This window comes from Pseudoalteromonas sp. UBA2102, assembly GCF_002331165.1.
In the GTDB taxonomy this organism is placed as follows: Bacteria; Pseudomonadota; Gammaproteobacteria; order Enterobacterales; family Alteromonadaceae; genus Pseudoalteromonas; species Pseudoalteromonas atlantica.
Window position 1 is genome coordinate 1 of the sequence record NZ_DCYU01000087.1, and the last position, 57,671, is coordinate 57,671.

The 57,671-nt window shown below is 40.9% G+C and carries 45 protein-coding genes and 1 pseudogene (1 of these 46 running past the window's edge); 24 read left to right on the top strand and 22 right to left on the bottom strand.

Translation table 11 applies throughout. From position 1 onward, the window contains the following. Positions 1-297: 297 nt before the first annotated feature. Complete coding sequence (locus B2R65_RS11815; RefSeq protein WP_286742880.1) at positions 298-2,181, bottom strand: AMP-binding protein; 1,884 nt, start codon at positions 2,179-2,181, stop codon at positions 298-300. Between the two features lie 184 nt (positions 2,182-2,365). Here B2R65_RS11815 and B2R65_RS11820 point away from each other — a divergent pair, with 184 nt between their 5' ends. After that, the gene (locus B2R65_RS11820; protein WP_286742881.1) at positions 2,366-2,770 is read left to right on the top strand and encodes a nucleotide triphosphate diphosphatase NUDT15; all 405 of its coding nucleotides are present in this window, start codon (positions 2,366-2,368) and stop codon (positions 2,768-2,770) included. Here the strand turns inward: B2R65_RS11820 and B2R65_RS11825 are convergent. The 4 genes from B2R65_RS11825 to B2R65_RS11840 form a co-directional block, all read right to left on the bottom strand. Then, positions 2,760-3,848 carry a polysaccharide lyase family 7 protein gene (locus B2R65_RS11825; RefSeq protein WP_055252782.1) on the bottom strand — a complete coding sequence of 363 codons (1,089 nt, stop codon included), beginning with the start codon at positions 3,846-3,848 and terminating at the stop codon, positions 2,760-2,762. The genes B2R65_RS11820 and B2R65_RS11825 overlap by 11 nt on opposite strands. Positions 3,849-3,976: 128 nt before the next feature. Beyond that, complete coding sequence (locus B2R65_RS11830) at positions 3,977-4,927, bottom strand: alpha/beta fold hydrolase (protein WP_024033222.1); 951 nt, start codon at positions 4,925-4,927, stop codon at positions 3,977-3,979. A gap of 46 nt (positions 4,928-4,973) precedes the next feature. Next, complete coding sequence (locus B2R65_RS11835; protein WP_055252902.1) at positions 4,974-5,744, bottom strand: substrate-binding periplasmic protein; 771 nt, start codon at positions 5,742-5,744, stop codon at positions 4,974-4,976. Between the two features lie 94 nt (positions 5,745-5,838). Next, entirely contained in the window at positions 5,839-6,834 is a 996-nt protein-coding gene (locus tag B2R65_RS11840; RefSeq protein WP_286742882.1) for an AraC family transcriptional regulator, read from the bottom strand. A 97-nt stretch (positions 6,835-6,931) separates the two neighbouring features. Here B2R65_RS11840 and B2R65_RS11845 point away from each other — a divergent pair, with 97 nt between their 5' ends. Beyond that, on the top strand, positions 6,932-7,378 hold the full coding sequence (locus B2R65_RS11845) for an SRPBCC family protein (protein ID WP_286742883.1): 447 nt from the start codon (positions 6,932-6,934) through the stop codon (positions 7,376-7,378). Further along, entirely contained in the window at positions 7,375-8,202 is an 828-nt protein-coding gene (locus tag B2R65_RS11850; protein ID WP_121637908.1) for a sterol desaturase family protein, read from the top strand. Before B2R65_RS11845 ends, B2R65_RS11850 begins: the two co-directional genes overlap by 4 nt. A 1-nt stretch (position 8,203) precedes the next feature. On the opposite strand, the gene B2R65_RS11855 is transcribed toward B2R65_RS11850, so the two are convergent. Beyond that, a complete protein-coding gene (locus B2R65_RS11855) occupies positions 8,204-8,587 on the bottom strand; it encodes a hypothetical protein (RefSeq protein ID WP_004586056.1) in 384 nt (127 codons plus the stop codon). Further along, positions 8,584-8,889 (bottom strand): hypothetical protein, encoded by a 306-nt coding sequence (locus B2R65_RS11860; RefSeq protein ID WP_096740407.1) that lies wholly within the window; start codon positions 8,887-8,889, stop codon positions 8,584-8,586. The genes B2R65_RS11855 and B2R65_RS11860 overlap by 4 nt, the downstream gene beginning before the upstream one ends. A gap of 271 nt (positions 8,890-9,160) precedes the next feature. Here B2R65_RS11860 and B2R65_RS11865 point away from each other — a divergent pair, with 271 nt between their 5' ends. Together B2R65_RS11865 and B2R65_RS11870 are read left to right on the top strand one after the other, a co-directional pair. Beyond that, entirely contained in the window at positions 9,161-9,580 is a 420-nt protein-coding gene (locus B2R65_RS11865) for a VOC family protein (RefSeq protein WP_121637907.1), read from the top strand. Between the two features lie 153 nt (positions 9,581-9,733). Beyond that, a complete protein-coding gene (locus B2R65_RS11870; protein WP_286742889.1) occupies positions 9,734-10,519 on the top strand; it encodes a hypothetical protein in 786 nt (261 codons plus the stop codon). A gap of 25 nt (positions 10,520-10,544) precedes the next feature. Here the strand turns inward: B2R65_RS11870 and B2R65_RS11875 are convergent, their stop codons facing one another. Further along, complete coding sequence (locus tag B2R65_RS11875; RefSeq protein WP_273587219.1) at positions 10,545-12,131, bottom strand: sensor domain-containing diguanylate cyclase; 1,587 nt, start codon at positions 12,129-12,131, stop codon at positions 10,545-10,547. A gap of 293 nt (positions 12,132-12,424) precedes the next feature. Here B2R65_RS11875 and B2R65_RS11880 point away from each other — a divergent pair, with 293 nt between their 5' ends. Continuing rightward, positions 12,425-12,883 (top strand): DoxX family protein, encoded by a 459-nt coding sequence (locus B2R65_RS11880; protein WP_064384698.1) that lies wholly within the window; start codon positions 12,425-12,427, stop codon positions 12,881-12,883. 73 nt (positions 12,884-12,956) lie between these two features. Here B2R65_RS11880 and B2R65_RS11885 read toward each other — a convergent pair whose 3' ends face one another. Next, positions 12,957-16,055, bottom strand: a complete 3,099-nt coding sequence (locus tag B2R65_RS11885) for a beta-galactosidase (protein ID WP_286742897.1) — start codon at positions 16,053-16,055, stop codon at positions 12,957-12,959. 111 nt (positions 16,056-16,166) lie between these two features. Between B2R65_RS11885 and B2R65_RS11890 the strand changes: the two genes are divergently transcribed. Next, positions 16,167-16,994, top strand: a complete 828-nt coding sequence (locus tag B2R65_RS11890; RefSeq protein WP_286742900.1) for an AraC family transcriptional regulator — start codon at positions 16,167-16,169, stop codon at positions 16,992-16,994. Here the strand turns inward: B2R65_RS11890 and B2R65_RS11895 are convergent. Continuing rightward, complete coding sequence (locus tag B2R65_RS11895) at positions 16,991-17,974, bottom strand: permease (RefSeq protein ID WP_286742902.1); 984 nt, start codon at positions 17,972-17,974, stop codon at positions 16,991-16,993. The genes B2R65_RS11890 and B2R65_RS11895 overlap by 4 nt on opposite strands. Positions 17,975-18,216: 242 nt before the next feature. On the opposite strand from B2R65_RS11895, the gene B2R65_RS11900 reads away from it, so the two are divergent. From B2R65_RS11900 to B2R65_RS11920, 5 genes are all read left to right on the top strand, one after another. Then, complete coding sequence (locus tag B2R65_RS11900; protein ID WP_024033207.1) at positions 18,217-18,510, top strand: ArsR/SmtB family transcription factor; 294 nt, start codon at positions 18,217-18,219, stop codon at positions 18,508-18,510. A 116-nt stretch (positions 18,511-18,626) separates the two neighbouring features. Beyond that, positions 18,627-18,935, top strand: coding sequence for a hypothetical protein (locus tag B2R65_RS11905; protein ID WP_004586064.1), 309 nt, complete (start codon positions 18,627-18,629; stop codon positions 18,933-18,935). A gap of 149 nt (positions 18,936-19,084) precedes the next feature. Next, positions 19,085-20,347: a TolC family protein gene (locus B2R65_RS11910; RefSeq protein ID WP_096042244.1), complete on the top strand. Its 1,263-nt coding sequence runs from the start codon at positions 19,085-19,087 to the stop codon at positions 20,345-20,347. Continuing rightward, positions 20,344-21,591 (top strand): efflux RND transporter periplasmic adaptor subunit, encoded by a 1,248-nt coding sequence (locus B2R65_RS11915; RefSeq protein WP_286742908.1) that lies wholly within the window; start codon positions 20,344-20,346, stop codon positions 21,589-21,591. Before B2R65_RS11910 ends, B2R65_RS11915 begins: the two co-directional genes overlap by 4 nt. Before the next feature lie 8 nt (positions 21,592-21,599). Next, on the top strand, positions 21,600-24,734 hold the full coding sequence (locus B2R65_RS11920) for an efflux RND transporter permease subunit (protein ID WP_286742910.1): 3,135 nt from the start codon (positions 21,600-21,602) through the stop codon (positions 24,732-24,734). 73 nt (positions 24,735-24,807) lie between these two features. On the opposite strand, the gene B2R65_RS11925 is transcribed toward B2R65_RS11920, so the two are convergent. Then, positions 24,808-26,043 (bottom strand): TMEM143 family protein, encoded by a 1,236-nt coding sequence (locus B2R65_RS11925; RefSeq protein WP_054982777.1) that lies wholly within the window; start codon positions 26,041-26,043, stop codon positions 24,808-24,810. Positions 26,044-26,233: 190 nt separating this feature from the next. On the opposite strand from B2R65_RS11925, the gene B2R65_RS11930 reads away from it, so the two are divergent. The 4 genes from B2R65_RS11930 (at position 26,234) to B2R65_RS11945 (ending at position 32,360) form a co-directional block, all read left to right on the top strand. After that, the gene (locus B2R65_RS11930) at positions 26,234-26,818 is read left to right on the top strand and encodes a YqaA family protein (RefSeq protein ID WP_029772950.1); all 585 of its coding nucleotides are present in this window, start codon (positions 26,234-26,236) and stop codon (positions 26,816-26,818) included. A 227-nt stretch (positions 26,819-27,045) separates the two neighbouring features. Continuing rightward, positions 27,046-27,951, top strand: coding sequence for a GGDEF domain-containing protein (locus B2R65_RS11935; protein ID WP_286742915.1), 906 nt, complete (start codon positions 27,046-27,048; stop codon positions 27,949-27,951). 153 nt (positions 27,952-28,104) lie between these two features. Then, positions 28,105-29,466: a DUF4397 domain-containing protein gene (locus tag B2R65_RS11940; RefSeq protein WP_121637898.1), complete on the top strand. Its 1,362-nt coding sequence runs from the start codon at positions 28,105-28,107 to the stop codon at positions 29,464-29,466. 176 nt (positions 29,467-29,642) lie between these two features. Next, positions 29,643-32,360, top strand: a complete 2,718-nt coding sequence (locus B2R65_RS11945) for a DUF2339 domain-containing protein (protein WP_286742920.1) — start codon at positions 29,643-29,645, stop codon at positions 32,358-32,360. Positions 32,361-32,441: 81 nt separating this feature from the next. Here the strand turns inward: B2R65_RS11945 and B2R65_RS11950 are convergent, their stop codons facing one another. Continuing rightward, complete coding sequence (locus tag B2R65_RS11950) at positions 32,442-35,882, bottom strand: PAS domain-containing hybrid sensor histidine kinase/response regulator (protein ID WP_286742923.1); 3,441 nt, start codon at positions 35,880-35,882, stop codon at positions 32,442-32,444. A gap of 392 nt (positions 35,883-36,274) precedes the next feature. Here B2R65_RS11950 and B2R65_RS11955 point away from each other — a divergent pair, with 392 nt between their 5' ends. The 6 genes and pseudogenes from B2R65_RS11955 to B2R65_RS11980 all read left to right on the top strand — a co-directional run bounded on the left by B2R65_RS11955 (position 36,275) and on the right by B2R65_RS11980 (position 42,471). Beyond that, a complete protein-coding gene (locus B2R65_RS11955; RefSeq protein ID WP_004586074.1) occupies positions 36,275-36,538 on the top strand; it encodes a DUF4212 domain-containing protein in 264 nt (87 codons plus the stop codon). A gap of 10 nt (positions 36,539-36,548) precedes the next feature. After that, the gene (locus B2R65_RS11960) at positions 36,549-38,273 is read left to right on the top strand and encodes a sodium:solute symporter family protein (protein WP_004586075.1); all 1,725 of its coding nucleotides are present in this window, start codon (positions 36,549-36,551) and stop codon (positions 38,271-38,273) included. A gap of 113 nt (positions 38,274-38,386) precedes the next feature. Beyond that, entirely contained in the window at positions 38,387-40,225 is a 1,839-nt protein-coding gene (locus tag B2R65_RS11965; protein WP_286742945.1) for a DUF294 nucleotidyltransferase-like domain-containing protein, read from the top strand. Between the two features lie 15 nt (positions 40,226-40,240). Beyond that, the gene (locus B2R65_RS11970) at positions 40,241-40,864 is read left to right on the top strand and encodes a 3'-5' exonuclease (RefSeq protein WP_286742947.1); all 624 of its coding nucleotides are present in this window, start codon (positions 40,241-40,243) and stop codon (positions 40,862-40,864) included. A gap of 137 nt (positions 40,865-41,001) precedes the next feature. After that, positions 41,002-41,730, top strand: a complete 729-nt coding sequence (locus tag B2R65_RS11975) for an SIMPL domain-containing protein (RefSeq protein WP_286742949.1) — start codon at positions 41,002-41,004, stop codon at positions 41,728-41,730. Positions 41,731-41,809: 79 nt separating this feature from the next. Then, positions 41,810-42,471: pseudogene (locus B2R65_RS11980) on the top strand (peroxiredoxin-like family protein). A gap of 45 nt (positions 42,472-42,516) precedes the next feature. Here B2R65_RS11980 and B2R65_RS11985 read toward each other — a convergent pair. The 9 genes from B2R65_RS11985 to B2R65_RS12025 all read right to left on the bottom strand — a co-directional run bounded on the left by B2R65_RS11985 (position 42,517) and on the right by B2R65_RS12025 (position 52,580). Beyond that, complete coding sequence (locus B2R65_RS11985; protein ID WP_286742952.1) at positions 42,517-42,993, bottom strand: PaaI family thioesterase; 477 nt, start codon at positions 42,991-42,993, stop codon at positions 42,517-42,519. 82 nt (positions 42,994-43,075) lie between these two features. Continuing rightward, a complete protein-coding gene (locus tag B2R65_RS11990; protein WP_286742955.1) occupies positions 43,076-44,323 on the bottom strand; it encodes a phenylacetate--CoA ligase family protein in 1,248 nt (415 codons plus the stop codon). Positions 44,324-44,373: 50 nt separating this feature from the next. Further along, positions 44,374-45,195 (bottom strand): ABC transporter ATP-binding protein, encoded by an 822-nt coding sequence (locus tag B2R65_RS11995; protein ID WP_273609363.1) that lies wholly within the window; start codon positions 45,193-45,195, stop codon positions 44,374-44,376. Between the two features lie 78 nt (positions 45,196-45,273). Beyond that, complete coding sequence (locus B2R65_RS12000) at positions 45,274-46,521, bottom strand: ABC transporter substrate-binding protein (protein ID WP_286742960.1); 1,248 nt, start codon at positions 46,519-46,521, stop codon at positions 45,274-45,276. 63 nt (positions 46,522-46,584) lie between these two features. Continuing rightward, positions 46,585-47,658: a branched-chain amino acid ABC transporter permease gene (locus B2R65_RS12005; RefSeq protein WP_286742963.1), complete on the bottom strand. Its 1,074-nt coding sequence runs from the start codon at positions 47,656-47,658 to the stop codon at positions 46,585-46,587. 78 nt (positions 47,659-47,736) lie between these two features. Further along, the gene (locus tag B2R65_RS12010) at positions 47,737-48,630 is read right to left on the bottom strand and encodes a branched-chain amino acid ABC transporter permease (protein ID WP_006791860.1); all 894 of its coding nucleotides are present in this window, start codon (positions 48,628-48,630) and stop codon (positions 47,737-47,739) included. After that, positions 48,627-50,597 carry a long-chain fatty acid--CoA ligase gene (locus B2R65_RS12015; RefSeq protein WP_286742967.1) on the bottom strand — a complete coding sequence of 657 codons (1,971 nt, stop codon included), beginning with the start codon at positions 50,595-50,597 and terminating at the stop codon, positions 48,627-48,629. Before B2R65_RS12015 ends, B2R65_RS12010 begins: the two co-directional genes overlap by 4 nt. Next, positions 50,597-51,415 carry an ABC transporter ATP-binding protein gene (locus B2R65_RS12020; RefSeq protein ID WP_286742969.1) on the bottom strand — a complete coding sequence of 273 codons (819 nt, stop codon included), beginning with the start codon at positions 51,413-51,415 and terminating at the stop codon, positions 50,597-50,599. Before B2R65_RS12020 ends, B2R65_RS12015 begins: the two co-directional genes overlap by 1 nt. 124 nt (positions 51,416-51,539) lie before the next feature. Continuing rightward, positions 51,540-52,580 (bottom strand): DcaP family trimeric outer membrane transporter, encoded by a 1,041-nt coding sequence (locus B2R65_RS12025; RefSeq protein ID WP_006791863.1) that lies wholly within the window; start codon positions 52,578-52,580, stop codon positions 51,540-51,542. 211 nt (positions 52,581-52,791) lie between these two features. Here B2R65_RS12025 and B2R65_RS12030 point away from each other — a divergent pair, with 211 nt between their 5' ends. Next, positions 52,792-56,331, top strand: coding sequence for a hybrid sensor histidine kinase/response regulator (locus B2R65_RS12030; protein ID WP_286742973.1), 3,540 nt, complete (start codon positions 52,792-52,794; stop codon positions 56,329-56,331). On the opposite strand, the gene B2R65_RS12035 is transcribed toward B2R65_RS12030, so the two are convergent. Further along, positions 56,328-56,987 carry a response regulator gene (locus B2R65_RS12035; protein WP_286742976.1) on the bottom strand — a complete coding sequence of 220 codons (660 nt, stop codon included), beginning with the start codon at positions 56,985-56,987 and terminating at the stop codon, positions 56,328-56,330. The two genes, B2R65_RS12030 and B2R65_RS12035, sit on opposite strands and share 4 nt — an antisense overlap. A 341-nt stretch (positions 56,988-57,328) precedes the next feature. Between B2R65_RS12035 and epd the strand changes: the two genes are divergently transcribed. Next, positions 57,329-57,671, top strand: partial view of an erythrose-4-phosphate dehydrogenase gene (gene epd / locus B2R65_RS12040; RefSeq protein WP_024033193.1) — the 5' portion only. It continues 668 nt past the right edge of the window; only the first 343 of its 1,011 coding nucleotides appear in the window; it begins with the start codon at positions 57,329-57,331; its stop codon lies off the right edge, out of view.

The following is a 57,671-nucleotide window of genomic DNA, read 5'->3' on the forward strand; positions in this document are numbered from 1 at the left end:
CGTCCTGCTCACGCCCTTTACCTACATCCATGTAGGCAACAAAGAGTAAATAGCCCCTAGGAAGAACCCATTGGGCAGCGCCTGTTTGGCATTAATGCTACGTTATCGCCTATTTGTGGGGAACAACCACACTATATAGGCTCTGCCTTGCCTAAATACCAAACAGACAGCTGCAAATTTAACCTTAAAAGATCAACAGACCCTAGCATTAAGTAAGAAAGTGCTAATGAGTATAAAATTTCAGTCAAAGTAAAAGCCATTTTATTTTAAATATAAAATGGCTTTGTTAGGTTGGATTTAACGCAGGGTGAGCTGCTGGTTTATTTCTTCAAAAATACCGGCATCGTCTATGGTTGAAGGAATTTGTAGTTCGTCGCCATCGACCAGTTGACGTAAATTTTTGCGTAGTATTTTACCTGAACGAGTTTTTGGTAATCGCTCTACGCTTATTATTGTTTTAAGGCACGCTATAGCGCCTATTTGGTTGCGTACTGTTTGCACAAGCTCTTGCTCTACATCGGTAGGGGAGCCGGTAAAGTCGTTTTTAAGTACGATCATGGCCATCGGTAATTGGCCTTTTAGTGTATCGGTAACCCCAAACACCGCGCACTCTGCAACGGCTGGGTGGGATGCGACTATTTCTTCCATTTCGCCGGTTGAAAGCCTATGGCCTGCTACGTTTATAACATCGTCGGTGCGGCCCATTATAAATAGGTAACCATCGTCATCTATGTAACCACCATCGCCGGAAAGATAATACCCCGGGTACTGAGTTAAATAACCGGTTTTAAAGCGCGCTGTGTTTTGCCAAATGGTGGGTAAGCAACCTGGCGGCAGCGGCAATTTTATAGCCACCACGCCTTGCTCGTTTGGTGCGCATTGCTCGCCTTGCATATTTAATATTTGCACATCAAACCCAGGAGTTGGCACGGTAGAGCTACCTGGTTTTGTTACTAATTCTTCTATGCCTACAGGATTACAGGCAATAGCCCAGCCGGTTTCTGTTTGCCACCAGTGATCGAGTATTGGCAGGTTGGTTTTTTCTTTTAGCCAGTTATACGTTGGCGGGTCGAGCCGCTCTCCCGCTAAAAATAAGCGTTTTAAACTACTGGTGTTGTATTGCTTAAAGCCCTCTGCGTTAGGGTCTTCTTTTTTGATGGCTCTAAACGCAGTGGGCGCTGTAAATAATGCAGTTACTTGGTATTGCTCTACTACTCGCCAAAATGCACTGGCATCAGGTGTGCGAACTGGTTTGCCTTCAAACAATACTGTTGTGCAGCGATAAATTAGCGGGGCATACACTATGTAGGAGTGCCCAACGACCCAGCCTATATCTGAGGCAGCCCAAAACACCTCGCCGGGCTGCATGCCGTAAACGGTTTCCATGCTGTAGTGCATAGCAACACCATGGCCGCCGTTTTCACGCACTACGCCTTTAGGCGTACCTGTGGTGCCTGAGGTATATAAAATATAAAGAGGATCACGCCCACTTACAGGTACTGGCTCTACTGCAGTGGCTGTTTGCATTGCCTCATCCCAGTTAATATCTCTTGTGGGGATAAGCGTGGCAGCTACTTGTTCGCGCTGGTAAATAACGCAGTGATCTATTTTATGATTGGCAAGATCTATGGCGTGATCAATCAGCGGTTTATATTCTATTACGCTATCTACCTCTACACCGCACGAAGCGCTCAGTATGAGTTTAGGTTTAGCATCGTCTATACGTACGGCAAGTTCATGCGCTGCAAAACCACCAAATACCACAGAGTGTATAGCGCCTAATCGGGCGCAGGCCAGCATGCCTATTACAGCTTGGGGGATCATGGGCATATAAATAACAACGCGGTCGCCTTTACTAACGCCTAACGATTGCATTACACCGGCAAATTTAGCTACCTCTTGCTGTAGCTGGTAGTAGCTATATTTCTGCTGCGTATTGGTTACGGGGGAGTCGTAAATAAGCGCGGTTTGCTCGCCAAAACCGGCAATAACGTGTTGGTCGAGCGCTAAAAAACTGGTGTTTAGTTGGCCATCATCAAACCAATGGTAAAGGCCGTCAGTGTCTTGTGTGTAGGCGTTTTCGGGCTTTTTATACCAAGGTAGGCGCTTTGCTTGTTCAAGCCAAAATTGTGCTGGGTTTTGTTTAAAGCTTTCGTATTGTTGTTTATATGGGCCTAACATAGTGGGCTCCTAATACTAAATGTGTGTGAGAGACCTTACAAAAGGTAGGCTTTTTTTTAACCGATAGGTATTCGACTATGGTCGGCTAAAAGTTAAACAACACTTTGGGTTTTAAAATACAAAATTGACAATACAAAGCGTGTGGCTCAGCATGGCGCGCAATTAAAATAAGAGAAAACACAATATGAGTAACGTAGTAAGAGTAGGGGTTGCGGTTATTATAATGCGCCAAAACACTATTTTATTAGGTGAGCGAATAGGGGCGCATGGTGCAAATACATGGGCAACGCCTGGTGGGCATTTAGAATTTGGTGAAAGTGTTGAGCAGTGCGCAATACGCGAGGTATTTGAGGAAACAGGGCTAAATGTGAGTAAAATTACTAAGCTTGATTTTACTAACGATATTTTTAGTGCTGAGAATAAACACTACATTACTTTATACGTAAAAGCCGATTACGAGGGCGGCGAGCCTGTGCTAAACGAGCCAAATAAATGTATGCAGTGGCGCTGGTGCGACATTAATAATTTACCATCGCCACTGTTTACATCACTTAAAAACTACTTAACTACAACAACGCTTACGGTTTAGTTGATGGGCTTAATACTAATTTTTTAAAGCTCACTTGGGCGTAATCACCATTTTGCTTGTCGGTGGCCCAATCGCCAGTGCCTAAACAGCCTGGGTACCAAATGCCTTTAGCGCTTTTGGTGCTACATTGGTTATATGCACCCGCTTTAAAGTAATGCCAATCGGCAGCATAGCCATTAGGGTGATCTTTTTCATCTACCTTGCCATAGGCATCTACGTTATTGCCTAAGTTAATTGCGTAGTTAACGTCTTTTTTGCCTTGGGCGCTAAAGGTTAAGTACATCATGTTTTTATGCACGTTTACTGTGTAACTAAAGTCTTCGCCAAGCGCTATGCCTGTCGCACCGGGATCGTCCGAGTTTTCCCAGGTATTACCCCACACAGGGTATGTAATGTCGGTTCGGTTAGGATCTTTTTTTGGTAAGTTACGTTCGTAATTCCAAAAAACAGATCCGGTTTTATGGCCAGGCCATTTTTTATAATAAATTTTAAGTGGTTCGTTACCCCAGCCAAAACCCAGTTTTGTATCTATTAAGGCTTGGTCTTTACCTGCGTGAATTTGCCCTACCACCACAGAATAAGCGGCTTTTTTATTAGGATCGTTAGCGCGAAGCGCAACATGATCCACCTTTAGCGTGGCTTCCATTTTTCCGCCTACCGAGCCAAAGCGCTCCGATAGCGGGTGTACAGCTAGGGCAAAATTATTCTTTGAATTTTTAGTTTTTATTTTGGTATTGGTGCCGCGGATCATTTGTCTTAGTTCACTGCGGGTATTGGTTGAATTGGCACTGGTAAGCGCTTTGTTTGGCGAGGTAAATACCATATAACCTTGATCATCAAGATAGAAAAAATCAGGGTGCGCGTAGGTTTGGATCTCTTCTACGTCTACGGTATCTATTTTTCCATCGTTATTGAGATCTACAGGTACGTTTATTTTCCATTGCGATAAATCAAATTTTGACGCAGGTACTGCGACATTACTATCAACAGGTGTACTTGTGCTGGCACAGCCCATAAATAGCAAAGGGGTAACAGCAGCCAGTGCTGTGAGTTTAAAAGTAGATGTTAGATTTTTCATTGTTGTCTCTGTGTGATGATATTAAAAATGAGCGATATTAACTTCGCTTAACTTTAATCTAACATACCAATTTAAAATATCAACATTACCAATTTTTTGTTTGTGTAGTTTTTGTAGTGCCTTTTTGGTTATACCAATGTGGTTTTTTGTTGCTGTTGTTTTTTGCGTTTTTTATTTAGGTGTTTGCGCTGCGCTTTTTTTACATGCTTAACTATCCACTTTGTCATAAGGGGCATAAGTTCTGGCGCAAAGTTATGGCCCATACCAGGGACTACTCTTAGCTTGGCTTTTTTTATAAGGCTTGCCGTTTTTTTGCCTGCACTTACGGGTATTACCACATCGTCGCTGCCGTGAATTACTAAAGTAGGCGTTTTAATTTTACGAATTAAATGTTGCCTATCTTTACTCGCGGCCATAGCAATAAGTTGGCGTTTGTAGCCACTTGGATTATGCGAGCGCTCTACAATTTGCGTTGCATGATGGCGAAGTGCGTCTTCTGATTGAGGGTAAGCAGGGCTGCCAATAAGTTGGTTAAGTTTAATGTTGTAGTTTATTGCCTCATCACGGCTGGATGTTTTGGGCTTTAGTTTGGCAAGCTTTATAAACACGCCAATGCTTTTGGCACTCAGCCTTGGCAGGCTAGAGCTTGACATAATAGTGGTTAAACTTAGCACCTTTTTTTTATGTTGAGCTGCAATTAGCTGAGCAATCATACCGCCCATAGAAGCACCTACAAAATGCGCTTTTTTTATTTTAAGGGCCGCCATAAGCGCCAATACATCGTTTGCCATATCATCAAGTAAATAGGGCGTTTGCGTGCGTATGGGCAGGCGTTTACTTAACCACGATTTAAATAAACTCGGGCTAGGGTGATGCTCTAAATGGGTAGATAGGCCAGTGTCGCGGTTATCAAAGCGTATAACCCTAAAGCCTTTTTTTACTAAGGTGTAGTAAAGCGAGTCGGGCCACACAGTCATTTGTGCGCCTAAACCCATAATAAGTATGATTGCGGGGGCTTTTTTATCGCCTTCGTCTTGGTAACTGAGTTTTATACCCTGAGGTGTTTTAATTGTTCGCATAGCCAACTAGCAGTGTTTGCGTTGCTAAAATTATAGACCCTGTTTATTACAACTTGTTGGCAGTAGCCGGAAGCGGTAGCTGCCACTTGGTTAAAATAGCCTGATATTCGCCGTTTTCTTTTAGCGTGTTAAGTGCATGGCTAATAGCGCTTGCGGTGTGTTTATCTAGGGTTTTGTTGGCACTAAAATATAATTTTGAAGGGTAGTCGGTTAAATGAATTCGCTTAGTTATTAAATTGGGATTTAGGCCTGAGTGCTTTAGCTCGTTATTTAATGTAAGTGTATTGGTTAGTACAAAGTCGATGCGTTTTTTATAAAGCATTTGCCACAGTTGCTGATAGTAGCTTACAAGAACTAGGTTTTTGTCTTCGGTAAAACCGGCGTTTTTTAAATAGGTGGCACTTGAATAGCCACGTATTGTGGCCACTTGGTAAAATTTTGCGTGATTAAGGTGGGTAACTTCATCAGTACGGTTTTTTAAGCTAACTAAATAAGCATCGGCAAAGTATGACTCACCTAGCCAGGTGTATTGCCTTGCTCTAATGGGGGTTTTTAAAAGAGACAATGCAATTGCATTTGGGTTGTTTTTAAGCATTGTAAAAATACGCGCCATAGGAATTATTTCAAACTTGGCGGATAGCTTTGTGTGTTTAATGGTGGCTTTGGCTAAATCGACTAATGCGCCGTCGGGTTCGTTATTTTCATTTATAAAATGATAAGGCGGGAGATCTTCTGCTACAAAGGTAATGGTTTGTGCGTTGCACATGGCGCTATAAAGCATAAACACACAAATACTTAATACTACACGCACAAATATAACCCACATTTTTAATTATTATGCGCTCTAGTTTAAAGAGTGTTGATTAAAAGGTATACCATAAATGTTTATTTAATGTGAATAACACTGTGGTTCATTTACGTTTTAAAAATTGTGTGGGTGTGCAATGGTGCCATCGTAAAAAAGCACGATTAAACGAGCTCTGATCTTTAAAGCCTAACAGGTTAGCTAGTTCGCTAAGTGGGAGCGTGCCAACTAACGTGTGGGAGCGGTTTTTTCTTTCTTGTTCTAGCAATTGCGCAAAGGTTACATGTTGTTTTTTTAAATGTCGCTGTAGCGTGCGCGGTGTTACGTTTAGTGCGCTTGCAACTGCAATAAGCTGGCAATTTTGTAATGTTGTTTTTGCAATAAGTAGCTGTTTAACTTTTTCTGTTAAGCACTGCTGACTTTTAAAACGCGATAGCTGCTGTTGTGAAAGCTGCTTAAATGTAGCATTTACAATGGCGTTATCGGTTTTAAAGGCAAGGTTTAAATAACTGCTCGGAAAGTTTATTTGGTTATGCGCTGCGCCGCTTATAACGGGGCATTTAAACCACGCCTCTAACTGTTGTGTGTGCCTTTTAGGCCAATTATGTATAAAGCTGATACTGCTTGGGCAAAGTGATGCGTTTATCAATTGGCGAATAACGCTTACCCACGCAGTCATGTTTCGTAATACTACTTGTTCATTACAATGAGGATGAGCATGCCAGCGCACCGTAGCGGTGTCTGCAGTTTGTAAAAACTGCGCTTTACCAATATCTGCCACTAAGCTGTCGTAATTTAACAGTGCCTTTATAGCGCTACTTAGGGTATCGCTCGATTCTATTAAATAGCCCAATATACCGTAATCTGCGGGGCGAATGTGCATACCTAAAGTAAAACCAAACAGCGGATCGTTTAGCGCTTTTTGGCCATACACAAGCAGCGCATTGTAACTTTGTAAACTAATCCGGGGTGCTAATTGCTGACTATGCTGGCGACTAAATTCAGTAAACCCGATTGCCTTAAGAGCCGTACTAGAATCAATACCTTGGGTTTGCAAGTAATCTAAAATGCTTGAAAAGTAATGATCAGCCAGTGTATGCATTTGTCGTCTAAAGCTAAAAAATGGTCGTGTATGAGCAAGCTTGCCATGTTCAATTTTTATATGCTAGTTACATGAGTAATTATCTTCGCTGTAAACAATGATCTTTATATCAATAAAACAAACGCTTAATGCAGATCCTTTGCAAATAATAACCACCTTGTTGGATCATCAACAGTTAGATCGTTTTTTTAATGCCAAGTTTGAGCTAATAAAAACAGCAAATAGCGGTGAGCTAAAAGGCGGTAAAGGTGCCATTAGGCAAGTGAAAATGGCAAATGCCACGTTTAATGAGCGTATAATAATGGCTAACCCCAGCCACATTTGCTACCAAATAGAAGGTAATAAGCCTGTGGCGCACCATCAAGGTGATATTTATTTAGTTGCTAATACAGGGGCTAAAAGTATCACTACCGAGCTTAATTATTGTATACGCTGCAAAGCGCCGTGGTGGCTGCCAAATGCTTTGCTAAAACACCTAATTAGTAAAGATATAACCCAGGCATTAAATAAACTGCAGCATTACTTTATGGCGGGCAAAGTATGAACTCAGAAATTATTTTACTTGCCCTAAGCCCTGTGTTTTTAGTGTTTGTATGCTTTGAATTTGTAAAATTTAAGCGCTATTACAATATAAAAGACAGCCTAGCAAACACCGTTTTAGCCTTGTTGCACCAAGGCGCAGATGCAATGGCACTGCTGCTACTTATGCCATTTTTTTACATGCTTTACGAGTACCGCTTATTTGATATAAAGCTAAGTGTATTAAGCGTTGCTTTTGCATTTTTACTGCAAGATTTTTTGTACTATTGGTTTCATCGTGCGTCGCATCATATTCATTGGTTGTGGGCTGCGCATGTGGTTCACCACAGCTCCACTAAAATGAATTTTACCACTGCGTTTAGGCAAAGCATAATGTACCCAGTAGCCGGCATGTGGGTATTTTGGCTACCTATGATACTACTAGGGTTTGACCCTTTAACCGTATTTAGTGTAGTAGCACTTAATTTGGCGTATCAATTTTTTGTGCACACGCAAATAGTGGCTAAGTTAGGTTGGTTTGAAAGCGTATTTAATACGCCATCGCACCACAGGGTTCATCATGCAATTAATAAACGCTACCTTGATAAAAACTTTGCCGGTGTGCTTATTATTTGGGATAAAATATTTGGCACCTTTGTAGAAGAAGACAAAAACCAGCCCTGTAAATACGGCATAGTAGGGCAGCTAAATAGTAATAACCCACTAATAATAACGTTTCATCAGTGGGCTTATTTATTAAAAAGTACCTATACGGCGAAAGGGTTAAAAGCTAAATGCAAAGTACTATTTGGCTACCCAACCAGTAGTGTTAAGGTTAAAAACGAGTGATTTAGCCAAGTGGCTTTTTACTTCTTGGCGCTCCGAGTAAAATAAACATGTGGCAAATACAAATAGATAAAAACGCACTCACACCTAACGCACCGCCATAACCATCAAGCTTTGGTACCAGGTATTCAAATAAAAACGAAAATAAAATAGATGAGCTGGCCACGGTATAAATACCAAAACGGTGTGGGGCGCTCATGCCTATAAATGTGCCGCCAAAAAACACGACTGAGTATAAGTCGGGGTTTAGGTTTAAAGCACTTAATAGTAAATAAGCAATAATAGAAAGCGAGGCCGATGCACGTATGCCGTCAAAACGATTATGTTTGGCTAAGTAAAACGTTAAAAACGCACCTAGTAAGGCTATAAATGGGTATTCTAAATTCATAAAACCATTCCTTTGGCCAACATAAATAAAGCCACGCTTGCAAAGGCAACACTGCCAAGCTTTCCGCCAAATCCGGTAAACATATTTATGGTAAGCACATATAAACTGGCGCCAATAACAGAAATTATGGCTATTTCCCAATAACTTGTAATTAAGTGTGTAGAGCACATACCGGCAAAACTACCTGCGTAAATAGCCGCATAGGGATGATTTTTAAACCGAGCAGGAAAGGGAATAAACGAGCCAATTAGCCCTGTAAGCGCCGCCGAAATAACTAAAGACAATGCAAAAGTTGTGTGCATGGCAAAGCAGGCAACAAAGCCTAAAAAGAAGGTTATAAACTTTAAAAATAAGAATTTAATCATAGTGGCGCATTTTAAACTAATCCTTTTACGCTTTCTAACTATCTCTAATAAATAAAATGTGGGTGGTAGCGTTAAATGTTATTACGGCTACTTTTTAAGCTTGGTTGGTATTAACTATGCTTATTTGTGGCTGTTAATGTTTCATAAATTATATTTTATGTATAATAGAGGTTATTAATATACAAATTTAAAAGATTAAAGGTAATTTATGTCTAACTGTTTGCACTTGGCTATACCCGCTGGCGATTTAAAAGTAGCGAAAACGTTTTACTGTGATGTGCTTGGCTGTAAAACAGGGAACAGCGAAGAAGGGCGCTGGATAGACATAGACTTTTGGGGTAATGAGCTCACATTACACCAAAGCGAAGAGCGCTTACCCACTGTTCGCCACGATGTAGATATGGGCGCAGTGGCGGTACCGCATTTTGGTATTCATTTATCTGAAGATGAATTTAACGGTTTAAAAAGACGCATAGAAGATGCGGGGCTTGAATACCTAGATAAACCGTATCGCCGTTTTGTTGGTGATGAGTTTGAACAAGAAACCTTTTTTATTGAAGATCCAAACGGCAACGTGCTTGAAATGAAAACCATGGTAAACCCTGAGGTTTTATTTAAAAAAGCGTAAGCAATATTTATTAAAGAATAGGCCACTTTTGTAGTGGCCTTTTTTGTACCTATAGATGAAAATAATTACACCGTATGAGTGATATTTATTCACTCTACAGTACGGAATTTTAAACGTAGACTAACGCGCAACTCTCATACTTTATAGTTATTTATGTTGCTGTTAAAACTCACCATTGCGCCATTACTTTTATTATTTATTCACTTTGCTCAAAAACGCTTTGGCAGTTTTGTGAGCGGTATTATTCCGGGCTTGCCTATTACATCGGGCCCTATTTCGTATTTTATTGCGCTTGAGCAAGGTAAGTTATTTGCCAGTAACTCGGCTGTGGCGTCGTTGTATGGCATGAGCGGTATAGGCTTATTTTGTTTTTGTTATGCTGCCATGCTTGCAAAATATGGGGTAGTTAAAGCGCTGTTTGCTACATTAACACTATGGTGCGCTTTTAGTGCATTTACCTTGTTATTGCCGGTGAATATTGCCTTTGCATCGGTGCTCTCGCTTAGTACTTTATTGGTGCTTGCGCTGGCATCTAGTAAGTTAAAATTTGCGCCCGATGCCAAACCTTTTACCGCTTCGTGGGAGCTGCCGCTAAAAATGTTATTGGTCAGCTGCTTTATTATGTTAGTTACGTTTATATCGGCAAAAATAGGGTCAATGTGGAGCGGGTTACTTTCTACTTTTCCGGTAATTTTGGCGGTTATGGGCAGTATTGCGCATGCAAGTGATAAAAAATACTCGGCGTATAAGGTGCTTAACGGCGGCATTATTGGTTCGTTAGGGGGCTGTGTGTTTTTTGCTGTGATTGCACTCGCGCTTAAGTTTGAATTTGTGATTTGGCAGGTATATGCAGCGGCTGCAGTGTGCTCAACTTTATTTACCATTATTATGAGCCACTATGTAAACCGTAAACAATTTGCCAAGCCGGCTACGGTTTAATAGCAATAAGCAGTATTGCCTAAATTTAGCCATCTACTAACGTGAGTGGCTTAACCTTTCGTTGTATTTTTTCGTGGTACATGGCGGTGTCGCCCGCTTTTAAAATTTCATCAATGGAGTGGGGCGGTTCACTAAATACGGTAGTACCCATACTTGCTTTAATGGCTATAGGGTCGTTGTTGTGATTTATTGTGAGCCTATTTAAGGCGGTTTTTAAATGATGAGTTTTAGGGTTTACCTGCGCATTAGTATAAAAATGTGCAAGCACGACAAATTCATCACCGCCTAAGCGCCCTACAGCATCGCTGCTGCGAACACTGCTTTTTAAGCAACGGGCAACGTTGCATAAAGCGTCATCGCCTACAGCATGGCCGTAGCTGTCGTTTATTTGTTTAAAGTCGTCTAAATCTATATACATCAAGCATAATACGCCGCCTTTTTTGGCGTGCATATTGATAAGCGCGGATGATTTTTTAGCCCAGCCCCTGCGGTTTAAAATACCACAAAGGGGGTCGTAGTCTGCTTCGGTTTCGGCGCGCTTTTGTGCAATTCGCATTCGGCTTATACGCCTTGAAACCGCAACAGCTAATAAAAATGATTCAACCGCAAACGCTAACACAAACCCATAACGCTGCATAAACGGGCTTTGGTTAATAAGCAGCACCCTAAAAATCATACTTACTAATACAAAGCTAAGCGCTACAAATACGAGTGTTGCCTCGCGTACACCTTTGAGGGCTTGCATGGCTGCTAAAGTAAAAATAACAGCCACAATAAACAGCGAAGAATAAGCCATTATATGCCCTGCTATTGTCCAAAATAACAGGTCGGTAACGAGCATTTTAAGTACCGCGCATAGCATTACAGTACAGGCCAATGTTTTGAGCAGCTTAGTTAATTTAGGCCAGCGTTTATTAGTCTCGAGTAACGCAAGCATAAACCACGTGGCACTTAGTACGGTTAAGCCAATGCTAAGTAGGTATAAGTTAAAAATAACGCCAGATATATGCTGCGTTACAAATAAATACAGTTGCCCTTCTTGGAGTAAAATAAAGCTGCCAATACAAAAAATGTAAATGCTGTAGAGCTTAAATACACTTTCGTTAAGTCTATGTCCCATTATTAATACATAAAAAATAAGTGTAATGCACAACCCATAAAATGAGCCCATAATCAGCGAATGTTGCTGTGCTTTTTTAAAATAAATATGAGTTGGCTGCCATTTAAACCGCGGTGTGTAATTAAGCTTTGATTCTAATGTTATTGTGGCTGTAAAAGCCCCCGAGTCCATTAAGTAGGCTACTTGCCCTGCTTTTAAGGGCGCTTTTATAGTGTTGTTTTGCTGCCAAGTAAAGCTATCTAACCCCGGGCGTAAAAAGCTTAGTACGCCACCATTTTTAACAGAGCAACTTATTTGATATTGATTAACACCGCGTTGAGCAGTGAGTTCAGAAGGAGTATTTACCTTTAGCACTGAGGCAGGCGTGGGTGAGTTTAAGTGCTTTATTTTACATGTATCGGCAGCATGAGAATCAAAAGTAATAAATAACGTGAGCAAAGTAATGAAAACAAAAAAGAGCGCCCCCTTATTTTTAGGTGGGAAAAACGTCAATCTATTACCTTTATAGCTCATAAGCGGATCCAATTTTTACTACTTTTTTTATACTAGCAGAGCCGGACTATTTAGCTATTAGTTTACTGTTTAATAACGCTTAAAAGTGCGCTATTAAACTAGCTCCTGAGGTGTTTATGCCCGCAAGTACAAAATAGGCGCAACTTAGTTAAGTAATTAAAAACACCATGTTGATAATTTGGCAATAATATTCGTATTAATTGTTTTAAATGATGATAGTAAACTGTACTCATTGGTTACTAGCCTTATTAACAATAAAACAGGATCACACTATGAAATACTTACACTCATTATTAAGCTCTAACGCAGGCATGGCAGCACTTATTTTACGTGTACCCGTTGGTTTGATTTTAGCAGCGCACGGTGCACAAAAATTATTTGCTTGGTTTGGCGGCTACGGCCTTGAAGGCACTGGGCAGTGGATGGCAAGCATTGGCCTTGAGCCTGGCTATTGGCTTGCAATGATGGCAGGCAGCGCTGAATTTTTTGGCGGTATTGCCTTAGCCATTGGTTTATTAACGCGCCCAGCAGCTGTAGTTACGGCGTTTACTATGCTGATTGCGATATTTAGCGTGCACATTAGTCATGGTTTATTTGTAGCAAACAACGGCTATGAGTTCGCACTTACTTTGTTAGTTGCAACGGCTGCACTGGCTATACAAGGGGCAGGTAGCTTATCGTTTGATAACGTAATTGCTAAAAAGTTAGCGAACAAATCGCTGCCTCAGTAGTAATAAATAACAATTCAGTATTAAAAAATAGCGGCTAAATTAGCCGCTATTTTTGTATGGATTAAGCGCTGTTTTATTTAGCACTAAATTTTAAAGAGTAGTTGTATTGCTTTTGCTCTAGTAAATACTCTTTATGGGTACTTGGGCTCCACGAGTCATCGCCGCCAACCCCCATATGTTGATGGTCAATATGCACATGTAAGCAATCATCAGCTACTAGCTCATTGGTGTGCTTTGCTTGCGTTAACATGCTTTGTGAGTACTCGCTGGCGGCAAATAAAAACGCACCAGTTACGGTTAAATTATTAATGCTAAGTAATTGGCAATCACTACGTACGCCATTATCGGTTGGGAATATATACGGTGTATGTAGCTCATTATATTGTGCGCTGTAAAACCCTAAGCGCGCAGCCGCTTTACGATCTGGATAGTTTTCAAATGGGCCTAAACCAAGCCAATTTACTTGTGTATCGCTTGGTTTATTAAGCGTTGTGCTTAACCCTATGCGTGGCATGGGCGGGAGAGTATCGTTTAGTTGTACATCAACTTTTAAGCTAATTTCACCGGTATTATAAAGTGTATAAAGCCAAGTTGTTTTTGCTTGTACTGCGCCATTAAATTCATAACTAAATACACAGGTAATACGTATATCTACGGTTGATTGCACTACTTCAAACGAGCGACATGTACGCTGCCACTGCCCAATACCCGCTCTTAACCAGCGTGCTTCCCATGCGTTAGGGTCTAGGTTGTCTACTTCGCTTACGCCTATATCGTTATCAAGCGGGGCACGGTAAAAATTATCAACCAATGGGCTATAAATAACTTGGGTTTGATTGTGTAACCATTGCTCAATAAGGCCTGATTGGCTATTAAACACAAGTTTAAAGGTATCGCCTTCAATATTTAGCTGTGTGTTGGTTTCGCTAATATTTAGTGCGCCGTGCGTTGAGGCGTTTGCTATAGCAGGCGAAAATGCATTAGCGCTTAAACTTTGGCTATTTATAAGCTTAAATTGCTCGGTGTTTAATACATGCTCGGCATTTGCAAAGCTTGAGTCGTTAATCAGCGCAACATCTAAATTAAGGTGATATTGCGCACCTGCTTTAAACACCGTTTTTGTATTAATCGTTAGCGTTTGCGTGCTTTGTGGAGCAATATTAATAATTTGCTCGCCTTGCTCTACACATTGGCCATTTTCTATTAACTGCCAAATAAGCTTTTCGTTATCGGTTGCTCTAAATACATAATCGCTAAATACATCAACGGTGTATTGGTTTTGAGTTTGCTCTCGCAGCGTAAATTGTAAATGTTGCTGGCTGTATTTAGCTTCAAACAGGCTTGGGTGCGGTGTACGGTCTGGGAATAATAAGCCGTTTATACAAAATTGGCGGTCATTTAGTTCATCACCAAAATCGCCACCGTAAGCCCAATAATGCTTACCGTTTTCATCAGTTTTAGATAAACCTTGGTCTACCCAATCCCAAATAAAGCCACCTTGCAAACGCGGGTATTCTCTAAATGCTTGCCAGTAATCATCAAAGCTACCTAGGCTGTTACCCATTGCATGGGCGTATTCACATAAAATAAGTGGGCGCGTTTCACCCGGTAGGCTTAACCACTTTTTAATAGAGTATTTAGGTACGGCGTCGTCGGCAATATGGGTATCTACACGGGCATACATAGGGCAAATAATATCGGTTGCTGTGGTATTTGCGCCGCCACCTTCGTATTGCACTGGGCGCGATGGGTCAAAGCTTTTAGACCAGCCGTACATCGAATCGTGGTTGGCACCGTGCCCGCACTCATTACCCAATGACCAAATAATAATAGAGGGGTGGTTTTTATCGCGCTCAACCATTTGCGTATAGCGCGACATAAATGCGCCAGCCCACTGCGGATCGCTTGCAAGCCTTCCCATAGGAAACATACCGTGAGTTTCTATATTGGCTTCGTCTACTACGTATAAACCTAGCTCGTCACACAGCTCGTAAAAACGAGGGTGGTTAGGGTAGTGAGCGGTACGTACAGCATTAAAGTTATTTTGCTTCATCAGCTTAATATCTTCAATCATGTCGGTGGTACTCACCGTGTGGCCGTTTTCTGGGTGATGCTCGTGGCGATTAACACCGCGAATAAGCAGCGGTTTGCCGTTTAAGCAAAGCTGCCCGTTGAGCATTTCTACTTTTCTAAAGCCAATGTTATAGGCTTCTACGTCTACTGTATTGCCTTGCTCATCTAACAGGCTTACAACGCAGCGGTATAAGGTTGGCGTTTCGGCGGTCCATTTTTTAGGGCTTTGTATATCAATTGTTTGAAATACGACATCGCACCAGCCGCCTTTTTCATCAACACGTTTATTGTTAGTGCTTTGTATGTGTGGCTCACATAGCGCCTGTTCCCTATCAAAAACTTGCACGGCTACTTGGTAGTTATTTGGCGCATCTATTGCGGTTTTTATATGTAGCGCTGCATCGCGGTAGCAGGCGTCTAAATCTGGGGTTATAAATACATCACGTATTTGGTGTTGCGGTTTAGTAAGTAAATTAACATCGCGGAATATACCGCTTAGCCACCACATGTCTTGATCTTCTAGGTAACTGCCATCGCTCCAGCGAATAACCATAACCGCAATGCGATTAGTACCTGCAATTAACAGTTTGCTTAAATCAAATTCGCTGGCTAAGCGGCTATCTTGCGAGTAGCCCACCCATTGACCATTACACCAAAGATGAAACGCCGAGTTTACGCCTTCAAAAATAATATGGTTACGCTGCGCTAATTGATCCGCCGTAATAGTAAACTCAGTGCGGTAGCAACCTGTTGGGTTATCGCTTGGTACAAAAGGCGGATTAACTGCAAAGGGGTATTTAACATTACAATAAATAGGTTTATCAAAGCAGTGTAGTTGCCAATTAGAAGGCACTGGAATACTTTGCCAGTCGCTGGCGAGTGTTTCACTTAGTAATGACTCATCAACCGCTTCGGGTTTATCAAATAATTTAAAATCCCACTGGCCGTTTAAACTTTGTTTTTGTGATTGAGTGTTTGTACGGGCATGCTCAACGCTTTTAAAGCCATTGAGTGGGCTGTGCGCTTTTACTTGATTAACTTGCACCGAAATTGGGTTTTCCCAATCGCGGCGGTTGATTATGTGCTGTAGTGAGTTCATTCGTGTCCTATTGCATGTGTGGCAATTATAGTGGCTTAAATATAGCTAAAATAATGCGTTGCGGTTATGCTTAAAGCTCTCTTTTATTTATCCAAAACTATTATTTTAATTATGCGCAACACTATTGTAGATGTACTCGATATTGGCCCAGAGTGTACAGAGCGGTTTATTGATTTAGCCACGCTTTCGCAAATGCCAAACCTTGAAATAGAGCTGGCAGGTTGCTCAAATTTATTGGGTGATTATTGTGTTGCACGTACTAACCCGCTTGAACACACTCTTTTTTATACTTTGGCTGGCCAGGGCACGCTAAAAACCATTAATAACCAATATACACTTGCCGAAAATAGCTTAGCTATATTGCCTGCAAGGCAAAGTTTTGAGGTTGAAATAGCGAGCGAAAAATGGGATGTGATTTGGCTAAACCTTGCAAATACCAAGCGCTGGCAACATTTAAATTTAGCGCAGGCTAAAGTATTAACTAATCAGCAATTAGCGCCATTACATTTAGCAATGGAGCTTTTATACAGCGAGGCAAACGCTACTTTGCGCGAAGGCGTAATGCCTATTTTAAGCCACTATTTAAACACTACGCTTCAAAGCGAGCCGCAAATAAACGGGCAAAATAGATTAACCAGCTTGTTTTTAGAGGTAGAAGAACGCCTGCAATTTGATTGGACAATAGAGGCTATGTGCGAACAAGTACATTACTCAGCACCGCATTTACACAGGTTATGCCAGGCACAATTTGGTAAAAGCCCAATGCAGCAGCTTATTTATTTACGTATTAAACGGGCTAAAAACTTGCTACTAAATACCCGCTGGCCGGTTGCCCATATTGCCGCTTACGTGGGGTACCCTAATATATTTAATTTTTCAAAACGGTTTAAAAACTCAGTGGGCGTGTCACCCACTGAGTTTAGAAAAATGAGCATTTAAAAAATAGCTTGGTATAAAAAGCCTGCACCAATAGCCATAGTAATAATGACAAACAAAAAGGCGGCTATCATTTGGTTTTTAAAAATTGATTTAAGCAAAATAACTTCTGTTAAGCTTGCGCCCGCGCTGCCAATTATTAATGCCATTACCGAGCCAAGCGCCATGCCTTTTTTGACCAATGCGGCACTGAGCGGAATAACGGCTTCGGCTCTAATATAAAGTGGAATACCAATAATGGCTGCAATAGGAATGGCATACCACATACCATCGCCCGCATATTTAGCAATTAGCTCGGTAGGAATAAAGCCATAAATAAACGAGCCTATTGCTACCCCTAGCATTAAGTACGGAAACACTTGTTTAAAGTCTTTAAAGGTGGCGTGCCACACTTTTACCCAGCGATTAGGCTGCGCTTTTTTAGGCTCTATTGCTTTAGGTTCGCCGCAGTTTGTGGTTGCACAGCTTGGCTCAACTTCTTTAGGCTCACTACAGCTTGGTTTTGCGCAGCTACTAGTAGATTCTGTGCTGTAAGCTTCTGGTTTTACATACCTTTCAAAGCCTAGCTTTTCAAGGGTATAGCCTGCTACAACCGACACCACCATAGCCACTAAAAAGTAAAATAAAGCGACCTGCCAGCCAAAGGTAATTACAAATAACCCAATGATCACCGGGTTAAGTAGCGGGCTGCCAAATAAAAATACCATCATAGGTCCAAAGCCCGCTCTCGCTCTTAATAATCCTTTTAAAAACGGAATGGTTGAGCACGAACAAAATGGTGTAATAGCCCCCAATAAAGCAGCAGCAACGTAGCCCTTACCGTTTTTTGAACTTAAAATAGATTGAATTTTTTCGGGTGTTATAAATAGCTGTAAAACACCCACTAAATAACTAATAACAATAAATAAAATAGTTAACTCTGTAGCTAAAAAGGCAAACATGCCTAACGCCTCTTTTGCCATTGCTAGCATTTCATTACTCATAACGCACTCCAAAGTACACAAGGTATAACTTACGTTAAGTAAGTTATATTTCGAATTTTATGGAAGTATATTGGTGGGCAATAATATCGTCAATACTTTATTTCTAGATATATAGAAATGATTTTTATTCCCTTGTTTTTAAATGTTTTATTTTTTAACTTTTAAGGTAACTTGCTAATAAAGCTGTATTTAAAGATTCAAATTGTTATTATTTCTAATAATTTAGAAATTACGAGGTTGTAATGGAAATTATCGACGTTGCAAAAGCATTAAAAGAATTAGGCCATCCTACGCGTTTAACTATATATAAGCGTGTAGTTAAAGCAGGGCACACTGGAATTAGTGTTGGCAATATACAAGAAGAGCTAAGCATGGCGGGCTCTACACTTTCGCACCATATATCGGGCTTAGTTAACGCTGGGCTAATTAGCCAAAGGCGCGAAGGGCGCACGCTTTATTGCGTGGCTATGTACCAGCGCTTAGACGATGTAATTGGTTTTTTACAAAACGAATGTTGTGTAGACGAAGGGCAGTAAACTTTTATCAACGGTTTTGCGCGTTGTTTATTGACCTCAAGACGCGTGCGGGTTTAATATGCCGCTGTTCCTAGTTTGTAAAATAGGAACCTACTTTAAATTTAATTAGGTAATGGATGCGCTCAAACTACTTTTTAGTCGTGATACTTCTTGTGCTTGTACACAGCTTTATTAGCTGTGATGCTGCCGCGTATCATTTACAAGAAGAAGTCGATCATGCTTCGCACATTCAGTCTGTGGCCGATACAAACGATGAAGACGCGCAACCACCTACTGAAATTCATGCCCATCAGCATTGCCACTGTGGTTACTACAGTACGATAAATCATTCAATAAGCCCTGAACAAAGCCAAGCCACAAACAATGCTTGTTACAATGGTTTAAATTACCCACCAGATGTTCCGCCACCCAATTTTTATAGCTAGTTTTTAAATTTTAAACACTTTGTATATAACTGCCTGCGCCTGTGCGCTACAAGGCTAATTATGTACATATTTAGGTTGCTTAATCGCGCTTGTTATTAAAATAGGCATAGTGATTAAGCCAACTCTGTTTGTTAAAACGGATATGCTATATGAACAAAAAACTACTTATGCTGGTGGCGCTACTGTGTGCACTACCAACACTGAGCGCTTTGGCAAAAAGCGAGCCTCAAAACGTATTAACGCTAAAGCAAGCGCTTAAAAATACTGAGCAGCAAAACTTACAGCTTAAACGCTACCCGTACCATCAAAAAATATTAACCGCGCTTAAAAGCCAAGCCGCGCTTTCACCTAACCCTGAGCTGAGCTTTGAAGCTGAAAACTTTTTAGGAACTCATGGCTCTCATGCGTTTTCGGGGGCGCAGTACACGCTGGCTTTAAGCCAGTTAATTGAGCTTGGCGATAAACGCCAAAATCGTATTAACTACGCTACTGCAAATATAAAAGCGCAAACAATTGAGTATAAAAATACTCGGTTAGCACTTTTAGCAACCACCGCTGAGCGTTATTACCAAGTGCTAAAATTTCAGGCGTTAATTGCACTAAATAGTGAGCGTAAAAACACTGTTAAGCAGGCACTCAACGCAATTGAAAAACGCGCTAAAGCCGGTGCGGTCTCAAGTGCTGATGTAACCCGCATGCGCTATGCATTAAGCCAAGTAGATTTAAACACGGCCATGCTACAAAGTGAATTTGAGCGCTCTCGCTTAGCACTCAATGAGCTTTGGCAAGAGGAGCAAGTGAGTGATTACTATGCGGGCGATTTTTCACAAATGGCTGCTATTAAAAGTGAAGCCGCGCTACTTGCTGCGGTAAATACAGCACCAGAATTTGCACTACTACAGCAGCAATATATGCAACAAACGGCTAATTTAGCGCTGCAACGCTCTAGCGGTCAAAGCGATTTAACCCTTGGTGGTGGTGTGCGTTACAACCAGCAAACTGATGCCAGCTCGTTAGTGTTTTCGTTTTCAATGCCGCTGCAATTAAGTAACGCTAATAGCGGCAATATTGAGGCTGCGCAGCATCAGCTTACGCTACTTAATGAGCAACAAGGGCAATTACGTATACAGTTACGTAAGCAAATACGCACGCTCTATGCGTATTACCAAGGTAAAGCGGCGCAAGCACAGCTTTTAACACAGCGCGTTATTCCACAAGCGCAAACGCTTATAAAGCAAAGTTTAAAAAGCTATCAACAAGGGCAAATATCGGTATTGCAATTACTCGACGCACAGCAAGCTTTATTTGATTCTAAACGCGCACTTATCATAACGCATAGCGAGCTATACCAAGTGCTCCTTACCCTTGAGCGTTTAACTGGCCAACCTTTAATTGAGACTCATCAATCATGAATAAAACTCTTATCGCATTATTAATTACGCAATTACTTACACTCCCATTTTTGAGTAGCATGGCTATGGCGTCGGCTAATCATCACGCAGAAGGTCACGAAGAAGGCCATGAAGATGAACACCAAGAAAAAGGCCCGCATGGCGGCTTTTTACTAACCAATAACACGCTTAATTTAGAGCTTAAATTAACCCAGTTTGCCGGTAATACTGAGCTGCGAATATATGGGTTTAATAACGGTAAAGCCGTTGATATAAACCAGTTAGAGGTAACCATAAACGTGCAGCGTTTAAGTGAAGCGCCACAGCTTATTCGCTTTAAAGCTGAAGATGACTATTTAGTAAGTACCGTGAGCGTAAACGAGCCGCATTCTTTTAAGCTTGATGTAATGGCTCGCTATAAAGGCGCTGAAATAAATTATCATTATGAGCAAGAAGAAGGGCGCACAACGCTAAGCGAGAAAGCAATTGAACGCGCTGGTATTAAAACTGACATTGCAAAAGCTGGTAGCGTTGAGCTAACAGATACTTTATTTGGTGTTATAGCGCCCACTGCGCAGAGCACCGTTGAAGTAATGGCGCCTTATACCGGCTTAGTTAACGATATTTTTGTAAGCATTGGTCAAAGCGTTAAAAAAGGCGAGAAGCTTGCCAGCATAACCAACCGCGAAACCCTACAAAATTATACCATAAAAAGCCCAATTACAGGCGTTATTACCGAGCAATATTTAAAGCGCGGTGAGCTTGCCAGTAGCGCTTTAATGCAAATAGTAAACCTTGAAACCGTATGGGTTGAGCTGTCGGCCTTTCCCGATAACATTGAAAAGCTCGCCATAGGGCAAAGCGCTACAGTGTATGACTTACATCATCATTTAAATGCCCAAGGTGAGGTGTTTTACATAGCCCCAATGATGAGTGGCGGGCATATTGCACGTGCGCGAATCGAACTTAAAAACCCTGATGGCCATTGGCGACCTGGTATGCATGTTAATAGCGACATTAGTACTGCAAAAGTAGATGCGGCTGTACGCGTTAAAGCGATTGCTATTCAGGAATTTAACGGCAAACCTAGTGTGTTTATAAAAAGTGGCAATGTGTTTGAAGTACGCCCTGTAAAACTTGGTGCCAAAAACAGCGAGTGGGTAGAAGTGCTCGAAGGGCTTTCGCCAACCAGTGAGTACGTAACGCAAAACAGTTATGTAATTAAAGCCGATATTTTAAAAAGCGGCGCAAGTCACTCTCACTAGGAGGCAACATGATTAACTGGATAGTTTCGTTTGCGGTTAAGCGCCGCATGATGGTGCTTGCGCTCACACTTTTATTTGCTGGGTTTGGCGTATACAACACACAAAATTTAGCCGTTGATGCCGTACCCGATATAACTAATATACAAGTGCAAATAAATACCAAAGCGCCGGGCTTTACCCCGCTTGAAGCCGAGCAGCGCATTACATATTTGATTGAAACCGCAATGGCGGGTATTCCTAAGCTTGATTATACCCGCTCAATTTCGCGTTATGGGCTTTCGCAAGTTACCGTTATTTTTAATGAAGGGACCGATATTTATTGGGCGCGCCAGCAAATTAGTGAGCGTATTCAAAGTATTCGTTCAAACCTACCAGCCAATATTGAACCAAACTTAGGGCCAATTGCCAGCGGGTTAGGGGAGATTTTTACTTACTCTGTGCATGCAAATAACGGTGCATTAAAAGATGATGGCACGCCATTTAATGCAGAAGATTTACGTACCCTGCAAGATTGGGTTATTCGTCCGCAGTTATTAAAAGTAAAAGGCGTTACCGAAATAAACAGCCAAGGAGGTTTTGAGCGCCAGTACCAAGTAGCGCCCATGCCTGAAAAACTACTCGCTTATAAGCTCACGCTAAGCGATGTAATCACAGCACTTAAATTAAATAACAGTAACCAAGGTGCAGGGTTTATAGAGCGTTTTGACGGGCAATATTTAGTGCGCTCACCAGGGCAATTAAAAACCATTGATGATATAGCCAATACCGTAGTTGCTAAGCGCGATGATGCACCCGTTCGCATAAAAGATGTGGCGAACGTGCGTTTAGGCAAAGAGCTCAGAACCGGCGCCGCTACTTATAATGGTAAAGAAACCGTGCTTGGCACCGCCATGATGCTCATTGGTGAAAACAGCCGCGTAGTGGCAAAAGCCATGGCTGAAAAACTTAAAGATGTACAACTTAGCTTACCAGCTGGTGTAGTGGTTGAGCCCGTGTACGACAGAACAACCCTTGTTGATAAAACCATAGACACTGTAAAAACGAACCTGTTTGAAGGTGCGGTGTTGGTGGTTGTTATTTTACTGCTACTACTGGGTAACGTAACTGGCGCATTGATTACGGCCATGGTTATTCCGCTTAGTATGTTATTTGCCATTACCGGTATGGTAGGTAATAGAGTGTCGGGTAACTTAATGAGCTTAGGCGCAATCGATTTTGGTTTAATTGTTGATGGCGCAGTAATTGTGGTTGAAAACTGTTTAAGGCAACTTGGCCTTGCGCAGCATAAACATGGCAGGCTACTTACACTAAACGAGCGTTTAAATGTGGTAACCGCCGCCACTAAAGAAGTGTTCAGCCCAGCAGTATTTGGCATTTTAATTATTATGCTGGTGTATTTACCGTTATTTGCACTGAGCGGGGTTGAGGGCAAAATGTTTCAGCCAATGGCATTTACCGTTGTAGCTGCACTAGTTGGCGCACTTATTTTTGCCGTTACCTTTGTACCTGCCGCTATTGCGGTATTTGTACGCGGTAAGGTGAGTGAAAGCGAAAATGCAGTTATGCGCGGTATTAAAAAAGGTTATAAACCGCTACTTGGCTTATCGCTAAAACTACCGTGGGTGATGGTATGTATTGCGGGTGTTTTAGTGATTGCACTTGGCTTTAAAGTTAAAAATATGGGCGCTGAGTTTTTACCGCAACTAGATGAAGGCGATATAGCCATGCATGCACTGCGTATTACCGGTACCGGTATTGAGCAATCGGTAAAAATGCAAAAAGAGCTAGAGCAAGCCATTTTAGCTAAGCCGGAGGTGGCAAAAGTATTTTCAAAAATTGGTACGCCCGATGTAGCAAACGATCCTATGCCACCTAACGTTGCCGACACCTTTTTAATGTTAAAACCTCGCGATCAATGGCCAAATCCTGCTTTACCTAAAGAAGAACTGGTTAAGCAAATTCGTCATTTAGTCAATGAAGTACCAGGTAACAACTATGAGTTTACCCAACCTATAGAAATGCGCTTTAACGAGCTAATTGCTGGCGTGCGCGCCGATGTGGCTGTGCGTATTTATGGCGATGATTTATCAACATTAAAACAGTTCGGTGAAAAAGCCACAGCCTTGGTACAAAATATTACTGGTGCAACCGACGTACGCCTTGAGCAAATGGAAGGCCTGCCAACGCTTTCGGTAACGCCGCTTCGCGACCACATGGCGCTGTTAGGTTTAACCGTAACTGATATACAGCAAAGTGTAAGTGCTGCTATAGGTGGTGTGCAAACTGGGTTAATTTATGAAGGCGATAAACGCTTTTCGTTATTAGTGCGTTTAGATGAGCGTTGGTCGAGCGATATAACACAGCTTGCGCGTTTGCCTGTAGCTGTGCCAAAAAGTGCTAATCCCGACCTTGCATTTGTACCGCTGGGCGAAGTTGCAAATATTAGTATTAATAAAGGACCTAATCAAATCAACCGCGAAAGCGGTAAGCGTAATGTTGTAGTAACTGCAAATGTAGAAGGGCGCGATTTAGCAAGCTTTGTAAGCGACGCACAAGCCGCTTTAAATTCGCAGCTTAATTTACCTAGTGGTTATTGGATTGAATACGGCGGCACGTTTGAACAACTAGAATCGGCAAGTAAGCGGCTATCGCTGGTGGTACCGGTTACTTTATTACTTATATTTGGCCTGCTTTATAGCGCGTTTAATTCACTGCGTGATTCGTTAATTATATTTAGCGGCGTACCACTTGCCCTTAGTGGTGGTGTGCTTGCGTTACTGCTACGCGATATGCCGTTATCAATATCGGCAGGTGTGGGGTTTATCGCGCTAAGTGGTGTAGCGGTATTAAATGGCGTGGTTATGCTGTCGTTTATTAAGCAGTTAAGAGCCGATGGGCTTAGTTTGATAGATGCAATAAAAACCGGTGCGCTCTCGCGCCTGCGCCCAGTACTAATGACGGCTTTAGTGGCGAGTTTAGGGTTTATTCCTATGGCGCTAAATACAGGCACCGGCGCTGAGCTACAAAGGCCGCTGGCAACGGTTGTGGTTGGCGGAATTATTTCATCAACTCTACTGACGCTATTAATATTGCCTGCGCTTTATAAATTAGTGCATGCAAAATTTAACAAGCAACTTAGTTAGTTGCAGCTCAAAATACAACGTAAAAAGCAGCTGAAGTTTCAGCTGCTTTTTGTTGTTAAGTAAACCATGCAGGTTAATTATATTGAAAAAGATTATCCCAGCGCTCATCCAAAATAGTTTTTGCATGATCTAAATTTATTGCGCTATACACATTGTTAGTGCAGGTTACTAAACGCATCCGGGTGAGTTTTTCAAGCGCATCGCTAATTTCAAAGTCGAGTTCGCATTTATACTTTGTTTTAAACCACGCCTCTATTTGCTCATCAAGCGCCTGTGCGCTTAGGCCACTTTCTGATTTTAGTAAAAACGTATAGGCCAGCAGAGCTTCTTTTATGTCTTCTTCTTCGGCGGCGTCTATAAGGGTATGAAAAACACCGGCATTGTTATCTAGATTTTTAAAGTAGAGGTTATCGCTTAGCGCTTTCATAAATTTAATTTTACGGTTTTTAAATTTACTCCACTCTTTAAAAATAAAGCTGCCAAAAACCCCCATTCCAATAGCAAAGGTAATAAAGTGTTGTTGGGTCATTTCTACGGCTTCACTTCTAAAGCCACCCCAAAAAGCAAATAAAGCAAATAACAATAAAATAGATGCGCCAAGCTTAGTGATTAATACCACAGCACCGCCTACTAAAGCCGATGAGCCAATAATCACTTTATCTATAGGGCGCATACGTACTTCGCTATTTGGAAATAGCATTTCAAGGTCGGCTTTGGGTACATTTTGAAACAGCTTAACTATGGTAGAGCTTGGTTCAAACCCTAAAGGCGTTTTATTTTTAGCCTCAAAGTAGGCTTTATCTTTAAAGCGAATAAACACTGCAACGCGGTCGTAATTGGTAAAGTGCAGGGGCTTTTTACGCAAGCCCCAAAAGCTGGTTATGGTTTCAGTGAGTTGTGATTCGCCACGGCGGTAAAAAACCACTTCTTCAAAGTCGTCAAACTCTACCTCAAGGCGTACTTTAAATAGTGACTCTTCGTTGAGTGCATCTTGCAGGTCTTGATGGGTGATCACTTCAAAGTTAGCTGCATTAAGTACCTTAGCAAAATCTTTAGCAAATTCGCGTTGGCACTGCGCTTTTTGATCAGCTGATACTGGCGCTAAAGATCGCGTATCGCTATTGGGATCAAAGGGCGCGTAGTTATTTTTGAGCGACTCAAGTGTTGAATGGTAATCGTAATGGATAAGGCTTGCTAATAAATCGCAAAATTGTTTAAACGATGTTTGCTCTGAGTTGTTTGTGAGCTCAGCGCTGCACATATCAACAATATCTTGTTTTCTAAAGGGAATAAAACGTGCACTTTGCATAAATTTTAACTGCTTTGGTAGGTATTTAACTGCATTGGCACATAATAAAATATTCTTATAAATATTGCTAATTTGTTAACAGTTGTGTGGCTGTTAAATCTTTAGCTGTTTTCAGCGTGTATTAACGTAAATATGTAAGAATTAACCCATTGAGCAACGGCTTATCATCACAAGCAAAAAAAGGATTTACATGGCTATTCAAAAAAAACTAAAAGAAAAAACACGGCACTTTATAGATTCTAAACATATGCTAACAGGCATTACCGTAGCGTCGTTTTTAGAATCTACGATAGTCCCTATTCCGCTTGAAGCAGTGCTTGTGCCTCTTATGCAAGCACGTCGTGAAAAGCTTTGGTTAATAGCGCTTATGGCAACAGTTGGGTGCGTGATTGGTGCTTTATTTGGTTATGCGCTGGGTTATTACCTGTTTGACGCTATAGGTGACTGGGTTATTGAAATGTTTTCAAGCCAAGAGCAATTTGAAAATGTTAAGCAGCAAATGCAAAGCCAAGGTTTTTGGTTTGTAATGACGCTGGGAATTGTGCCCATTCCGTTTCAAATTGCGATGCTTGCCGCTGGGGCTACAAAATACTCTATTGGTTTGTTTTTATTAGCCTCAGGTATTGCTCGTTCAATTCGCTATTTTAGTTTAGCCGTTGTTGTATATTACGCAGGTAATAAAGCCGAGCAAATAATCAGTAAACACAAAACTAAAGCAATGATTGCTATTACTATTTTAATATTAGCTTTATGGGGCCTTAGCACTTTAATATAGTTTTATACTTAGTTGTTATAAGTAAGCTGCTCAGCGCGACTAAAACTGTGTGGACACTAATGCAAATGTGGGTTTTTAGCTTTGCATTGTATTTGTGTCTGCTTTGCTCAACTCTTTGTATTCAAGGTGGTGAAATAACCCTGCAAGTACAGGGTAAGTTAACCTTTTATAGCGGTTTTTTCTGGTGTGCTATAGTTTGTTAATAACGCATTAAAAAGCGCCATCCTATGATTGAAACTGTAAAACTTACCGTTAGGCTGTCTAACTTTTATAAAATGAGTTGGATAAACAAGGCGGTAAGTATAGCGTTACTGCTCTACATTATTGTTTTCTCACTTTATGCTTTAAATACTTTCCCCCCTTTAGATGTGCAAAATAACGTGTACGGTTTTACTACCGACTTTTGCAATCTCATCGTGCTCGTATTTTTATTTTGGATAGTGCAATGCTCTGAGCTTTCAAAACAAGCGTATGTTTTTTCTACATTGGGTTTATTGCTATGGAGTATGGGCACAACGGCCGATGTAATAGATGAATTAGTTGTGCAGCCCTATTGGATGAGTGTTTATTTTGAAGACTTATGCAGAACCATGGGAATGGTTTTTACCGCCTATGGCTTATTTAAAACCATGCGCTTTGTGCAAAGTATTCATAACCGTTTAGCGCGCGAACTAATTACTGATGACTTAACACAAGTACATAATAGGCGTTATTTTTATCGGCATGTTAAAACTGCCCCTAGTACGCCTTACGTTATTTTAATTATAGATATTGATCATTTTAAGGCTATTAATGATGAGTTTGGACACGATGAAGGTGACTTAGTACTACAGCAGTTAGCTACTAAATATAATCGTGTGTTTGTTAATAACGCTAAATTTGCGCGCCTCGGTGGTGAGGAATTTGGTGGCTATTTGCCTACAGGTAATATAAGCCAAGCGGCTGAATTTTGTGGGCAACTAATAGACATTGCACACAATATTAAAGTTAAACAGGTCAAACCGCTTACCGTAAGTATTGGTATGGCGCTGCAAAGCGCTAACGAGCCCCTCGACAAGGTAATGAAGCGGGCAGACATGGCTTTATACGTTGCTAAAAATAATGGCCGAGATCAATATAAAATAGCCCCTTAAGCTTTCTACGCAAATATCCTTTTTATTTGCACATTTATTACACTTTTAAACGTTTTCGTAAAGAACTGTCAGCGAGGGTAATACTTTGTAAACTATGAAATTAAAATGCAGCAAAGAAGTCATAATAGTGATTTTAATAATAAGGAAACTTTAATGACCAACTCTCTGTTGAAAGCTGCTTTACCTCTAAGTTTAATGTCTATTTTAGTTGGTTGTGGCGGCAGCGACGGCTCAAGTGATACAGGCTACGTACAATTATATAACGGCTCATATAACAGCCCATATACGCGTTTATTTGTAGACGAAACTGAGCGCTCAGGCACTGATTTTGCTGATGTAACCACGCGTCATAATTACAGCACCGGCACTTACGATTTAAGCTTTGAATACTTAGATGCAAACGACAGCTACATTACAATTAGCGAACAAGAAGTATCAATCAAAGGTGACAAAACCGAACTAATTGTAATGAGCGGTAACTTTGACGAACCTACGTTCACAGAGCTAAGTGTGCCCATTTCAAGTGATACAGATGAGTTTAACTTAGGTTTTTACAATATCACCAGTGAAGACACTAGCTACGATATTTACCTAGCAACCGATGATGGCGTATTTGAAAGTGCTGAACTATTTACATCAACACAGTATTTAAGTGAGCTAGATTTACAAACCCTTGATGAGGGTTACTACACAATTTATATCACTGAGGCAGGTAGCACTGATGTAGTGTATGAGTCGGAGTCGGTTTATTTTTACGATGAAGAAAGCTACGTAGCCATGATCCGCCCAAGCTATGCAACAGAAGAAAACGGTATCACGCTCGATATTGTGACTGACAATAACTATGTTACAGCACTAAAGCACCAATCAGCGTTAGGCCAATTGCGCTTTATAAATACCGTTGACGATTACTCGCCAGTTAGCTTTAGCACGACCCGTGGCACTACAGTTAACGATACTAATACGGTAGCAAGCGATACCTACACCGATTACATTGAGCTTTCGCCAAACAGTTACAGCGTTGCAATGTACGACGAAGAGGGCACTAAGCTTGCCGATAACTTTTTAATGACCCTAGAGCGCGAGCAAAGTGCGGTAGGCGTTTTTTACAACGATGTCGATAATGGTTTACGCATGATGAGTGTTGAGGAAAACCTAACACCTAGCAGCTACAGCCATACTATTTCGGTTGTTAACCTAATTGAAAGCTACGCAGGGCAAACAGTAAGCGAAGTTGACGTGTACTTTACCTTAAATGGTGAAACCGTTGATGACGCCACCAATGTAATTGATGGCTTAGATAGATACGATCAAGAAGAAATTGATGTAGATGATGAAGCTTACACTGTGTATGCCGTATACGAAGATAACGGCCAACAAATAGTGTTAATTCAACAAAGCGATATAGATTTTACCGAAGAAGGTAACTATATCTTAATTTTAGAGCACGATGAGACAACCAGTTCAGGCTTTAAAATGAGTGTAACGCGCACAATTACAGACAGCGTAGAATAAGTAACATGTAACACGTTCTAGAAAGTAAAAGCCCTAAGCATTATTGTTTGGGGCTTTTTTTTGCCTGGCTGTAGCGTGATTTTGTTTACATTAAATAAACCCATATATAAGCAGATTGCTATAACTTTTAAAAATTTTAGGTACACTCATAACATAATAAATAAAAAGAGCGTGCCATGGATGAGTTTTTAGGAATAGTGGGTTTATTTGCATTTGCAATAATGGCCGGTGCTATTTGCGGTATTGTCGCAATTGCACAGCTTAGTAATTTAAAGCAAGAAATTACCCAATTAAAAGCAAAAGTACTTAGTTTAGAACTAGCTAACAACGCACAAAGGCACGCTGAAAACGCCGATAAAAGCACCGATAAAAGCACCGCTTGCTCCACAGCTGAACATGCATACACGGCCCAAGCAAATAGTAATGAGGCGACTTTTAATCAAGTTAGTCCTAATCAATCCAATCAGCCAAGTCAGCCTCGTGGGCAGGTAAAAACGTCAGCTTCAGCAATAAAGCCTCCCGCTAATGCTTCTGCCAGTAAGCATAAGCAAGGCAGTAAAAATCTCAAACCCACACTTTTAACTTCTTTTTTTGAAAAACTGCGTAGCGACTTTGAACAAAACTGGATGACCTGGATAGGCGCAATCGCATTGGCGCTAGGCGGTATATTTTTAGCAAAGTACAGTTTAGAAGCCGGGTTGCTCTCTCCTGCAATGCGATTAACTCTAGGTGGTTTATTTGGTGGTGGCTTAATTGCAGCCGCAGCTTATATGCATTACAAAAATAGTGTATTTGAAGGGTTTAATAACTATATACCTGCAGCGCTTGCCAGTGGGGGTTTTATTACGTGCTTTGCACTGACCTTATTAGCGTATAGCAGCTATAACATGATCAGCCCTTTAACAGCATTTGTTGTCCTTGGGGTTATTGCCATAAGTGCGAGCGCTATGGCAATAATGCTTGGCCCAGTATTAGCCGTACTAGGTATTATTGGTGCTTATTGTGTCCCCGTGCTGATTAATACTGGCAGCAATAATTTATTTGCGCTTTATATGTACATTGGGTTTGTGAGCTTATCTGCTGCGCTGGTCGCGCATAAAGTACAGCGTGCATGGCTGTGGTATTTACTTTGGGCGGGGCATTTGAGCTGGTATGTTGTTGGCTTTACTTTAGCTAACAGCAGCAACATTTGGCTTATGGGCACGTATGGGCTATTAAGTGTTATTGGTTTAATTGCCCTGCCACGCTTGGGGTTAAAACTTGCGGTGGTTGAAACTCGCCCACATAGTTTAAAGCGCCTAATAAACGCACTCCCTAGTAACCCTTTAATGCTTGCCTGTATTGTCCCTTTGTTACTGGCTATGCTTTTTGATAGTAATAACTACTTACAGTGGCAAATAATAAATGCGTTAAGCATATCAACATTGCTGTTTTTAGTGCTTAAAAATAGCCGCTGGGATTTATGGCAAGGGGTGGCGATGTTAATAGCTGTACTCTGGCTATTAAGCACGCCTTCCTATTATGTTGATTATTCTGACTCGCTATTTATATTTAGGCACCAATATGGTGGCGCTATATTTTTAGGGTTAGCGCTGAGCGTATATGGGCTTTATTTTGGTATAAAGTGGCAGCCTAAACGATTGGCTTTTCATATTACCGCCTCGTTTAGCGTATTTATAATGATTGCCACCTTATACGCTATAATCCCAAACCATGCGTTGGCCGCAGCCTATCCATTGTGGGCAGTGATACTACTTACAAGTAGCGCCATTTTAATTAGGTGCGCAATAGGTGGCGCAACGCTTTTTCAGCGCTTTACATATTGGGTGGGGGCAAATGCCAACATCACGCTTACTATCACTATGTTATTAAATGACAGCGGGCTAACCATTGCACTGGCTATTCAAGTTTTACTTATTAGCGTGTTAATAAACCGCTATCGGGTGCCTATGCCACATTGGCCAATTAAAGCGCTGGTGGCTGCATTACTACTTCGCCTTACACTGTCACCGTGGACCCCAAGTTACGAGGCGCTTAGTGTATTGGGTGTGCACTGGAGCTTAGTAGTTTATCCTTTGTGTGTGGTGTTATTTTACACTGCAGCCAAATGCTTTAACGCATCGCAGTTAAAAGTTTGGCTTGAAGGCGCAGCGCTGCATTGCTTGGCGTTATTTATTACCACCGAAACCAGCTATCAACTGGTAGGGCACTATCCGCAGTTTGGCTCTTTAAGCTTTTACGAACAAGCTTTACTCACCTGTAATTGGCTTGCGCTGGGTTGTGTATATTTACACCGTGCTCGTATTGCCGGTAGCTTAGCTAAATTATACCAAGTGGCAGGCATAGCATTAGCAGGTGCTGCGGGTGTTACTGCACTGAGAACCTTACTAAACGCTAATCCATTTTTAAGCTCTATTTATATTGGCGAATATTTGGTATTTAATTGGCTATTTTTGCTTTGGTTAGTGCCTGCGGGGCTCGTGCTTTGGCTTTATACGTTAATTAAGCCGCTGTATACAAAAGCTGCGCCATTTATACTCACAGTAGCGGGTTTATTGAGTGTGTTGGCAATTAATGGCTTTATACGCCAATACTGGCAAGGCCCTTATATTTACTTATCAACAGGTGCAAGCAACGCAGAGCTTTATAGCTACTCGGTTATTTGGCTTGTGTTAGGGGCTATTACTGTGGTGCTAGGGCATTTAAAAAATCAGCTATTAATCCAAAAAATAGGCTTAGGAGTATTAGCCGCCGTTATTTTAAAAGTGTTCTTGGTGGATATGGCTAATTTAACGGGGCTTTTAAAAGCGCTGTCGTTTATTGGTTTGGGTTTATCACTAGTGGGGCTAAGCTGGTTATTTCAAAAACTACGCAGCCAAGCCAAACCAGCCTAATAATTTAGGGTTCCAACGCTTTGTTAAGCACATAAATAAGCCCAGCTAATACTGGGCTTATTTTTTGCTGCTAATTGGCTATTACGTGCTGTGATTAAGCAGTGCTTTTAGCTTACCTGGCTTAATAGGCTTACTTAAATAATGAATATTAGCCGCTTTGGTTTCTTGTTTAAGCTCGGTGTCGCGTACGGCGGTTATAAGTATGGCGGGCACTTCGCTTTGCCATGTATCACGCAGTGTTTTTATAAGCGAAATACCATCGCAATCATTACCTAATTGGTAATCCATTAAAATCACATCGGGCGCTGCGTGCTGTTTAGCGTGCGCGAGTACTTTATTTACATCGTCAAACAAGGTGTAATTGGCTTGCCATTTTTTAAGTAAACTGGCCATTGCTGCTAGGTTTTCGGGGTCATCGTCTACCGCGACTATGTTAATCGCGGCGCGGTTTTCTACTAAACTGCTGGCCGTTGCTTTTTGTTGTACAAATTGCGCATCCCCATAGGGTACTTCAATACTAAAGCGGCTCCCTTTACCGGGCTCTGAGTGCACATCAAGCTCTAAGCTAAGTAAATCGGCCATACGTTTTACAACGCCAAGCCCTAAACCAACGCCTTTGTTATCACCCGCTTCTATACGGTAAAAGTCGTTAAATATTTTAGCTTGTTCTATTTGGCTAATACCTGGGCCGGTGTCCCATACTTCTATACGTAAATTATGTTTACGGTTTCTGCATGCTATTAATACTCGCCCTGTTTCGGTGTATTTAACCGCATTAGACACCAAGTTTTGTATAATTCGGCGCAAGTAGGTAATGTCGCTATGCACAATTTGTGCGTTTGAACGCACGGTTAGTTTTAAGCCTTTATCGCTTGATAAAATAGCGTACTCGCTTTGCAGTGGCATAAGTATATCGTTTATACAAAAGTGCCGTGGAGTTGGGGTCATTGCGCCTTGCTCTAACTTGGCAATTTCTAGTAAGGCCGACATTAAATGCACGGTTGAGTCTAAACTGTGGCCAAGCTTATTAAAGCTATTTTGGTTAGTTGTATCAAGCTGCTTTTCATCAATGGCTGCAAGGTATAAACGCGCCGCGTTAAGAGGCTGTAAAATATCGTGGCTAGCCAGTGCTAAAAATCGCGTTTTACTGTCGTTGGCTTGCTCTGCTTCGCGCTTGGCTAAAGTAAGTGCTTGCTCTGTTTTTACTCGGCTATCTATTTGTGCTTGTAAGTCTTTATTAATGGTTTGCACTTCTTGGGTTCGCGCTTCAATGCGGTTTTCAAGATCCATGTTAATTTCTTCAAGCGCATTTTGCGTACTTATATGGTTTGTAATGTCTGAAAAACTCGTTACAAAGCCGCCATCGGGCAGGGGGTTACCTATCATTTCGTACACTTGGCCATTACGGCGGTGGCGAATAAAGTGATGCGAGCTACCATTTTTTAAATGCTGAACGCGTTTTTCTACTTGGCGCTCTATTTCGCCTGGGCCACATTCACCGCGTACTGCGTTGTACCTTATTATATCTTCAATGGGTTGCCCCACTTCTAAAAAGCCGTCGGGGTAGCCAAACATTTGGCTGTAGCGCTTATTCCATGCCACCAGTTTTAAGTCTTTATCGACCACCGAAATACCATGGCTTAAGTTTTCGAGCGAGGTATACAGCAAGTTTTGGTTAAACTGCAGTGCTTGTGTGGTTTCGTCAAAAAAGTTAACCACCTCTTCAAAGGCCATACGTTTACCCGATGAAACCGTACGTATTAGCGCCTGCGCCGAAGACGCCCCTAATACCCCAGTTAACGCACGCTCGCAGTAGGCTATAAATTCGGGCTCGGGGTGGGCATTATTGTCACTTAGCTGGTGCGAAAGTGAAAAGTGCGCCAGTACTTGTTGGCTGCGCTGAATACCTAAAAAGGTTTGCAGCAGTATTTTAAAGTCGTAAACCGTGGCTTTAACATTTTTGTTTAAGCGGCGCGATAAAATAGCCTGATCTTTAGGGTTAACAAATGCAGCGGCCTGGATTTTATCTATCAAGCGCTCTTCTGCCCCTAACGAAAAACTAATATAACAACCAATGTTAGCAAATAAGGCTATCAGAGTGCCGCGTGTAATAAGGGTTTGCTGAAGCTCGCTATCAAGCGCGCTACCGGCATCTAAAATTGGCATCATTAAAAATAATACCCAACAAATAAAACCCGCTAATAGCCCCGCATATACACCATAAGCATGGCCTTTTCGCCAGTAAAGCCCACCCACAATAGCCGGGAGCAGCTGCGTTACTAACGAAAACGCCACCAGCCCCATACTGGCCAGCGCACTACCATGGCCAAACCATTGCTGATAAAAATAAGCCAATATAAGTATGCCGGCTATGGTAAAGCGCCTGACTAATAAAATTTGCGATTTATAACTGCTGGTAATTAAGTTGCGCTTAAATTTACGGCGTAGCATAAGCGGCAGCACTACATCGTTAGAGATCATGGTGCTAAGCGTAAGTGTGGCCACCACGATCATGGCGGTGGCTGCAGAAAGCCCGCCAATAAATACAAAGGTACTTAAAAAAGCTTGGTCGTGAATAAGCGGTAACGCTAATACAAAGCTGTCGGGTGAAAAACTGCTACCAATACTTGGGTGAATTGCGGCAGTAGCAATAGGAATTATCATCGCGGCGGTGAGTAATAAATACAGCGGAAAAGCCCAGCGAGCAGTAAATAAATGGCGTTTGTCTTGGTTATCTACCACGGTGACATGAAATTGTCGTGGTAAACAAATTATTGCCGCGGCAGCCATAAGTGACTGGCCAATAAAGTTAAAACTAAAAAAGTTAAAGTTGCCCCAGTGTTGCCAAATCGACTCTGTGACTTTTTCGCCGCTAAGGGTGGGTAAATTAAATAAGGTGTACAAGGCTAAGCCAGCGACGGCAATAAGCGCAATGAGCTTTATCATTGACTCAAAGGCGACTGCTAGCATAAGCCCAGAGCGGTACTCGGTAACATCTACCTTACGGGTACCAAAAAATATTGCAAACAGCGCCATAATTAACGTGGCGGTGAGGGTAAGCATTTCGCCAGATATTTGATTGCTGTTTTGCAAAAGCAAAAAGCTGGTACTGAGTGCTTTTAACTGCAGCGCAATATATGGAATGGTAGCAAGTAGGGCAATAACAGTGACCAGTATTGCACTGGTTTGACGTTTACCATAGCGGGCAGAAATAAAATCGGCAATGGTGGTAATGTTTTGTTTTTTACTTACTAATACCAGTTTGCGTAAAAAGCCTTGGCCAAAAAAGAACAACAATGAAGGCCCCAATAAAATGGGTAAATAGCTCCAACTACTGGTGGCGGCGGTACCAACCGAACCATAGTACGTCCACGAGGTACAATAAATCCCTAACGATAACGAATACACAAAAGGATGATGGCTAATCCGTTTAGCAAGTGGTGTTGTTTTATCGCCCCAATTAGCAAGCCAAAACAGCACCCCAATATAGCCTAATGCTACAAAAATCAGTACAGCAGTCATGTTGTTATTAAACCTTATTATTTATACCCACACACAATACCAGAGATAACTTTAAGTGTGCGTGCACAATTTTATGCAAAATATTAACGTTGTTTTTATTGTGTTGATTTTAAATGATTATTTTTATTTCTGGTGATTTATTAGACTAATGTCGCATTTTTACACAAAGCCACTTAAATTTTGCCGTTAACGCGCTTAGGCAAAAGCTAACCTACTGAAAATTATGTGTAATTGTATTTTTAAATACAATTGCATTTGCAGTTTACGTAAACGTTAACAGGCTGTTACGACTATGGTCTCACTTCACTCTTCACGCCGCGTTGCTAAATTAATAACCGACTATAAAAAAACCACTCATTGCAATTATGCAATGCTTAAAGGGGAAAATAAAAATGGCTTTTAAAGATGAAGAACAAGCAAAAGCTTATTGGGCAGAAAACATTTCACTACTGTTTAAGTTACTAGCAGTGTGGTTTGTAGTCTCATTTGGCTTTGGCATATTACTGGTAGATGTACTGAATGAAGTACGTTTTTTTGGGTTTAAACTTGGCTTCTGGTTTTCACAACAGGGCGCTATTTACACCTTTGTAGCTTTGATTTTTGTTTACGTTTTCAAAATGAACACGTTAGATAAAAAATACGGCGTAGACGAATAGGAGCTAGGTAATGGATGTTCAAACACTCACATTTATAATTGTTGGTTTAAGTTTTGCGCTTTATATCGGCATTGCAATTTGGGCGCGTGCAGGCTCTACAAATGAGTTTTACGTGGCAGGGGGCGGCGTACCTCCGCTTGCCAATGGTATGGCAACCGCAGCCGATTGGATGAGCGCAGCGTCGTTTATTTCAATGGCGGGTATTATTTCGTTTGCAGGTTACGATGGCGGTGTTTACTTAATGGGGTGGACTGGCGGCTATGTATTACTCGCTATGTGTTTAGCGCCTTACTTACGTAAATTTGGCAAATTCACTGTACCTGACTTTATAGGCGATCGTTACTACTCACAAACAGCACGTGTTGTTGCTATTTTGTGTGCCATCTTTATTTGTTTTACTTACATTGCTGGACAAATGCGTGGCGTAGGCGTGGTATTTTCGCGCTTTTTAGAAGTAGAAATTGAAACCGGTGTTTACATTGGAATGGTGATTGTATTTTTTTATGCGGTACTTGGCGGCATGAAAGGCATTACCTACACGCAAGTAGCGCAGTACTGTGTGCTTGTGTTTGCCTACCTTGTGCCCGCTATCTTTATTTCAATGATGATGACAGGCCACTTCTTCCCGCAAACCGGCTTTGGTGCCACATTGAGTGATGGCTCAGGCATGTATGTACTTGATAAGCTAGACGGGTTAAGCGCAGAGCTGGGCTTTGCACAATACACCGAAGGCTCTAAAAGCATGATTGACGTATTTGCTATTACCGGCGCGTTAATGGTGGGTACTGCTGGTTTACCGCATGTAATTGTTCGCTTTTTCACTGTACCTCGCGTTAAAGATACCCGTATTTCAGCAGCGTGGACACTGGTATTTATTGCTATTGTTTACACTACTGCACCGGCGGTTGCCTCGTTTGCACGTGTAAACATGATTGACACCATTAACGGTAAAGATGGTAGCGGTACAGAGTACGCTCAAGCACCAGCGTGGATCAAAAACTGGGAACGCACGGGCTTAATTACCTTTAATGATAAAAACGGCGACGGCAAAATGTTTTACACCGCCGGCAAGGTAGAAGACCCAACAAGCGCAAACGAAGTAAAAGTAGACCGCGATATTATGGTACTGGCTAACCCTGAAATTGCTGATTTACCAGCATGGGTAATCGCATTAGTAGCGGCCGGTGGTATTGCTGCTGCGCTTTCAACCACAGCAGGGCTATTGCTGGTTATTTCAACATCAGTGTCGCACGATTTACTTAAACGAACCCTTAAACCCGACATAAGCGATAAACAAGAGCTACTCGCTGCACGGTTAGCTGCGATGATTGCCATTGTTATATCGGCTTACTTTGGGATTAACCCGCCTGGGTTTGTTGCATCGGTGGTCGCCTTTGCCTTTGGTTTAGCGGCGGCGAGTTTCTTCCCAGCAATTATTATGGGGATATTCTCTAAAACAATGAATAAAGAAGGCGCAATTGCTGGCATGGTAACCGGTATAGGCTTTACCGCTGCGTATATTATCTTCTTTAAATTTGTAAGCCCTGAGCTTAATAGTCCAGAAAATTGGTTCTTAGGTATTTCGCCCGAAGGAATTGGCTTAGTGGGGATGATAATAAACTTTGTGGTTGCTGCAACCGTACTTAAATTAACAAAATCGACACCGCTTGAAATACAACAAATGGTGGAAGGTATTCGTAATCCTAAAGGGTCAGGTGAAGCACACGCACATTAATGCGCTAAGCCTACTTAAAAATAAAGCACCAAAAGCCCGACTTTAGTCGGGCTTTTTATTTGTTTAAATAATGAGTACATTAGGTTTTGTGTATACTTTTTAAGAGTACAGCAATGAGTGTAGAGCAGCAGGAAGTTGCCCAGTTTGTGTGTATGCAGGCGCCATTTAGCATGCTACACGACAGTGCGTGTGAGTATTTTGTAAGCCATATTGATAGTGTTTATTTAACCCGAGAAAACCAAGCGCAGTGGCTGCAAACGCAAACCCCAAAGCTTTTTTTAATTCGCTCCGGTTTATACGACCTAGTGGATGCAAAAGGCGATGTAGTGAAGCGTTTAGCGCAGGGGGATTACTTTGGCTATCCTTCTTTGTTGACCGGAGAGGCGATTCAAAATAGGTTACAGGTACAAAAAGAGGGCATAGTGTATATGCTTGCGCAAACGCATTTTGACTTTTTACGTCATCAGTACAAACCGTTTGAGCAATATTTTGTACGCGCGCACGCCAATCGTTTGCTTTCATCACATTATAAAAGTAAAAACGATAGCTGGTCTGAGCGTAGAATATCTGAGCTGATGACCCGCACCGCCATAACCTTAGCCCCCGATGCCAGTATTAGGCAAACCGCTAAAAAAATGAAAAAACACGGTGTATCGTCAATTATGATCACCGAACACGCCATTTTAGTTGGCGTAGTGACCGACCGCGACTTACGTAACCGTGTACTGGCCGATGAAGTCGACCCACAAGATGCGGTTAGCAGCATAATGAGTGCAAAGCCTAAATTTATATTTGAAAACAATCGGGTGTTTTCTGCTTTGCATTTAATGCTTAAATACAATATTCATCATTTACCTGTACTTGATGAAAACCATAAGCCTTTGGGTATGCTTACCAGTACCGATTTACTGCGCCAGCAAAAAAGTGACCCTGTGCAGCTTATTGGCCGTATTTATAAAGCTCACAGCATTGCCGATTTAAAACGTTATGCAGGAGAAATCCCTGAGTTACTGCGTAGTTTTTCGTACAACATAGAAGACATATCGCTAATTGGTAAATTGCTCAGCGGCTTAACCGATGCACTTACTTCGCGTCTTATTCATTTATTTCAAGAAGAAAATGGCGCAGCGCCCACCAGTTTTTGCTTTATATGTTTTGGCTCGCAAGCACGCGAAGAGCAAACCCTGCATTCAGATCAAGACAATGGCTTATTACTCCCAGATGATTTAAGCGAGCAACACCAAGCTTACTTTAAACACATGGGGGAGTTTGTATGTGAGCAGTTAGTAGAGTGCGGCATTAGGCGTTGCCCGGGGAATATTATGGCCAGTAGCGATGAGTGCAGAATGAGTGTAAGCCAGTGGTGCGAGCGCTTTTTTAAATGGATAAAAAGCCCAACGCCTAACGCCATGCTTAACTGCAAAATATTTTTTGATTTGCGCTTTATAGAAGGCTCCAATGCCCTATACAGCGGCTTTTGCGAGCAGCTAAATAGAATATCGCGCGATGAGTTGTTTTATGCTGCTATGGCAACCGACATAAGAGCCAGTTCAGTGCCTATTGGCTTGTTTAATAAACTTAAAACGCAAAAAAATGATAACAACCATAAATACATTGATTTAAAAAAACGTGGTGTGGTGATCATTAACGACATAGTGCGTTTATATGCGTTAAAAGCCGGAATAAAACGCGCCAATACCCAAGAGCGTTTAGATGCTTTACTTAAGCATTCACTGCTAAATAAAGACGATATTTATAATTTAAAAGATTGCTGGCGATTTTTAACTCAGTTGCGTTTTAGTACGCAAATAAACGAAGAAGGTTTGCCAAGTAACTGCATAAACCCTGATAAATTAAGTTCATTAGAGCGCCATCAGCTTAAAGAGGCTTTTTATTTAGTAAAACAAGCGCAGCAAGCCGCGGCGTTTAAATTTGCCCGTGGCAGTTTGTAACAAGAGGTAAGCGCTGTGGTAAAAAAATGGCTCAGTAAGTATATAAAAAGACGTAATTTATTAAGTCAAAATGCGTTAACGCAACGCTATTTAGTGATTGATTTAGAGCTTACTGGGCTTGATGTAAACCAGCATGAAATTGTCTCAGCAGCCTGGGTAAAAATAGATAACCAATGTATAAAAATGAGTGAGTCTCAGCATTTAATTAATAAAAACGTTAAACGCTTAGACCAAAGCCCTGTTTTTCACGGCATTATTGACGACACCGTTGCTAAAGGACAAAGCCTGCACACTATATTAACGCAGCTAAGCCGTGATTTTAGTGACCATATTTTGGTTTTTCATAACGCCATACTGGATTGGGGGTTTTTAAAAGCAGCCCTTAAAAACGCTAATATAAGTGCGCAACCTAAGTTAATACTCGACACCCTCCACATAGAAAAAAAGCGCCTTATTTGCCAAGGCGCAGAAATAAAACAAGATGATTTAACCCTAAGTGCGTGTCGCAAACGTTATGAGTTACCAAGCTATCATTGCCATAACGCACTTACAGACGCACAAGCCACCGCCGAATTATTATTAGCCCAGTGCTACCAAATAAACCGTGGTAAAGAGCTAAAAGTGGGTGAGTTAACCTAGGTTGGCTGTAGACGCGGCTTTATGCCGCGCGAGGTAAACTCTGCTTACAATAAAGGGCAGTTTTCTTTTATTTTTACATGTATGATTATAGGTACGTTTACGTAATCATTATTTAACTAACTACTTTAAGGAACGACGTGAAACTCATTACCGCTATTGCTCTACTCTTTTTGCCACTCATCGCTTGTGCTAATTCGAGCTTACCTGCCAATCGTCATATCTCAGTGCAAGGCACTGCAGAGGTATTAGTTGAGCCTGACATGGCTAAAATACTATTTAAGGTGAATAGTGTTAAAAAGGAGCCGAAAGCCGCCAATAACGCGCTTGAGAATAAAGTGAAGTTATTAATAGATGGGCTCAATCAATTTGAAATAAGCGCCGATGACGTAGTTGCCTCAAACGTTAAAATTGAAAAAACAGGAATGGATTATATTGAAACAGGGCATCAGGCCCTTAGCGAATATGCAGCGATAAGAACGTTTGAAGTAACGCTAAACAGTATTGAGCGTGTGAGCGATTTAACCGATTTTTTATTGAACCAAGAAGTAAATGCGATTCAAAATATTGAGTTTTTATCTTCAAAATTTGAGCAATTACAAGCGCAAGCCACACAGTTAGCAATTGAAGATGCAAAAATAAAAGCGGATTTACTTGCTGATTCATTCAATGCAAAAGTAGGTGAAGTACGCACTATTCGCTCAACTAAAAACAACTATGACAGTGGTTTTAGTACAGCTATAACCAAGATGCACAGGGCGCAGCATGATAATAACTCTTTTCCTCAAATACTTAGTAACGATTTACAGGCAACAATAAGCTTTAAATCATCCATAAACGTGGTGTTTGATTTAGAGATAACTGATTAAATTAATAATTTCATTTCAAATACATGTTCGTACTGTAAGCTAGTTTTATGTTTTTGATTAATTTGAAGGTAGCAGTATTATGAGCGATGAAAGCAACACGTTAAAAGCACAAACCGAGGCAAAAGTAGCAGCAGGGCGAAAGGTAACCCTGATTTTATGAAAGGCGTTGATGAAACCATTGCTCAGGCAAAAGCGTTTCAAGAAGGGGCAAATGCACTTAATTTAGATCAAAATGCCCCACGCTTTGAACTGCCGAACCAGCACGGTGAGCAAGTTTTATTAGATGAGCTACTTGCAAAAGGGCCTGTGGTTATAACTTTTTATCGTGGTAGTTGGTGCCCTTATTGTAATTTACAGCTAAAAGCATTGCAGTCACGCCTACCTGAAATTCACGCATTAGGCGCACAGCTGGTGGCTATTAGCCCACAAGCGCCCGATGGCTCAATGAGCGAAAACGACATACGTAATATGGATTTTGTCGTGCTGAGTGACCAAAATGCAGATGTAGCAGCAAGCTATGGCGAAGCGTGGCAAGTACCTGCATTTTTATTAGATCATATGCGCGAAGACCGCGGCCTTGATTTAGAGTCGCTTAATAACGGCAACGGCAGTATTTTACCTATCCCTGCCACGTTTGTTTTAGATAGCGAAGGTAAAGTGACGTGGCGCTATGTTGATGTTGATTACCGCACCCGCTCAGAGCCACAAGATATAATTAATGCTTTAAAAGCACTACAGTAAGCAATAACGCAAGCTCGCTTTATGCCTAAAAACTTCTAATTTTTCTTATAAAAATGTGGCTGACATTTTAACAGCGATCACTTCACCTTTTGCGCACATTATGTTATTTGCAGATACAGTAATATCAACAATCACTTTATTATCTTTTATGTGTCTAAATTCGCCTATTAGTTCTAGTTGTTTATTTATAGGTGTGGGCGCTAAATAATTAATATTCAAGGCCGCTGTAACAAAGCGCACTGATGGGTCGCTGCCAATAGCTAAATCATTTTTATAATGAACTATAGCAGCGGCACTCCCGGTGCCATGGCAATCAATAAGGGAAGCCAATAAACCGCCATACACAAACCCAGGAATAGCCGTGTGGTAAGGTTTAGGTGTAAATTGAGCTATTGTTTTACTACCCTCATAGTTATCTAACCAATAGCTCTTTAGCTGATGCCCTTCAGGGTTATTTTTTCCACACCCATAACAATGGATTAGGCTTTGTATGTAGCAGTCTTGAAAAGCGGTTTCAGTCATATATTGCCTTTTAGAGGTATAGGCTTTAAATTGCTGAAGCAGGTGCTTAATTAGCAAGCTCAAAGCCTTGTTGAAAATAAGACTAAGAAGTAGCTCTTAGGTCATTAATTACTTTGCCGTCATCGTTTAACGTGCCTGGGCTCACAAGCTCAACACTACCACTTAACTTAGTATATATTTTTAAGTTTTTTGCTAGTTCGTTTTGTAGTGTAGTTGTATCTTTATTATTGGTATCTTTATTGATTTCGCATAAAAGGTGCATTTTATCATTATGACTTTCGTTGGTGACTTCCAATCTGACTTTAGCAATGCCACTAACACTCAATCTAACGCGCTCTACTTGCTCGGGATGAACAAACATACCTTTAATTTTAGTTGTTTGATCTGCTCGGCCCATCCAGCCTTTTATGCGTAAATTTGTACGCCCACATCTGCTTTGCCCTGATTTAATAGCAGATAAGTCACCTGTAGCAAAGCGGATTAACGGGTAGTCATGGTTAAAGCTGGTTACAACGACTTCACCAACCTCGTCATCGGCTACTGGCTCTAAACTGCCAGGGCGAACAATTTCGACTATAAGCTCTTCAGCTATAATTAAACCGTCATCTACAATGCTTTCGTAAGCTATTAAGCCTACATCTGCGCTGGCATAAGCTTGTAATGTATTAATACCAGCTGCTGTAAACTCATCGCGTAGTGCTTTAGGTAAAGCCTCACCGGTAACTAATGCTTTAGTAATACTGCTTATATCTCGCTTTTGTTGCTGAGCTTTGTTTAATAAAATTTTTAAAAAAGAGGGGGTTCCACAGTAGCCTTGAGGTTTCAACCCTTCAATGGTGTCGAGCTGTTGTTCGGTTTGACCTGGCCCTGCAGGTATTACAATACACCCACAGGCGCGAGCACCGGAATCGAGTATGAACCCACCAGGCGTTAAATGGTACGACAGGCAGTTTTGCACTTTATCGTGCTCTCTAAATCCAGCTGCATAAAATGCTTGGCCCATTCTCCACCAGTCATTTTCACAGTTTTCGGGGTCGTTAATAGGGCCGGGCGATTGAAACAGCCGACTAATATGTCCTTGTTCTGAGTTTAACCCCGCTAAAGGCGGAGCTGTTTTTTGTAAGCTAATGAGTGATGATTTTCTGGTTATGGGCAGTGTGGCTAATTGTTCCCGATTAGTTATATTATCCGCAGTAATATCGGCTAATATATTTTTGTAATAAGGACTGTTTTGCTTTGCATATGAAATAAAGCCAGGTAATTTTGCAAATAAATCGTGTTCTCGGCTTATATGCGATTGGCTTTCTTTTGGGTTAAATAAGTTAGCCATAAGGGGCTCCGAAGTCATGCTAAAAAGTAAATTTATTTAAACTGTTTTTATTACAGCCAGCGCTTTCTGCGTTTATAAGACTTTAAATCTTTGAAGCTTTTACGGTCTTCGTTACCACCTCCTAAGTAAAACTCTTTAACATCCTCGTTATTCATGAGCTGCTCTTGTGTTCCGTCTAATACCACTTTTCCCGACTCCATAATGTAGCCATAATTAGCTGCGCGTAGCGCGTAATTAGCGTTTTGCTCTACTAAAAACATAGTGATGCCTTGCTCTTCATTTATTTTTTTTATTATCGCGAATACTTCTTTAACAAGTAGAGGCGATAGGCCCATTGATGGCTCATCTAGGCAAATCATCTTTGGCCTCGCCATTAATGCGCGACCTATTGCTAGCATTTGTTGTTCACCGCCAGATAAATAGCCGGCTAAACCTGTTCGCTCTTTCAAACGCGGAAAGTAGTGGTAAACCATCTCAATATCTTGGTTTATTTGCGAATCCTTTCGGGTAAATGCACCTAGCTTTAAGTTTTCTAAAGACGTCATATCTTCGATAATACGACGCCCCTCCATTACCTGAAATAACCCACTGCGCACTACATCTTCTGCATTTTTAGAATCTATGCGCTCGCCCATAAAAGTAATATCACCTTTAGTTACTTCACCGTTTTCGGTTTTAAGTAACCCTGAAATCGCTTTTAGTGTTGTTGATTTACCTGCTCCATTTGGGCCTAATAAAGTAACAATCTCTCCCTCTGGGACATCTAAGCTAACTCCCCTGAGAACCTGAATAACTTCATCGTATACAACTTCTATATTATTTACGGTTAAGATGGGTGAGGCGGGTTCTAATTTTTTTGCTGCTGATGACATACACACTCCGTAATTATTTAGTCTTGTAGGTTGGTTGCAAAGAGCTTTAGTGATATTTGCAACCAATTTTTATATTTATTAGTAGCCTAACCAATCGTCACGGCGTTCAAGTGTTACTACCGATACTTTTTCAGCAGTTACATTACCTTTGTTGTAATTGCCTTTGTATATGTTTACTTGGTTTACGCCACGGTGATCATCTTTACTCCAGTTAGCAGCTAAACACACACCTTCAAGGCCTTTAGGCACCCAGTTCTTTTTCACGTACATTCCCTTTTTAATATTTTCGCCAGTTATACCACCGTTTTCTTTTGCCCACTCCATTGCTTCTTTCATGTAAAATGTTGAGCAAACACCGCGAATATAATGGTGTACACGCTGCACTTGTCCTGATGGATCTGATTGCTTAGATATTTCTCTGACCAATTTCATGCCTGGCGCTTGATCTTCCCAAAAAGGGGTCATTGTAGGAAAAATGTAATCTTTAATGCCTTCACCGGCTGCGTTGAATATTTTTTTATCGCCGCCCCATATATTTGACATAAATTGAATATCGGTTCCGACGGTGTTACATGACTTAACTAATGAAAGTACTGAGCCACCTAAGTTACCAATGTAACCGTAATTAGAACCTGAGCTTTTTAAACTTAAGCACTGCGCTTTAAAATCACCTGGTTTCATCGAAATTACAATTGCAGGTTGTACATCAAAACCTAACTCAGTTGCGTATTCTGCACATGCTTCTTTTGGTGCATTAGGAAATGGATGGTTGGCACCAAGGTGAGTAAATTTTGGGTTACCTTTACCTCCCTTTTTTTTCCAATCTTCGGCCGCCCATTGAACAAGTCCACGGCAAGAATCTGAGTACGAAGCGCCATAAAAAAAGTTATAAGGCGCTGGTTTTTTAGTGTGAGGGTTTTTGCCAGTCGGGTCTGTTAAATGTCCAGAATAAGATGCTGAAAATACAGGGACTTTGTCTCTGGCTACAAACGAAATTAGCGCTTCTGTATCAGCGGTACCCCAACCTTGCATTGCGACCATTTTTTTACGCGAATACCACTTTTTATAAGAGGCGATGGCCTGTGGTACTTTATAGGCGTAATCGATAGTTTCAGATTCTAATCGGGTGCCGCTTATACCACCATTTTCATTAATGTAAGCGAGCGAATCACGAACTCCGTCAGCATAGTTTTTCCCGACAAATGCGGTAGGTCCTGACATATCAGCTAAGTGACCTACAAACACAGAGTCTTGAGCAATAACATGGTTACTCATAGCTAATGAGCAACATACAAATACAGAACTTAATTTTAATCTATTGTGCATGATAATTTCCTTTTTCATTTTTTGGCTGTGATGCCAATGAGCTTGTTGTTGTCGTGTAATTTGTTAGTAAGAAAACGGGTAAAATTTCCAATAGTTTTTAATTTGTGCCCAGCGATGCGCCATACCTTCAGGCTCAAAAATTAAAAATAAAATAATAACTAGGCCTATAGCCATTTCTTTAATGTAAGCAAGGCCATCAACCACCATAGGAATATTGCCCCAATCAGTCATTTTCATTAATCCAACGCCGCTTTCTAACACTTCAGGTAAAAACACCATAAATACAACGCCCATAAGGGTGCCCTTAATAGAACCTAAGCCACCGATGATGATCATCGCTAGAAATTGGATTGACATGAATAATGTAAACCCTTCAGCTGAAACGTATCCTAGGTAATGCGCGTATAACGCACCGCCGATACCCGCATAGAAAGATGAAACCCCAAATGACAGCAAACGGTACTTGTTAAGTTTTATTCCCATAATTTCTGCTGATAGGTAGTGATCTCTTACTGCAATAAAGGCGCGGCCTTCTCGGCTGCGCATTAAGTTACATCCCCAGATATACATAAAAACAAGGGCAAATAATGCAATGTAAAAAAAGCTGCGGTCAGTATTAAACACAAAGCCAAAAATAGAGACTGGGTCAGCAGATGAACCGGCTGAACCACCAGTAAACCACTGGGCGCGTGCAAAAAAATCTTCGAGAATAAATTGGGCAGCTAAAGTGGCAATTGCTAAGTAAAGCCCTTTAATACGTGAAGCGGGAAGGCCAAATAACATGCCTACCAACATGGTTAAAAATCCTGCGATAGGGATACACAATAAAACAGGGATCCCAAAGGACATATTCAGCCAGGCTGAGGCAAACGCACCAAAGCCAAAAAATGCGCCATGGCCTAGCGATATCTGCCCCGTATAACCGACTAAAATATTAAGTCCTAGTGCCGCAATTCCTAAATATGAAATTTGAATAAACAGCGTTAAAAAGTATGCATCGACCAAAAATGGTGCGCAGCATAGTAGTGCAATAGCAATAATAGCTACATTACGAATAGTTTTAGTTTCGTAAATAGTATTGTCTTGTTTGTAACTGGTTCTAAAGTCGCCACATAGGCGCATAGTTAAGCTAGACATAAAAAGATCCTAATTTTTATAATTTATGTATAAGCGCATTGCGCTGTATTTTTACAGCGCGCCGCTAAATGTAAGCTATTAAATTCGTTCAATATCTTTAGTCCCAAATAAACCGTAAGGTTTAAACCAAAGTATGATGAGAAGGACGTAAAATGGCGCTATGTCGTACATGTTTCCTACATGAAGGTATTGGCTATCAAAAAACTCAGCTAAGTTTTCTAGCACTCCAATTGTTAAGCCACCCACAATTGCACCGACAATCGAGTCGAGGCCGCCTAAAATAACGGCTGGGAACACTTTAATTCCCATCATTGATAGAGAGCTTGAAACCCCGTTAACCATGCCTATTACAATACCGGCTGTTGCTGATACTGTTGCTGCTATGCCCCAGCTCATAGCAAACACTTGTTTAACGGAAATACCTAAGCTTTGTGCAATTTGCTGATTGAATGCAGTGGCACGCATAGCGAGGCCATATTTTGAATGTTTAAAAAAGAGGTAAAATGCGACCATAATAATTAGGGCTATAACAGTACTCATTAAGTAGGCTGACTCTATATTTAGACCAAAAATTTGAATACTTTGAGCATCAAATACTTGGGGGTAACTTTGAGCAGATACACCAAATATCCACTTCATCAACGCTTGGAAAAAAATAGATAATCCAATTGTCACCATAATGACTGAAATAATTGGCTCGCCAATCATAGGGCGTAAAACAATCATCTGAATCAAAATACCAAAGGCCGCCATAAACGCCATTGTGAGCAAAAAGCCAACAATAAAGGGGAGCTCTAAGTAAATAAGTACGCTCCAACAAACCCAGGCACCGACAAGTAAAAATTCGCCCTGCGCAAAATTTACGATTTGTGTCGACTTATAAACTAAAACAAAACACATACCGACGACGCCATACAATAAGCCTACAATAAGCCCATTAATGATTAACTGAATGAGTAATTCAAAGTTCATGATGCTCTCCGTTGTGCTTCAGACTGAGTGTTGTCCACGGGGGGGACTGTGGGAGTATTAATAAGAGGTTGGATTTTAAGTTGAGTTTGAATGCGTGTTTTAGTGCCATCTTGAAATACAACAACGGTATCAATATCAACTATATTTTGATTTTGGTATATCGCATCTATGATATCGCCATACTTTTGGGCAATAACGCTGCGTCTTACTTTACGAGTACGTGTAAGCTCTCCATCATCAGCATCAAGCTCTTTATAAAGTAGTAAAAACTTATGTATTTTTTGAGCGTCAGGGAGCGTTTCATTAACACGTTGTATTTCTTCACTGAGCTTTTTGTAAACTTCAGGGTGGGTAGATAAATTAGTGTAATTTGTGAAAGAGTAACCGTGTTGTTCTGCCCATTTAGCAACGATGCTAAAACGAATACAAATGATGGCTGATAAATAAGGTTTGTTTTTACCTAATATGACGGCTTCGCCAATAAATGACGAAAACTTCAATTTATTCTCAATGTATTGCGGTGAGTATTGAACGCCGTTACTTGTACATGCTAAATCTTTTATCCGATCAATAACAACCAAATGCCCTGAAGGCTTAAAGTAGCCAGCATCGCCTGTGTGCATCCATCCATCTTTAACATCTTCATTGTATGCGTCTTGGTTATTAAGATAGCCGGTAAACATACCCACTGTTTTTGCAACGATTTCGCCAACACCGGCTTCATCCTCGTTAATAACCTTAATTTTTGCGTTATCGAATGCAAAGCCAACACTATCGTAATCTACATCATTTTGATGATGGATTGTATAAGCACCACACATTTCAGTTTGCCCATAAAGTTGCCTTAACGGCACCCCAATGGTTTGAAAAAACCTAAACGTGTCTGGGCCCATTGCGGCTCCTCCTGTTGCTGCTGATTTTAAATATGAAAAGCCGAGTCTGTCTCTAAGCGCTCTCATTAAAATAAGCTCTGCAAACCACGATTTTTTTCCTTTAAGCTGGCTCTTTTCGGCAATGCTCATGGCAAAAGAAAATAGTTTTCTTTTTAGTGGAGTTGAGTCCATCATCCGAGCTTGAACATCCGCTAATATTCCTTCCCATACTCGTGGGGCGAGTAATACAAAGCTTGGACCTATTTCTCTAAGATCAGACATTAATGTTTGTTGCTCTTCAACAAAGTTAACTATTTGACGTGCAATAAGCGCTTGGCCAACAGCATAAACTTGCTCCATTATCCAAGGCAGAGGTAATACAGATACGTAATTATCGCCTGGCTGGCGTGGATCGGCTCTTAAGTAAGCGCTGCAATGTTTAACAAAATTACCACCGTTGAGTAGTGCTATTTTAGGCTTTGAAGTAGTGCCTGATGTGGTGCAGTAAATTGCTATGTCATTTGGGGAGGTTGCTTCAATTAGTTGTGGGTAGCGATTGGGTTCACTGTTATCTATGGTTTGGCCAAGTGTATACAGTGAATTTACGTCAATTAAGCGTTCATCGTTGTATTTGCGCATGCCTCTAGGGTCGCAGTAAACAATTAATTTTACGTGTGAAATTTCATCGCCTAGTTCGAGTAATTTATCGCACTGTTCTTCATCTTCAGCTATTACAACCGTGGCATGACTACTTTGGAGTAAGTAGGCCACTTCCTCATGCATTGAATCTTGATAAATACCTAAAGAGTGGCATCGCATTGCGTGTGCAGCTACTTCTCCCCATACCCATTCTGGGCGATTATCACCAAGCAAGGCAATTGCATCACCTTTATTTACACCTTTATCTAGCAATGCAAGCGTGAGCCACTTCACTCGGTTGTTATAATCTTCCCATGTAAATTCATTCCATATACCAAACTCTTTTTCTCGCATGGCTGTTTCATGGGGCCATTGCTGGGCATTAAACTGTAATATTTTAGGAAAGGTATTGAGTTCGGCCATTTCAAAATCATTAATTGAATCATGGTGAGTCATTAGCTTACTTCCTCTAATGTGGTAACTTCTTCAGGTTCGCTATCGGCTTCTTCGAGTCCTAAGTAGGCACGTTTTACGTATGGGTCTGCCATTACTTGCTCTGGTTTGGCACAAATTAAGTTTTTGCCAAAATCTAAAACCATTACTTCATGTGAAATATCCATCACCACGCCCATGTCGTGTTCAATCATGACGACGGTGATCCCAAACTCTTCATTAAGGTCAAGAATGTACCTAGCCATGTCTTCTTTTTCTTCTAGGTTCATGCCTGCCATAGGCTCGTCGAGTAAAATAAGTTTAGGATTGAGGGCCATTGCCCTTGCAAGCTCTACGCGTTTGCGTAAACCATAAGACAGGGTGCCTGCTATAGATTTGCGGATGTGTGATATTTCTAAAAAGTCGATGACTTCTTCAACTTTTCGTCTGTGCTCAAGTTCTTCTTTTTGCGCACCTGATGCCCAATATAATGGACCCGTTAGCCAATTGTTTTTTAATAAGTGGTGACGGCCAACCATAATATTGTCTAATACTGACATATGACCGAATAACGCGAGGTTTTGAAATGTTCGGCCCATGCCTAAATCGGCGCGGTCGTTTGGCTGCAAACTTGTTACGTTTTTATTATTAAAAAAAATGTTACCGCTATTAGGGGTGTAGCGTCCTGAAATACAATTTAACATTGAGGTTTTACCGGCCCCATTAGGGCCAATAATCGAAAAAACAGACCCTTCTTTTACAGAAAAGCTCACATCGGTTAAGGCTTTAACCCCACCAAAAGCAAGTGATATGTTTTCTACATTAAGTATTGAAGCTGTCATTGCTGCTCTCCAAATTTTTCGGATTGATTGTCTCTAATGTAAAAAGGGGAGGAGAGTATTCTCCTCCCAAACGCAACATTGGTTGGGAGTGTTACGCGGTGCTAAGCATTAGAGGTAGAGTGGCTTAAAGTGCAAATCTCAATGTGGCTTGAACGTAGTTAGAGTCTTTATCTTGTTCATCCATACAGAAGTTACCTACTTCAAAACCCACCACTAAATCCTTGGTTAAATTTTGAAATACGTTAACGCCCCATTGAGTACGTTCGCGCTCAGACACATCACCTTCAACTTTTCCGTAGAGTACGCTTGAACGAAGTGTATCTGTCCAAAAGTGGCGGTATGCTATGAGTACCGAAGTGAGATCTTCAACTTCGTTATCGTATACATCTTTTGCAGCGGCAGCGCCGACATAGCGCCCAAGCTCACCTTTGTGAAATTGAAAGCGTAAATCATCTTTGCCAGTTGTTTTAACTAAACCTGCCACAGACATACCAAAAGCAGATTCTTGTTCACCTGAGAGAGTGTTAAGCTGACGCGCAAGGGCTGATACTGATACGTTGCCCCAATCATCTTTGAAGTTATAGCGAGCGACTAAATCGGGAAGTTTGTCGTTAGAGGTATCGCCGCCCCATGTTTCTGGGTTTTCTAGCGATAGTTGAAAATTACCCATGTTATAACGTACTTGCCCTTGGCGAATAAACACCAGGCCTGTGGTAGCACCTGCAAAATCGGCTGCTTCTGGAATTGCACTGGTATTCATAAACGTTGACCACGTTTGGCCAACAGTGAGGTCTTGATAGTTTATAAAAGCGTGACGTATACGCGGGTTAGCAGAGTTCGATATTATTTCGTTACCACCACCACCGTTAAAATCCATTTCAATAAAGCCGGTAACATCGCCATGGACATACTTGGTGTTGAAACGGGTTTCATTGGCAAAAATTTTAAACTGAGAGGCGTCTTCTTCAAGCGCTGTACCATCCCCAATCCAAAAATCACGATAAGCTACATCGCCATCAACATAACGAGAGTCTATTTTTATATAACCACCAAATGTGAGTTTATCGTTTTCAGTTAGTTTAATTTCGTAGCCGGCAAAAGCGGCTGAACTTGCAGTTAGTAACGAAGATGCCAAGAGTAGTTTTTTATATTTTGAATCGAACATCTAGCTTATTCCCTTGTATTAGTTGTTCAGCTAATAGTAAGTAAACCGAACAAAGCAACAATTAGTAATAAGACTTAGCACCTAGCGTTTAGTCCTTTAGTCTAGTTCTTTAGTTGGGTGCTATATGGTTAAATTCAGGTTATAAAAAGGGTAAATTCTACTTCTACTAATAATAAAAAACGTGCTAAATAGCACGCATAAGAAGCTCATTATGTTCTCTAACTGGTTGCTAATAAGTGTAAGCATCGGCTATATAAGCTTACTATTTTTAATCGCTTTTTTAGGCGGGAAGTATCGTCATAAATTAGTTGCTAAGCAGCATGCTATTATTTATGCGCTATCACTGGGCGTATACTGTACATCGTGGGGTTTTTTAGGCACATCCGCACAAGCCGCCAGTGGATCCTTTAATTATATTCCTGTTTATTTAGCCCCTATTTTACTGTTTATATTTGCTTGGCCTTTTATACAGCGAATTATAAAAACGAGTCTGCAACTAAAAACAAACTCAATAGCAGATTTACTCTCAGCCCGTTTTGGCAAGTCACAAAGCTTGGCACTCATTATTACATTAGTCGCTTTAATAGGCACCTTGCCCTATATAGCCCTTCAACTTAAAGCAATTATTGACTCATATATTATCTTACAAGAAAGTCAGGATCTGCCAGTATGGCAGCTAGGTTTAATTGTTAGTGTTATTTTAACTGGCTTTACAATTATTTTTGGGATCAGAACCATTGATGTAACTGAGCGCCACCCTGGAGTGATGATAGCTATTGCATTTGAGTCAGCCGTTAAACTGATTGCATTTTTACTTGTGGGGCTTTTTGTATCGTTTGTAATTTATGACTCACCTTTAGAAATTTTAGAAAAGTCAAAAGGGCATGTTTCATTAGCGCAGCAATTTGAGCCAAGTAATTTGGTGGGTATGTTTGGTTTACTATTCATTGTTATGTCTGCTTGCTTATGTTTACCGCGCCAGTTTCAAGTAATGTTTGTTGAAATAAAAGATAGAAAAACAAGTAGCTTAGCGCGTTGGTTGTTACCTGCTTACATTTTAGTATTTGCATTTTTTGCAGGGCCTATAGGTTTAGCTGGCACGTTAAATTATGCCGAGTCACTAAATGCAGACGCTTATGTATTATTTTTACCCGCCTATTATGGGCAGGTGTGGTTGTCGTTATTTGCGTTTTTAGGGGCTGTTTCTGCAGCAAGTTCCATGGTTATTGTATCTACCATAGCGTTGAGTACGATGTTGAGCAATGAAATTGTTTTCCCACTTATATTTAAATTTTCACCTAGAAAAAACCATGACTATTTGCATTTTCAATCACGGCTTTTATTTATTCGTAAGGGGCTAGTCGTTGTTGTAATAGCATTGAGCCTGGGGATGTTACTTATTTCTCCTCCTGGCGCGTTATCTTCATTAGGTGAAATTGCCTTTGGCGCTATTGCGCAAATTGGACCTGCATTAGTTGCTGCTTTTTTTTGGCCAAGGGCCACGCAAAAGGGCGTGTTTTGGGGGATAAGTTGTGGTTTTGTAATTTGGGGATTTGGCAATTTACTCCCACAGCTTGGTTTTTACGAACACTTATTTAGTAATACGACTTGGCCTAAAACTACGGTAATGACCCTAATAGGTTTAAGCCTAAATATAAGTGTATTGTTTATAGTGTCATTGTTGACTCGACAAAACATCCGCGAAGAAATGCAAAGTAAGTTTTTTTACGATAAAGGTAAAAATTATCATCGGCATTTTCCTAAGCAACCCAAGGTAGATATAAGTGAACTCGAATTGCTTTTAGCCCGCTTTATTGGTTTTGAAAAGTCAAAAGAATGCTTTGCTCAATTCAACTTACTGCACAAAGATAAAAAGCATAAAACCTACAATGAAGCATTACTGTTTCATGCTGAGAATACTTTGGCACCAGTACTTGGAGCAGCTTCAGCTAAACTAGTATTGTCTTTTGGTTTAGGTGGGCGCGATATGGCTTTTGACCAAGTGGCAAAAATTGTAGAAGACAATTCTACTCAGCAGCTTGAGTTTAGTCGCTCAGTACTGCAAGGCGCAATTGAAAATACAAGTGAAGGCATATCAGTGATTGATGGCGACTTAAATTTAGTGGCTTGGAATAAGCAATATCTAGATATTTTTAATTACCCAAAAGATTTTATTTATATTGGTTGCCCTATAAGTGAACTTATTAGATACAACCTTACTAATCAAAAGCGTTATGTGTGTGATATTGAAGCTCAAGTAAATAAACGTTTAGAGTATTTAAAAGCAGGTAGCAGGCATCAGTCTGAGCGGCGTTTACTTAATGACAAAATTATTAATATTGAAGGAAACCCGATCCCAGGCGGGGGCTTTGTAATGATATTTACAGATATAACAGAGTTTAGGAAAGCCGAGAAATACTTAAAAGAAGAAAACACAGATTTAGAAAGCCGCGTTTTGGCACGAACAAAAGAGTTAGAGCAAGCGAATGTTGAGCTCGAAAAAGCGAATCAAGAACTTGTTGCAGCACAACTAAAAGCAGAGCAAGCCCACCTTAAAAAAAGCCAATACTTAAGAGCATGTAGCCACGATTTATTACAGCCTCTTTCTGCTGCTCGTTTGTTTTCATCTTCGGTGAGTTTAAGCGCCAAAGTTTCTGATCAAGAGCGCATGCAAATTAAGCAAATAGATAACTCGTTAGAGATTGCTAATAACCTTTTACTTGATTTAAACGAAATAGCACGTATTGAAAGCGGTAATATAACCCCTGATATCAGTGTATTTCCAATTGAAAAACTATTCTCTATGTTAAAGCTTGAGTTTTCAGCTTTAACGCATGATTACGCGATAGATTTTAGATGTGCTTCGAGTAAGTTGTATATAAAAAGTGACTTAACTTTACTTGCCCGAATTGTACAAAACTTTTTAAGTAATGCTTTTCGTTATGCACACGTTGGAAAAGTATTATTAGGTAGTCGCAGGAAAGGGCAAAACCTGTGCATACAAGTAATTGATAATGGCCCCGGGATCCCACACGAAAAACAACAGCAAGTGTTTGAGCAGTTTACACAATTATCAACCAAGCTAGTGGGGCCGAAAGGGCTTGGTTTAGGCCTAAATATTGCTAAAAGTCTCGCTGAAATACTTGACCATAAGCTTGGGCTGCTCTCAAAATTAAATTGTGGCAGTACGTTTAGTGTAGAAGTACCTCTAGCGTCTGTAGCTAAGCTAGCTCCTCCTAATCCTATACAGGCGAGTAACAACTTACAAGGCGTGTGTGTGCTGTGTATAGACAATGAGGAAAGCGTGACGGCTGGTATGAAGGATTTACTATCAGCATGGAAGTGTAATGTGCTAATAGCCTCAAATGCTCAACAAGCTATGTCTATTTACAAAAGCCACGAGGAAGATATTGATATATTACTGGTTGATTATCAGCTAACAGATGAAGCTATACCCGCATGTGATTCACAAACGAGCACGGGATTACTCGGGGCCCAAAAACACAGCCCTTCTCACGTTCGTTTTTACAATGGTATTGAGCTGATTCAAGCTATACGTGCAGTAAGCCGGTATCCATTACCTGCAATTCTCATTACAGCCACTATGGATGAGTCAGTGCAAAAACAGGCGCAGAATGCTGATATCGGATATTTGCGTAAAATAGTTAAACCTATTGCGTTAAGAGCGCTGATGAGCTCTCTTTTAACTAAGCGATTAGAAAAAAATTATATATCCGATACATTTCTTTAAGGTGTGTTGTGAGTAAAAAAGTCATGTTCATGCTTATGATGGTTTAGCAAAATAACGGCTTGAGTACGGTTTTTAACACCCAGCTTTAAAAATATAGTACTCACATGGCTCTTTATTGTCGATTCAGACAGGTTTAGGTCATACGCAATTTGTTTATTGAGTAGTCCATCAGCCAGCATAAAGAGTATTTTTCGTTGTTGATTAGTGAGAGTTGAAATTTTACTTTCTTCTTTATCTTGCTGGGCACCTTGTTTTAATGCATAAGCGGGAACCCAAAGCTCACCATTAATAATGCTATTAAGTGCAGCTACCATGTCGTTAACGGGAGTGGATTTAGGTATAAAACCAGCAGCCCCAAATTCTACTGCCTTATTGATTGTTTCTGACTCTTCAAACCCAGAGATAACTACTACCGCGATATGTGGGTATTTAAGGCGAATGCTATTTAGTGTATTAAACCCCTCCGCACCGGGTATATCTAAATCTAATAAAATAAGGTCGATGTCGGGTGTATCAATGAGTGCTTGTTCTAGCTCTGCAATGGTTTGAGCCTCAAGCAATGAAGAGTCAGTAAAGCTTGAGGTAAGCATTAGTGACAATGCCTGTCTAAACAGCGGGTGATCATCTGCAATGATAATTTTTGTGTGTGTTGTCATTTTATTTTCTAACCTAAAGTTTAGATAAATGATCTTTTATTTGATAATTTACTTTTAAGAAAAGGTAAATTTTTTGATGTTTAATAACATAACCCCATTAGATTAAAATTCAATGTTAATTCTATAAATTAGACTAAAGGACTAAGACTTTTATTGTTTAATTAGAAGGATATAAATGCTGTTAACTAATTTTGCTTATTAATATTGATATTAAAAGGTTTATTAATTTAAAGTTTCTAATCGCTCCCTCTTATAATAATGTTCAAGGTCGATTACAATACAGCCATCTAAAAGGCATCGATGCCTTTGTCTGCACGTAAAGAGAGTGGATTTTATATTTCATGGCAATCAAACTTGCAATTAATGGTTTTGGTCGTATTGGTCGAAATATTGTCCGCGCGTTGTACGAGTCAGGTTTGAGCGACGAGATAAAAATTGTTGCGATTAACGAACTTGCTGACCCTGAAGCTATTGCTCATTTATTAAAATACGATACGTCCCACGGTCGTTTTTCTTTTCCTGTAAAACTTGGTGAAGACACCATTAGCGTTGCAGGCGATACCATTGCACTATTTTGTGAAGAAAACCCAGTAGAATTACCTTGGCAAACCCTTGATGTAGATGTAGTACTTGAATGTACCGGTGTTTATCACTCGCGCGAGCATGCACAATTACACATTACTG

Excerpts from the sequence above, each read along its gene's own strand:
- B2R65_RS11885 (WP_286742897.1), bottom strand. The coding sequence starts at position 16,055 with ATGAACTCACTACAGCACATAATCAACCGCCGCGATTGGGAAAACCCA.
- B2R65_RS12005 (WP_286742963.1), bottom strand. The coding sequence starts at position 47,658 with ATGTCTAGCTTAACTATGCGCCTATGTGGCGACTTTAGAACCAGTTAC.
- B2R65_RS11930 (WP_029772950.1), top strand. The coding sequence starts at position 26,234 with ATGGCTATTCAAAAAAAACTAAAAGAAAAAACACGGCACTTTATAGAT.
- B2R65_RS12000 (WP_286742960.1), bottom strand. The coding sequence starts at position 46,521 with ATGCACAATAGATTAAAATTAAGTTCTGTATTTGTATGTTGCTCATTA.
- B2R65_RS12025 (WP_006791863.1), bottom strand. The coding sequence starts at position 52,580 with ATGTTCGATTCAAAATATAAAAAACTACTCTTGGCATCTTCGTTACTA.
- B2R65_RS11960 (WP_004586075.1), top strand. The coding sequence starts at position 36,549 with ATGGATGTTCAAACACTCACATTTATAATTGTTGGTTTAAGTTTTGCG.
- B2R65_RS11860 (WP_096740407.1), bottom strand. The coding sequence starts at position 8,889 with ATGCACACAACTTTTGCATTGTCTTTAGTTATTTCGGCGGCGCTTACA.
- B2R65_RS11925 (WP_054982777.1), bottom strand. The coding sequence starts at position 26,043 with ATGCAAAGTGCACGTTTTATTCCCTTTAGAAAACAAGATATTGTTGAT.
- B2R65_RS11920 (WP_286742910.1), top strand. The coding sequence starts at position 21,600 with ATGATTAACTGGATAGTTTCGTTTGCGGTTAAGCGCCGCATGATGGTG.
- B2R65_RS11830 (WP_024033222.1), bottom strand. The coding sequence starts at position 4,927 with ATGCGAACAATTAAAACACCTCAGGGTATAAAACTCAGTTACCAAGAC.
- B2R65_RS11995 (WP_273609363.1), bottom strand. The coding sequence starts at position 45,195 with ATGTCATCAGCAGCAAAAAAATTAGAACCCGCCTCACCCATCTTAACC.
- B2R65_RS11935 (WP_286742915.1), top strand. The coding sequence starts at position 27,046 with ATGATTGAAACTGTAAAACTTACCGTTAGGCTGTCTAACTTTTATAAA.
- B2R65_RS12020 (WP_286742969.1), bottom strand. The coding sequence starts at position 51,415 with ATGACAGCTTCAATACTTAATGTAGAAAACATATCACTTGCTTTTGGT.
- B2R65_RS11965 (WP_286742945.1), top strand. The coding sequence starts at position 38,387 with ATGAGTGTAGAGCAGCAGGAAGTTGCCCAGTTTGTGTGTATGCAGGCG.
- B2R65_RS11840 (WP_286742882.1), bottom strand. The coding sequence starts at position 6,834 with ATGCATACACTGGCTGATCATTACTTTTCAAGCATTTTAGATTACTTG.
- B2R65_RS11950 (WP_286742923.1), bottom strand. The coding sequence starts at position 35,882 with ATGACTGCTGTACTGATTTTTGTAGCATTAGGCTATATTGGGGTGCTG.
- B2R65_RS11825 (WP_055252782.1), bottom strand. The coding sequence starts at position 3,848 with ATGAAAAATCTAACATCTACTTTTAAACTCACAGCACTGGCTGCTGTT.
- B2R65_RS11850 (WP_121637908.1), top strand. The coding sequence starts at position 7,375 with ATGAACTCAGAAATTATTTTACTTGCCCTAAGCCCTGTGTTTTTAGTG.
- B2R65_RS11945 (WP_286742920.1), top strand. The coding sequence starts at position 29,643 with ATGGATGAGTTTTTAGGAATAGTGGGTTTATTTGCATTTGCAATAATG.
- B2R65_RS11815 (WP_286742880.1), bottom strand. The coding sequence starts at position 2,181 with ATGTTAGGCCCATATAAACAACAATACGAAAGCTTTAAACAAAACCCA.
- B2R65_RS12035 (WP_286742976.1), bottom strand. The coding sequence starts at position 56,987 with ATGACAACACACACAAAAATTATCATTGCAGATGATCACCCGCTGTTT.
- B2R65_RS12030 (WP_286742973.1), top strand. The coding sequence starts at position 52,792 with ATGTTCTCTAACTGGTTGCTAATAAGTGTAAGCATCGGCTATATAAGC.
- B2R65_RS11910 (WP_096042244.1), top strand. The coding sequence starts at position 19,085 with ATGAACAAAAAACTACTTATGCTGGTGGCGCTACTGTGTGCACTACCA.
- B2R65_RS11890 (WP_286742900.1), top strand. The coding sequence starts at position 16,167 with ATGCGCAACACTATTGTAGATGTACTCGATATTGGCCCAGAGTGTACA.
- B2R65_RS12010 (WP_006791860.1), bottom strand. The coding sequence starts at position 48,630 with ATGAACTTTGAATTACTCATTCAGTTAATCATTAATGGGCTTATTGTA.
- B2R65_RS12015 (WP_286742967.1), bottom strand. The coding sequence starts at position 50,597 with ATGACTCACCATGATTCAATTAATGATTTTGAAATGGCCGAACTCAAT.
- B2R65_RS11900 (WP_024033207.1), top strand. The coding sequence starts at position 18,217 with ATGGAAATTATCGACGTTGCAAAAGCATTAAAAGAATTAGGCCATCCT.
- B2R65_RS11985 (WP_286742952.1), bottom strand. The coding sequence starts at position 42,993 with ATGACTGAAACCGCTTTTCAAGACTGCTACATACAAAGCCTAATCCAT.
- B2R65_RS11820 (WP_286742881.1), top strand. The coding sequence starts at position 2,366 with ATGAGTAACGTAGTAAGAGTAGGGGTTGCGGTTATTATAATGCGCCAA.
- B2R65_RS11940 (WP_121637898.1), top strand. The coding sequence starts at position 28,105 with ATGACCAACTCTCTGTTGAAAGCTGCTTTACCTCTAAGTTTAATGTCT.
- B2R65_RS11990 (WP_286742955.1), bottom strand. The coding sequence starts at position 44,323 with ATGGCTAACTTATTTAACCCAAAAGAAAGCCAATCGCATATAAGCCGA.
- B2R65_RS11895 (WP_286742902.1), bottom strand. The coding sequence starts at position 17,974 with ATGAGTAATGAAATGCTAGCAATGGCAAAAGAGGCGTTAGGCATGTTT.
- B2R65_RS11955 (WP_004586074.1), top strand. The coding sequence starts at position 36,275 with ATGGCTTTTAAAGATGAAGAACAAGCAAAAGCTTATTGGGCAGAAAAC.
- B2R65_RS11915 (WP_286742908.1), top strand. The coding sequence starts at position 20,344 with ATGAATAAAACTCTTATCGCATTATTAATTACGCAATTACTTACACTC.
- B2R65_RS11870 (WP_286742889.1), top strand. The coding sequence starts at position 9,734 with ATGTTGCTGTTAAAACTCACCATTGCGCCATTACTTTTATTATTTATT.
- B2R65_RS11845 (WP_286742883.1), top strand. The coding sequence starts at position 6,932 with ATGATCTTTATATCAATAAAACAAACGCTTAATGCAGATCCTTTGCAA.
- B2R65_RS11865 (WP_121637907.1), top strand. The coding sequence starts at position 9,161 with ATGTCTAACTGTTTGCACTTGGCTATACCCGCTGGCGATTTAAAAGTA.
- B2R65_RS11905 (WP_004586064.1), top strand. The coding sequence starts at position 18,627 with ATGCGCTCAAACTACTTTTTAGTCGTGATACTTCTTGTGCTTGTACAC.
- B2R65_RS11855 (WP_004586056.1), bottom strand. The coding sequence starts at position 8,587 with ATGAATTTAGAATACCCATTTATAGCCTTACTAGGTGCGTTTTTAACG.
- B2R65_RS11880 (WP_064384698.1), top strand. The coding sequence starts at position 12,425 with ATGAAATACTTACACTCATTATTAAGCTCTAACGCAGGCATGGCAGCA.